The sequence below is a fragment of the Streptomyces sp. NPDC055025 genome (assembly GCF_053608565.1).
Genome location: NZ_JBSGVS010000024.1, coordinates 57,672 through 115,202 on the forward strand (window position 1 = coordinate 57,672; position 57,531 = coordinate 115,202).

Genomic DNA, 57,531 nt, shown 5'->3' on the forward strand with positions numbered 1-57,531 from the left:
GGCGCCGAGGCGCTGCGCAACGTCCTGCTGATCGCCGAGGTCGATCCGGAGGAACTCCCCGAGGACCCGGAGGAGTTCTACGACCATCAGCTCATGGACCTGGACGTCGTCCTGGCCGACGGCACGGAGATCGGCAGGATCACCGAGATCTCCCATCTGCCCTCGCAGGACCTGTTCATCGTGGAGCGGCCCGACGGCAGCGAGGTGATGATCCCGTTCGTCGAGGAGATCGTCACGGAGATCGATCTGGCGGAACAGCGGGCCGTCATCGACCCGCCTCCCGGCCTGATCGACGACCGGGTGGAAGTCGCCGGCGGGCGGAGCGACTCCGCGAGCGACTCGCCGAGCGACTCCGGCGGCCGGAGCGACTCCGGCGGCCGGAGCGACTCCGGCGGGCAGGGCGCGTCCGACGGGCAGGGCGAGCCGTCCGACGGCAGGAGCGCGTCCGGTGGGGACGGCGGCTGATGCGGCTCGACGTCGTCACGATCTTCCCGGAGTACCTGGAGCCGCTGAACGTCTCGCTGGTCGGCAAGGCCCGTGCGCGCGGCCGGCTCGACGTCCATGTGCACGATCTGCGGGAGTGGACGTACGACCGGCACAACACGGTCGACGACACCCCCTACGGTGGCGGTCCGGGCATGGTCATGAAGACCGAGCCCTGGGGCGAGGCCCTGGACGACATCCTGGCGAGCGGCTACGAGACAGGGGCGCGCGGACCGGTCCTGGTCGTCCCCACCCCCAGCGGACGCCCCTTCACCCAGGAAGTGGCCGTCGAACTGTCCGAGCGGCCCTGGCTGCTCTTCGCGCCCGCGCGGTACGAGGGCATCGACCGCCGGGTCATGGACGAGTACGCGACCCGGATACCGGTCGTCGAGGTGTCCATCGGCGACTATGTGCTGGCCGGCGGCGAGGCGGCCGTACTGGTCATCACCGAGGCCGTCGCCCGGCTGCTGCCCGGTGTCCTCGGCAACGCCGAGTCGCACCGCGACGACTCCTTCGCCCCCGGAGAGATGGCCAACCTGCTGGAAGGCCCCGTCTACACCAAGCCGCCCGAGTGGCGCGGGCGCGGGATTCCGGACGTCCTGCTCAGCGGCCACCACGGCAGGATCGCGCGCTGGCGCCGGGACGAGGCGTTCCGCCGTACGGCGCTCAACCGGCCCGATCTGATCGAGCGCTGCGACCCCGTGGCCTTCGACAAGAAGGACCGCGAGACCCTCTCGATCCTGGGCTGGTCGCCGGAGCCCGGCGGCCGATTTTGGCGCAGGCCGGATGACATGGAAGAATAGGCCGCTGCCGTACGTCCGGTGTGCGCCCCTGCCACAGGGGGAACGACGCCCGCCCGACGAGAACGGCACCCCCGAACTCTCCTCTCGACATCCGCTGATGACCTGTGGCATCAGCGAGGAAGCAGATCCACATGTCCAGCCTGCTCGACACAGTCGACGCCTCGTCGCTCCGCAGCGACCTCCCCGCCTTCCGCCCCGGTGACACGGTGAACGTGCACGTACGGGTCATCGAGGGCAACCGCTCCCGTATCCAGCAGTTCAAGGGCGTGGTCATCCGCCGTCAGGGCTCGGGCGTCCGCGAGACCTTCACGGTCCGCAAGGTCTCCTTCTCCGTCGGTGTCGAGCGCACCTTCCCGGTCCACAGCCCGATCTTCGAGAAGATCGAGCTGGTGAGCCGTGGTGACGTCCGTCGCGCCAAGCTCTACTACCTGCGTGAGCTGCGCGGCAAGGCCGCCAAGATCAAGGAGAAGCGCGACAACTGAGTCGCGCCGACCGGGCGGGCGTTCGTCACGTCGCACCCGGGTCCACAGGAGGGCCGGATAAGCTCTGGCCCCGATGGACACCGAAGCGGAGCACACGGAGCGCGACGGCTCTTCCCAATTCCTCAGGGGGACGAACCCCACAGGGACGGAAGAGCGGTCGCGCTCCGCGCGTTCTCCGGGGCCGTTCCCCACGGGCCTGGCACAACGGGACTCCGAGCTTCCCCCGGGCCGGCGCTCCCCCGGCAGGCTCCCCGGGCCGCCCCTGGGCAGACTCGCGTCGAGCGGACTCTCTCTGGGCAGGCTCTCCCTGGGCAGAGCGGGACTGCTCGGTGCCGGCTGCGCGGTCGCCGTGCTGCTCTTCGGCGCATTCGTGGTGCAGCCCTTCCAGATTCCCAGCGGCTCGATGGAGCCCACCCTCCAGGTGGGGGACCGGGTGCTGGTCAACAAGCTGGCGTACCGTTTCGACGCCGAGCCGGAGCGTGGTGACGTGGTCGTCTTCGACGGCACCGGATCCTTCGTCCAGGAGCCTCCTCGGGAGAACCCCGTCACCGGGCTGCTGCACCGGGCCGCCGCGGCCCTGGGGCTCGCCGAGCCCGCCGAGACCGATTTCGTCAAGCGCGTGATCGGGGTCGGGGGCGACCGGGTGGTCTGCTGCGACAAGGGGGGCAGGGTCGAGGTGAACGGCCGGGCGGTGGACGAGCGGTATCTCCACCCCGGGGACGCGCCCTCCCGGGTCCCCTTCGACATCGTCGTACCGCCGGGCACCCTGTGGGTCATGGGCGACCACCGGAGCGATTCACGCGACTCCCGGGACCATCTCGGCGAGCCGGGCGGCGGCATGGTGCCCGTCGACAGGGTCATCGGCCGGGCGGACTGGATCGGCTGGCCGCCGGTCCGCTGGTCGGGGCTGGACCCGACCGGCGCGTTCCGGGGTGTACGGAGCCCGGACGGGGCCCATGGGTAAGCGCGGACGGCCGGCGGCCCATGGAGCCGACACCAGGCTCCCGACGGGCTCACGGCCCACCACGGGGCGGGCGCTGCCGGGCCGCGCCGAGCGGCGCAAGCTCGCCCGAAGGGTCAAGCGGCGGCGCCGCAGGTCCGCCGTCGCCGAGATACCGATCCTGATCACCGTGGCGCTGCTGATCGCGCTCGTCCTCAAGACCTTCCTGGTGCAGGCCTTCGTGATCCCCTCCGGATCCATGGAGCAGACGATCAGGATCAGTGACCGGGTCCTGGTGGACAAACTCACACCCTGGTTCGGCTCCAGACCCGAGCGGGGCGATGTCGTGGTCTTCAAGGACCCCGGCGGCTGGCTCCAGGACGAGAAGCCCCCGCCGGACGACTCCCCGGTCGTCGTCAAACAGGTCAAGCAGGCGCTGACCTTCATCGGACTGCTGCCGTCCGCCGACGAGCAGGATCTGATCAAGCGGGTCGTGGCGGTGGGCGGCGACACCGTGAAGTGCTGCGGCGAGGACGGGAAGGTCTCCGTCAACGGCGTGCCTCTGGACGAGCCGTATCTGTCGCCGGGCGATGTGCCCTCGGAGCTTCCCTTCGAGGTCAGGGTGCCGGCGGGGCGTGTCTTCGTGATGGGTGACCACCGGTCCAATTCGGCCGACTCGCGCTTCCATCTGGACGAGGGGTTCCGCGGCACGGTCTCGGAGGACGAGGTGGTGGGCCGGGCCGTCGTCATCGCCTGGCCGTTCGACCACTGGCGCGGGCTGGAGGAGCGGGAGACGTACGCTTCGGTGCCGGACGCTTCGACTCCGGAGGCTTCGGCCCCGGACGCGCGAGCCGCGCCGACGACGGCGCGGGGCGCGTCGAATAGTGTGTCCTCCCAGGATCTCAACGGATTGATCCGGCTCCCGAGCCCTGCGGAACTCCCGCTCGTTATGGGAGTGGTGGGCCTGTCCCGTACCGGCGGCAGGCGATGGCACCGCGTAATCGCGCGGAGCGCTCGCACGGAGTGAGGAGTGGATGTGGGGGATGTGGCGGTCGGCGCACGATCCGGACACGATGATCCCGAGGAGGGACACGAGCAGCTCGCCGAGTCGCCCGAGCATGTGACGGACGCGACGGAACAGCGGAACGACGGCCAGGGCGGTGACGGATCCGAAGCCGAGGACGGCGGATCCACGGACATGCGCAAGCAGCGTTCCTTCTGGAAGGAACTGCCCCTGCTGATCGGTATCGCGCTGCTGCTGGCGCTTCTGATCAAGACGTTCCTGGTGCAGGCGTTCTCGATTCCCTCGGACTCGATGCAGGACACCCTCCAGCGCGGTGACCGCGTCCTGGTGGACAAGCTCACCCCCTGGTTCGGCTCCGAGCCCGAGCGCGGCGAGGTCGTGGTCTTCCACGACCCGGGCGGCTGGCTGGAGGGCACCCCCACGCCCGACCCGAATGTGGTGCAGAAGTTCCTGAGCTTTATCGGGCTGATGCCGTCCGCCGAGGAGAAGGACCTGATCAAGCGGGTCATCGCGGTCGGCGGGGACACGGTGGCGTGCGAGAAGGGCGGCAAGGTCGAGGTCAATGGACACCCGCTGAACGAGGACGCGTACATCTACCCCGGCAACACTCCCTGTGACGACGAGCCGTTCGGGCCGATCAAGGTGCCCGAGGGCCGGATCTGGGTGATGGGCGACCACCGGCAGAACTCGCTCGACTCCCGCTACCACCAGGAGCTGCCGGGCCGTGGCACGGTCTCCACGGATGAGGTGGTCGGCCGCGCATTCGTCGTCGCCTGGCCGGTCAACCGCTGGTCCTTCCTGCCGGTGCCCGACACCTTCGACCAGTCCGACCTCGGCACCGCCGTGGCGGCGGCCTCGACGGCTGCCCCCGGGGCGCTGGGTGTCGCCGGGGCGGTGCCTCTCGTGCTCTGGCGCAGGAGGAGGCTGACCTCCGGCGGTAGCGCCGGGTAGGGTGCCGTCCCGGATCGTCGGTCTCGGGAGCGGGGGGAGTGCTGGGATGAGCGGACGTACCGAAGCCACGGAAGCGGGGCGTACGGAAGCGCGAGTCGCAAGAGACGGCCACGGCCGCCTCGGCAGTGTGCTGTCGGGGCTGGCCGTGGCCGTCGGCTGTGTGCTCTTCCTCGGCGGCTTCGCGTGGGGAGCCGTGGAGTATCTGCCGTACACCGTGCCCACGAACTCGATGGACCCGACCGTGCGGGCGGGGGACCGCGTGCTCGCCCAGCGGATATCCGGCGACGAGGTACGGCGCGGGGACGTGGTGGTCTTCTCCGACGCGGACTGGGGCGATCTGCCGATGGTGAAGCGGGTGGTCGGGGTCGGCGGTGACAAGGTCGCCTGCTGTGACGAGGACGGCCGGATGACCGTGAACGGCGTTCCGGTTCAGGAGCCGTATGTCCGCGGGGTGATCGACGGGCTCGCGTCCACCACCGAATTCGACGCGAAGGTGCCCGCGGGGAAGCTTTTTCTGCTCGGGGACGAGCGCGGCGGCTCGCTGGACTCGCGTGTGCATCTCCAGGACCCGGGGCAGGGCTCGGTACCGCTCTCCTCCGTGGACGCGCGGGTCGACGCCGTGGTCTGGCCGCTCGGCCGTCTGATCGCCCGGCCCGACGGCTTCGCGGCGCTGCCGGGCGGGGTGTCCGGGGCGGGGCCGGTGCGGCTGGTGGCCGCGGCGATCGTGGGCGGGGCGGTACTGATCCTGGGCGGCGCGGCGTACGGACCTCTCGCGCGCTTGCTGTCCCGCCCGCGACGGGCCCGGGGAGCCGGGGAAGGGGGGTCCGCCGGTGTCCGCTGAGGGCGAGGCCGGGGCAGCACGGGGCGAGCAGGGCGAGCAGGGTCGGCCCGGGGCGTTCAGGAAGGTCGCCCGGGTGGTGCTGCTGGACCCCCAGGACCGGATTCTGCTGCTGCACGGATTCGAGCCGGACGACCCGGACACGGACTGGTGGTTCACGCCCGGCGGCGGTCTGGAGGGGGACGAGACCCGGGAAGCGGCCGCGCTGCGCGAGCTGGCGGAGGAGACGGGGATCACAGAGGTGGAGCTGGGACCCGTGCTCTGGCGCCGGATGTGCTCCTTTCCGTTCGACGGGCGACGCTGGGATCAGGACGAGTGGTACTTCCTGGCACGTACGGCGCAGACCGAGACCTCGGCGGACGGGCTGACGGAGCTGGAGCTGCGCAGCGTCGCGGGGCTGAGGTGGTGGACCTCCGCCGAACTCTCGGCGGCCCGTGAGACGGTGTACCCGACCAGGCTCGCCGAGCTGCTGCGTACGCTGCTCGACGAGGGTCCTCCGGGTTCGCCGGTGGTCCTCGCCCCCGAAATCGTCTGAGGGTGCGTGACTCCGGAGCACAATGGGGGGACGTACGGCTGAAGGGGAACATGCCATGAGCGCCGAGGACCTCGAGAAGTACGAGACCGAGATGGAGCTGAAGCTCTACCGGGAGTACCGCGATGTCGTCGGTCTGTTCAAATACGTGATCGAGACCGAGCGTCGTTTCTATCTCACCAATGACTACGAGATGCAGGTGCACTCGGTGCAGGGTGAGGTCTTCTTCGAGGTCACGATGGCGGACGCCTGGGTCTGGGACATGTACAGACCGGCCAGGTTCGTCAAGCAGGTGCGTGTCCTCACTTTCAAGGACGTGAATATCGAGGAGCTGAACAAGAGCGACCTCGAACTGCCCGGCGGCTGAAGGGTATGAACCGGGCATGAGCAGGGCCTGAGCCGGGTCGCTGCGCCCGCCTCGCAAGGACGACGGAGCCGCTTCGCGAAGGGTGACCGAGTTATCCACAACGGGTGAGTTGTCCACCAAGATCCACTTGTTGTGGGAGATCGCGTCAGAGTCGGTGCCGGAGGTGGTGCCGGGATGAACGCGACGAGGGCACTGGGACGGTACGGCGAGGAGCTGGCGGCCCGCCGGCTGGCCGAGGCGGGAATGACCCTGCTGGCCCGCAACTGGCGGTGCGGCAGGACGGGCGAGATCGACATCGTGGCCCGGGACAGCGATGCCCGGGGAAGCGAGGTACTGGTCGTCTGCGAGGTGAAGACCCGCAGGGCCGGCTCGTTCGAGCATCCGATGGCCGCGGTGACCCAGCAGAAGGCGGACCGGCTGAGACGGCTCGCCGCCTGCTGGCTGGAGCGGTGCGGCGGTCCGCCGCCCGGTGGGGTGCGGATCGATCTGATCGGAGTGGTGCTGCCCCGGCGGGGCGCGCCCGAGATCGAGCACGCGCGGGGGGTGGCCTGATGGGGTTCGCGCGGGCGTGCTCGGTGGCGCTGGTGGGTGTCGAGGGCGTGGTGGTCGAGGTCCAGGCGGATCTGGAGCCGGGCGTGGCCGCGTTCACCCTGGTCGGACTGCCGGACAAGAGCTTGGTGGAGAGCCGGGACCGGGTCAGGGCGGCGGTGGTGAACTCCGGCGCCGAGTGGCCGCAGAAGAAGCTCACCGTGGGGCTGAGCCCCGCCTCCGTGCCCAAGGGCGGCAGCGGATTCGATCTCGCGGTCGCCGCGGCGGTGCTCGGCGCGGCCGAGCGGGTCGACGCCGACGCCATCGCCGATCTGGTGCTGATCGGGGAACTGGGCCTCGACGGGAGGGTCAGACCGGTGCGCGGGGTGCTGCCCGCGGTGCTCGCGGCGGCCGAGGCAGGCTACCGCCAGGTGGTGGTCCCCGAGCAGACCGCCGGTGAGGCATCCCTCGTGCCCGGGGTGTCGGTCCTCGGGGTGCGGAGCCTGCGGCAGCTCATCGCCGTGCTGACCGACGAGCCGGTGCCCGAGGAGCCGCGGGACACCGTGGCGGGGCGTCCGGCCGCGATGACGGCGGGGCTGATGGTGCCGGGCGTGGGGGTCGGCACCGGTCTGGCGACGGGGGCCGGGGAGCACGGGGGCCACCGTCCGGACCTGGCCGATGTGGCCGGCCAGACACCGGTGCGCAAGGCGCTGGAGGTGGCCGCGGCGGGCGGACACCATCTGCTGCTCCAGGGCCCGCCCGGGGCGGGCAAGACGATGCTGGCCGAGCGGCTGCCCGGGATCCTGCCACCGCTGACCGCACAGGAGTCGCTGGAAGTCACCGCGGTGCACTCGGTGGCGGGCATTCTGCCGCCCGGCGAGCCGCTGGTCCGTACGGTGCCCTACTGCGCGCCCCACCACTCGGCCACCATGCAGTCCCTGGTCGGCGGTGGGAACGGACTGCCCAGACCGGGCGCCGTGTCGCTGGCGCACCGGGGCGTGCTCTTTCTGGACGAGGCGCCCGAGTTCTCCGGGCGCGCGCTGGACGCGCTGCGGCAGCCACTGGAGTCGGGGCATGTGGTGGTAGCGCGCAGCGCGGGAGTGGTTCGGCTCCCGGCCCGCTTTCTGATGGTCCTCGCGGCCAATCCCTGTCCGTGCGGGCGGCACACCCTGCACGGCTCCGGGTGCGAGTGCCCGCCCTCGGTGATCCGCCGCTATCAAGCGCGGCTGTCCGGGCCGCTGCTCGACCGGGTCGATCTGCGGGTCGACGTCCAGCCCGTCCACCGCGCGGATCTGATGGGACAGGGCGGCAGGGGCGAGTCCACGGCGGTGGTCGCCGCACGGGTGCGGGACGCCAGGGCCCGGTCGGCAGCCCGGCTGGACGGCACCCCGTGGGCGGTCAACAGCGAGGTGCCCGGCCATGAGCTGCGCACCCGCTGGCCGGTCACCCCCGGCGCGCTGGTGGCGGCCGAACGCGACCTGGAGCGGGGACTGCTCACCGCGCGCGGTCTTGACCGGGTGCTGCGGGTGGCCTGGACGGTCGCGGATCTCGCCGGACACGACAGGCCGGAGGCACGCGATGTCGCCCTCGCGCTGGAGTTGCGTACCGGTATCGCGCGGGGCACGGCGGTCGCGGCCGGAGGGCGGTCATGACCCCGGGGGCCGACCCCGGGGAGCGGCTGGCACGAGCGGCGCTCACCCGGGTGCTGGAGCCCGGGGACGCGCACGGCGGACGGTGGCTGCGCCAGTTCGGCGCCGCCGGGGTGCTGGCGCTGCTGACCTCGCCGGACGCCGGGCGGGGCCGGCTCACCGGGGTCGGGGAACAGCGGCTCGACGGCTATCGGTCACGGGCCGAGGCGGCCAGGCCCGAGCGGGATCTGGCGGCGGTCACCGCACTCGGCGGGCGGTTCGTCTGCCCCGGCGACACCGAGTGGCCCAGCCAGCTCGACGACCTCGGGGAGGCCAGGCCCGTCGGGCTCTGGGTGCGGGGCCACCCGGACCTGCGGATCTGGTCACTGCGCTCCGTCGCCGTGGTGGGCGCTCGGGCGTGTACCTCATATGGGGCACATATGGCCGCGAGCCTCGGCTCGGGTCTCGCCGAGCGCGGCTGGGTGGTGACATCGGGCGCCGCGTTCGGCGTGGACGGCGCGGCACACCGGGGCGCGCTCGCGGCCGGCGGGGCGACCGTGGCCGTGCTGGCCTGCGGGGTCGACGCGGTCTATCCGCGTGGTCACACCGAATTGATCGGACGCATCGCCGAACAGGGCCTGGTCGTGGCGGAGCTGGCGCCGGGCGCCCATCCCACCCGCAGCAGATTCGTTCTGCGCAACCGGGTGATCGCCGCGCTGACCCGGGGCACGGTCGTGGTGGAGGCGGAGTACCGCAGCGGCTCCCTGGTCACCGCGCGCGACGCACAACGGCTCGGCCGCTTCACGATGGGTGTCCCCGGGCCGGTCACCAGCGGGCTCTCGGCCGGTGTGCACGAGCTGCTGCGCGGCGAGGGAGTGCTGGTCACGGACGCCGCCGAGGTGGCCGAGCTGGTCGGTGACATGGGCGAGCTGGCACCGCCGCGCCGAGGCCCCGTACTCCCCAGGGATCTGCTCGACCCCGTCAGCGCACGAGTCCTGGAGGCGCTGCCGGCCCGGGGCACCGCCGCCGGGCGGGAGATCGCACGGAGCGCCGGGACGACCCCGGACGAGGCGCTCGGCAGGTTGTACGAACTCCACTCCTTGGGATTCGCCGAGCGGCACGGAGACGGCTGGCGGCTGGCCCGCCGGGCGACTCCGGCGTCCACCGCGCGGCGAGGCGTTACTTGACCTGGGGCATTCGGGTGAAAGGGTGAGAGCGATGATCTCCGCGACTCCATCAGCGATGCCTGACAGACCGGCGCGAGCGGTGTCGGCCGCGGATCGAAGGTGTGGTCGAAGGCGTCCACCGGAGCGGGCGCGGTCGCCGGTCGTACGCGTGGAGCGACGCCTCACTCACGCTACGCTCACCTGCATTCCGGCCCCAGACAGACGTCCCCCGCACTCGACTGCAGAACGGCTCAAGGCAACGCATGCCCCAGCACACCTCCGGGTCTGACCGCGCGGCGGCGCCCCCGGCTGCACGGAGCGCCGTACGGCCCCCGGCGCCCTCGTCGCTCGACGAGCTGTGGCGGTCGTACAAGACCACGGGCGACGAGCGGCTGCGCGAGCAGTTGATCCTGCACTACTCACCGCTGGTGAAGTATGTGGCGGGCCGGGTCAGTGTGGGACTGCCGTCCAATGTCGAGCAGGCCGACTTCGTCTCCTCCGGGGTCTTCGGACTGATCGACGCGATCGAGAAGTTCGACATCGAGCGGTCCATCAAGTTCGAGACCTACGCGATCACCCGGATCCGTGGCGCGATGATCGACGAACTGAGGGCCCTGGACTGGATCCCGCGCTCGGTGCGGCAGAAGGCCAGAGCCGTCGAGCGCGCCTACGCCACGCTTGAGGCGCAGCTCAGACGCACGCCCTCCGAGGCCGAGGTCGCCGCGGAGATGGGGATCGCGCTGGAGGAGCTGCACGCCGTTTTCAGCCAGTTGTCCCTGGCGAATGTCGTGGCGCTGGAGGAGTTGCTGCATGTCGGCGGCGAGGGCGGTGACCGGCTCAGCCTGATGGACACCCTGGAGGACACCGCCGCCGACGACCCGGTGGAGGTCGCCGAGGACCGGGAACTGCGCCGGCTGCTGGCGCGCGCGATCAACACACTCCCCGACCGGGAGAAGACGGTGGTCACGCTCTACTACTACGAGGGCCTCACGCTCGCTGAGATCGGCCATGTCCTCGGGGTGACGGAGAGCAGGGTCAGCCAGATCCACACAAAGTCCGTACTGCAACTGCGGGCCAAGCTGGCCGACGTCGGACGCTGACGCTGTGTCCCGGGCGCCCCATCCGTAAAGTGGGTGCGTGCCCAGGATTCGAGCGGCCTCGGTGGCCGAGCACCGGACCATGCAACGCGGCGCCCTGTTGGACGCCGCGCGCTCCCTTCTGTCCGAAGGCGGCACGGACGCGCTGACCTTCCCGGCCCTCGCCGAGCGCACCGGCCTCGCCAGGTCATCCGTCTACGAGTACTTCCGCTCGCGCGCCGCCGTCGTCGAAGAGCTGTGCGCCGTCGACTTCCCGGTCTGGGCGGCGGAGGTCGAGGCGGCCATGGCCGGGGCGCAGACGCCCGAGGCCAAGATCGAGGCGTACGTACGCCAGCAGCTCGCGCTGGTCGGTGACCGCCGGCACCGCGCCGTCGTCGCCATTTCCGCCAGTGAACTCGACGCGGGAGCCCGGGAGAAGATCCGCGCCGCGCACGGCGGTCTGATCGCCATGATCGTGGAGGCCCTCGGCGAACTCGGGCATCACCAGCCCCGGCTCGCCGCGATGCTGCTCCAGGGCGTGGTGGACGCGGCGGTCCGCCGCATCGAACTCGGCGCGGCCGAGGCTCCGCCGGAGATCGCCGAGGCGGCGGTGTCCATGGCACTGCGCGGCGTACGGGGCTGACCTCCCGGGCTGGCCGGATCCACCGGGCCACCCGGACCCACCAGAGCACCCGGACCTCCCAGGCCGGCCGGATCCACCGGGGCGCCCGGATTCCCATGGGCCCCCGCGCTCTCCGCGCCCCGGTGGGCACGCGCCGGCGCGAGCGCCCGGGACGCGCGTCGCGCGCCCGGCGGCGCCCCGCACGGTGAGCCCGGACCGCCAGAGCCGACAGGGCCGACAGGATGACCGCATGCGGTGCGCCGTACGCCACGGACGCCGTCGCGGGGGACGGCGGGGGCGCGGCGGCAGGGGACTCCGGGACACCGAGGACCGGGAGCAGCCGGGAGGGGCCCAGCCGGAGCAGCTCGGGCGGCAGCAGCGACAGCGGGTCCAGATAGACGGTCCCCCTCAGCAGCCCCCAGTGCAGACAGCTCGCACCGCGGTGCGACAGACCGGCGGACAGCGTGGCCACCGTCTGGCCCGCGATCACCTCGTCGCCCTCGGCGACCAGCGGTTCCACCGGCTCATAGGTGATCCGTAACGGCGGGGCGCCCGAGCCGGCCAGGGTGATCGCCAGCACCCCGCGGCCGGCCACCCGGCCCGCGAAGGAGACCCGGCCCCCGGCGGCGGCCCGTACCGCCGCTCCCGGGGCGGCGGCCAGATCCACCCCGCGGTGGCCGCGGCCGTACGCCGACGCGGGCGGCTCCCAGCCGCGCAGCACCACGGGCCGCGGTCCGACCGGCCAGACCCGGCCGCCGCCCCCGGCTTCGCCGCCAGGTCCGGGCCCCGCGCCCCGCGCCCCGGTGGCCGCGGTGGCGCAGTGGCAGAACAGTGGGATCAGCGGGACGACGAGAGCGAGAACGAGGGCGAGAACGGGTGCGAGGAGACGGACGAGGACGCGGGGTCCCCGCCGCCGTGACAGCGCACGGGCGGGACGGTCCGCGAGGACAGGACGGACAGGACGGACAGGGGGACATACGCCGATACGGACAGTGATCATGGCGCCCAGCGTGGCCCGGAACGACGTGATCGCGCTGATCATGGCCCGGATCTGTGGAGTACCGACCGGTTGTGGACAGCGCCGTCACCCGTGGGTGCGAAGGTCCCGTACACTTCTTGTGGCGATCCGGGTCACCGGGTCGACTTCGCACGCCCCGCCATCGGCCCTCTTCGCGCCGATGTCAGCGCTTCTCGGTCCTCCGTGGCACAGCGCACCGGGACGTCAGGCGCGTCCGCCGTCCGGCGGACGCGACAACCGAGTATCTCAAGGAGTACGGCCATGGCCGTCGTCACGATGCGGGAGCTGCTGGAGAGCGGCGTCCACTTCGGTCACCAGACCCGCCGTTGGAACCCGAAGATGAAGCGGTTCATCTTCACCGAGCGCAACGGCATCTACATCATCGACCTGCTCCAGTCGCTGTCGTACATCGACCGCGCCTACGAGTTCGTCAAGGAGACCGTCGCGCACGGCGGCTCCATCATGTTCGTCGGTACGAAGAAGCAGGCCCAGGAGGCCATCGCCGAGCAGGCGACGCGCGTCGGCATGCCCTATGTCAACCAGCGCTGGCTGGGCGGCATGCTCACCAACTTCTCCACCGTCTACAAGCGCCTCCAGCGTCTGAAGGAGCTTGAGCAGATCGACTTCGAGGATGTGGCCGCCTCCGGTCTCACCAAGAAGGAGCTGCTGGTCCTCTCCCGCGAGAAGGCCAAGCTGGAGAAGACCCTCGGTGGTATCCGCGAGATGCAGAAGGTGCCCAGCGCCGTCTGGATCGTCGACACCAAGAAGGAGCACATCGCCGTCGGTGAGGCGCGCAAGCTCCACATCCCGGTCGTCGCGATCCTCGACACCAACTGCGACCCCGACGAGGTCGACTACAAGATTCCGGGCAACGACGACGCGATCCGCTCCGTCACCCTGCTCACCCGCGTGATCGCCGACGCCGTCGCCGAGGGCCTCATCGCCCGCTCCGGTGTCGCCACCGGTGACTCCAAGCCGGGCGAGAAGGCCGCCGGCGAGCCGCTCGCCGAGTGGGAGCGCGACCTGCTCGAGGGCGAGAAGAAGGACGACGTCGAGAAGGCCGCCGAGGCCACCGAGCCGGAGACCGACGTCCAGACGTCCGCCGAGACGGAGAAGGTCGCCGACGCGGAGGCCGAGGCCCCGGTCGCGGAGACCGAGGCCCCGGTCGCGGACGCCGAGCAGGCCTGACCCCTCATCGGTTCGGCAGTTGACGGCGGGGGCCACACGGCCCCCGCCGTTCACCCGTAGATCTTTCAGACCTTCGAGAGAGAATTACAGATCATGGCGAATTACACCGCCGCCGACGTCAAGAAGCTCCGTGAGCTCACCGGCGCCGGCATGATGGACTGCAAGAAGGCGCTGGACGAGGCCGACGGCAACGTCGACAGCGCCGTCGAGTTCCTCCGCGTCAAGGGCCAGAAGGGCGTCGCCAAGCGCGAGGGCCGTTCGGCCGAGAACGGCGCCGTCGTCTCCCTCATCTCCGAGGACAAGACCTCCGGCGTTCTGCTCGAGCTGAAGTGCGAGACGGACTTCGTCGCCAAGGGCGAGAAGTTCCAGACCGTGGCCAACACGCTCGCCGCCCATGTCGCCGCGACGTCCCCGGCCGACCTGGAGGCGCTCCTCGCCTCCGAGATCGAGGCCGGCAAGACCGTCCAGGCGTATGTGGACGAGGCGAACGCCAACCTCGGCGAGAAGATCGTCCTGGACCGCTTCGCGCAGTTCACCGGCGGTTACGTGGGCGCGTACATGCACCGCACCATGCCCGACCTCCCGCCGCAGGTCGGTGTGCTGGTCGAGCTGGACAAGGAAGACGCCCAGGTCGCCAAGGACGTCGCGCAGCACATCGCCGCCTTCGCCCCGAAGTACCTCAGCCGCGACGAGGTCCCGGCCGAGACGGTCGAGAACGAGCGCCGTGTCGCCGAGGCCACCTCGCGTGAGGAGGGCAAGCCCGAGGCCGCCCTTCCCAAGATCGTCGAAGGTCGCGTCAACGGCTTCTTCAAGGAGGTCGTCGTCCTGGAGCAGGCGTTCGCGAAGGACAACAAGAAGTCCGTCCAGAAGGTCCTGGACGAGGCCGGTGTCACCCTGAAGCGCTTCGCGCGCATCAAGGTCGGCATCTGAGTCTGTACGCGATCAACCGAAGACCCCGATAGGGTCTGACGCAGTCGTCCGCGTACGCGCCGGGCGACCGCAGATCTGACGAGGAGGCCATTGCCGCACTGGGAACCGTGAGGACCCCCGGCAATGGCCTTCTTCGTATGTGCACGAGGAGATCTCCATGGAACAGGCCGACAAAGCCGACAAGAGCGACGACGGCACGAAGCACGGCCGCTTCATGCTGAAGCTGTCCGGTGAGGCGTTCGCCGGCCGGGGAGCGCTCGGCGTCGACCCCGACGTCGTACACGCCATCGCCCGCGAGATCGCCGCAGTCGTCCGGGACGGCGCCCAGATCGCGGTCGTCATCGGCGGCGGCAACTTCTTCCGCGGCGCCGAACTCCAGCAGCGCGGTATGGACCGGGCGCGCTCCGACTACATGGGCATGCTCGGCACGGTGATGAACTGCCTGGCCCTCCAGGACTTCCTGGAGAAGGAAGGCATCGACTCCCGCGTCCAGACCGCCATCACCATGGGCCAGGTCGCGGAGCCGTACATCCCGCTGCGCGCCGTGCGCCACATGGAGAAGGGCCGCGTGGTCATCTTCGGCGCCGGTATGGGCATGCCGTACTTCTCCACCGACACCACCGCCGCCCAGCGCGCCCTGGAGATCGACGCCCAGGCCCTGCTGATGGGGAAGAACGGGGTGGACGGGGTGTACGACTCCGACCCCAAGACCAACCCCGACGCGGTCAAGTTCGACGCGCTGGAGTACAGCGAGGTGATCGCCGGCGATCTGCGCGTCGCCGACATGACCGCGATCACGCTCTGCCAGGACAACAAACTGCCGATCCTTGTCTTCGAACTGCTGAAGGAAGGCAATATCGCGCGTGCGGTCAAGGGTGAGAAGATCGGCACGCTCGTGAGCGACCAGGGCACCCGGACCTGATCCGGGGCGGCCCCGTACGGGATGGACAGAGCCCTGCCGGTCGGACACCGTGCAGGAGAGACGCGACGCAGGTTCCGCCGGCCCACGCGCACGCCGGGCCCACTCAAGACACGCAGGAGCAAGTGGTGATCGAAGAGACCCTCCTCGAGGCCGAGGAGAAGATGGAGAAGGCCGTCCTGGTCGCCAAAGACGACTTCGCCGCGATCCGCACAGGGCGGGCACATCCGGCGATGTTCAACAAGATCGTGGCGGACTACTACGGTGCCCTGACCCCGATCAACCAGCTCGCCTCGTTCGCCGTGCCCGAGGCGCGGATGGCCGTGGTGACCCCGTTCGACAAGAGCGCCCTGCGCAATATCGAGCAGGCGATCCGTGACTCCGACCTCGGCGTCAACCCGAGCAACGACGGCAACATCATCCGGGTGGTGTTCCCGGAGCTGACCCAGGACCGCCGCAAGGAGTTCATCAAGGTCGCCAAGACCAAGGCCGAGGACTCGAAGATCTCGATCCGCGCGGTCCGCCGCAAGGCCAAGGAGACCATCGATAAACTGGTCAAGGACGGCGAGGTCGGCGAGGACGAGGGACGCCGCGCGGAGAAGGAGCTCGACGACACCACCGCGAAGTATGTCGCGCAGGTGGACGAGCTGCTCAAGCACAAGGAAGCCGAGCTGCTCGAGGTCTGATGAACGACTCTTCCCGGGGGGCCTCGCCGACGGCCGGTTACTCCGGTTACACCGACTACTGGGGACCGGCCGACCACGGGGCCGCCCCGGCGGGTCCCGCGTACGACGCGCTTGACGCACAGCAGACTCGCCCCATGCCCATCGTGCCCGACGGACCCGCGAACGGCGGGGACCAGGATGACGACCGGGAGGGTGCTCGGCCGGGCGGCCCTCTGTTCCGTGACGAGACTCCACAGGAGCCCATGGGAGCCCCATCGCCACCGCCGCCCAGGAAGCGGGCGGGCCGTGATCTGCGGGCGGCCATAGGAGTGGGACTCGGGCTCGGCGCGCTCGTCGTGGCGTCGCTCTTCATCGTCAAAGCCGTGTTCGTCGGCGTCGTCGCGGTCGCGGTGGCCGTCGGGCTGTGGGAGCTGACGTCGCGACTCGACGAGAAGAAGGGCATCAAGGCCCCGCTGGTACCGCTGGCCGTCGGCGGCGCCGCGATGATCGTCGCCGGATATCTGCGCGGCGCCGAGGGCGCCTGGGTCGCCATGGCCTTCACCGCGCTCGCGGTGCTGGTCTGGCGGATGACGGCGCCGCCGGAGGGCTATCTCAAGGACGTCACCGCGGGGGTCTTCGCCGCGTTCTACGTACCGTTCCTGGCCACCTTCGTGGCGATGATGCTCACGGCGGACGACGGCCCGCGCCGGGTCCTGATGTTCATAGTGCTCACGGTCGTCAGCGACACGGGCGCCTACGCGGTCGGCTGGCGCTTCGGTACGCACAAGCTCGCGCCGCGCATCAGTCCCGGCAAGACCAGGGAGGGGCTGGGCGGAGCCATCGTCTTCGCCATGGTGGCGGGCGCGCTCTGCATGGAGTTCCTGATCAACGACGGCATCTGGTGGCAGGGACTGCTGCTGGGGCTGGCGGTCGCGGCCACCGCCACGCTCGGCGATCTCGGCGAGTCCATGATCAAGCGGGATCTCGGCATCAAGGACATGGGCACCCTGCTGCCGGGGCACGGCGGCATCATGGACCGGCTCGACTCGCTGCTGCCCACGGCGCCCGTGGTCTGGCTGCTGCTGGTGATCTTCGTAGGGTCCTGACCAGGCCCGATACCGTACGGGGGCCCGTTGTCCACAGGACAGCGGGCCCCCGCCGTACGTCTGCGACACTGGATCCACCATGCCTGTACCTGGAGAACTCACCTTTGTCGCGCCCCGCGGAGCCAAGAAGCCCCCGCGGCATCTCGCCGACCTCACCCCCGCCGAGCGCCGCGAGGCCGTCGCCGCGATCGGCGAGAAGGCGTTCCGTGCCAATCAGCTGTCGCAGCACTACTTCGCGCGGTTCGCACATGACCCCGAGCAGTGGACCGACATCCCGGCCGCCGCGCGCCAGAAGCTCGCGGAGGAACTGCTGCCCGACCTGATGTCGGTGGTGCGGCACATCTCCTGCGACGACGACACCACCCGTAAGACGCTCTGGCGGCTGCACGACGGCACCCTGGTCGAGTCCGTGCTGATGCGCTATCCGGACCGGGTCACGATGTGTATCTCGTCGCAGGCGGGCTGCGGGATGAACTGCCCGTTCTGCGCCACCGGACAGGCCGGTCTCGATCGCAATCTGTCCACCGCCGAGATCGTCCACCAGATCGTGGACGGGATGCGTGCCCTGCGTGACGGCGACGTGCCCGGCGGTCCCACCCGCCTGTCGAACATCGTCTTCATGGGCATGGGCGAGCCGCTCGCCAACTACAACCGGGTGGTCGGCGCGATCCGTCGGCTGACCGACCCCGAGCCCGACGGTCTGGGACTGTCGCAGCGGGGGATCACCGTCTCGACGGTCGGTCTGGTGCCCGCGATGCTGCGCTTCGCCGACGAGGGCTTCAAGTGCCGGCTGGCGGTCTCCCTGCACGCGCCCGACGACGATCTGCGCGACACCCTCGTCCCGGTCAACACGCGCTGGAAGGTGCGGGAGGTGCTGGACGCGGCGTGGGAGTACGCGGAGAAGTCGGGCCGCCGGATCTCCATCGAGTACGCGCTGATCCGTGACATCAACGACCAGGCGTGGCGCGGCGACCGGCTGGGACGGCTGCTCAAGGGCAAGCGGGTGCACGTCAATCTGATCCCGCTCAACCCGACACCGGGTTCGAAATGGACGGCCTCGCGCCCCGAGGACGAGAAGGCCTTCGTCGAGGCGATCGCGTCCCACGGAGTGCCCGTGACGGTACGGGACACCCGGGGCCAGGAGATCGACGGAGCGTGCGGACAGCTGGCCGCGTCGGAGCGGTAGGGCGTTCGGGGTGTCTCGCGGGCGCCTGGCGAGCGGACCGTCCTGGAGGCGAACCGGGCCCCGATGTGCGGTGCATGTAACCTTGGCGCGAACGCATTGCATATTTTCCGACAGGGGAGCGCCACAGCGCTGAGAGTGCGGCACATGTCCGTGAGAGCGGGCAGCGGTCGCAGACCCTCTGAACCTCGCCCAGGTCATTCTGGGTAGGAAGTTCGGTCACTACTCAAGCTGTTGCGCCCTGCCCGCGGTCCGGTCCGGCCGGACTCCGGGCAGGGCCGCGTCTTCTCCTGGACATCCCAGGAGGAAAACCAGTGAGCACGATCAGCGTCAGAAGGATGGCGGTCGCCGCGGTCGCCGCCGCGCTCGGTGTCTCCTCGCTCGCCGCCTGCGGCGGCTCCGACGACTCCGCGTCGTCCGGCGGCGGCGGTGGTACGGGCGGCGGCGGGACACCGTCGAAGACCGTCACCCTGGTCAGCCATGACTCGTTCAACGCCTCTCCCGCCGTACTCGAGGAGTTCACCAAGCGGACCGGCTACACGGTCAAGGTGCTCAAGAGCGGTGACGCGGGCGAGGCCCTCAACAAGGAGATCCTGACGAAGGGTTCGCCCCAGGGCGATGTCTTCTTCGGCGTCGACAACACCCTGCTCTCCCGCGCCCTCGACAACGGTCTGTTCACACCGTACGAGGCGAAGGGGCTCGACCAGGTCGACCCGGACACCCGGCTCGACCGGAGCGAGAACCGCGTCACACCGATCGACACCGGCGATATCTGTGTCAACTACGACAAGAAGTACTTCGCGGACAAGAAGCTCGATCCGCCGCGGTCCTTCGGCGATCTCCTCAAGCCCGAGTACAAGAATCTGCTGGTCACCGAGAACGCCGCGACCTCCTCACCCGGTCTCGGCTTCCTTCTCGGCACGGTCGCGCGGTACGGCGACGACGGCTGGCAGGAGTACTGGAAGAAGCTGAGGGCCAACGGGGTCCAGGTCGTGGACAGCTGGGAGCAGGCCTACAACGAGAGCTTCTCGGGCTCGGCCGGCGGCAGGAAGGCCAAGGCCGACCGCCCGCTCGTCGTCTCGTACGCCTCCAGCCCGCCCGTCGAGGTGCTGTACGCGGAACCGCGGCCGAAAAAGGCCCCGACCGGCGTCTCCACGGGCACCTGCTTCCGGCAGATCGAGTTCGCGGGACTGCTGACGGGCGCCAAGAACGAGACGGGCGGCAAGGCCCTGCTGGACTTTCTGATCAGCGAGACCTTCCAGGCGGACATGCCGCTCAACATGTTCGTCAATCCGGTCGTCCAGGACGTGCCGCTGCCCGAACTCTTCACCGAGTTCGGCGCGAAGGTCGACAAGCCGGAGACGATGGCGCCCGACGAGATCACCACCGGCCGTGAGCAGTGGATCCAGTCGTGGACCTCACTCGTAGTGAAGTAGCCGTCAGGACCAGGGGCGGAAAAGGGCCGCGGCGCGGGGCGGCCGGGCGTGCGAACGCCGCCCGGCTCGCCCTCATGGGCGTCCCCGTCGCGTTCTTCGCGGTCTTCTTCGCCTATCCCGTGACCGCGATCGTGGGCCGCGGGCTCAGGTCCGAGGGCGTCTGGCGGTTCGGCCGCGTCGGTGAGGTACTGAGCCGTCCCGACATCCTCGACGTCCTGTGGTTCACCACCTGGCAGGCGCTCACCTCCACCGCCCTCACCCTGCTGATCGCGCTGCCCGGCGCGTATGTCTTCGCCCGCTTCGACTTCCCCGGCAGACAACTGCTGCGCGCGGTGGTCACCGTCCCGTTCGTCCTGCCCACCGTGGTCGTCGGTACGGCCTTCCTGGCGCTGCTCGGGCGTGGCGGGCTGCTTGACGAATTGTGGGGCGTACGGCTCGACACCACTGTCTGGGCGATCCTCCTCGCGCATGTCTTCTTCAACTACGCCGTGGTCGTCAGGACCGTGGGCGGTCTGTGGGCGCAGCTCGATCCGCGCCAGGAGGAGGCCGCGCGGGTGCTGGGCGCGGGCCGGTTCACGGCCTGGTGGCGGGTGACCCTGCCGGCCCTCGCCCCCGCCGTGGCCGCCGCCGCGCTGATGGTCTTCCTCTTCACCTTCACCTCCTTCGGGGTCGTACAGATCCTCGGCGGCCCCGCCTACTCCACCCTGGAGGTGGAGATCTACCGGCAGACCGCGCAACTGCTCGACCTGCCCACCGCGGCCGTGCTCACCCTCGTACAGTTCACGGCGGTCGGCGGAGTGCTGGCCGTCCACGCGTGGACGGTACGCGGACGCGAGGGCGCGCTGAAGCTCGTCGACCCGGCGCTGACGGCGCGCAGACCGCGCGGCGCCGGGCAGTGGGCGCTGCTCGGCGGAGTGCTCGGCACCGTGCTGCTGCTGGTACTGCTGCCGCTGGGCGTCCTTGTCGAGCGCTCCCTCGACGGACCGGGAGGGTACGGTCTCGGTTTCTACCGGGCGCTCGGCTCGGTGGAGGCGAGCGGCGGGACCTTTCTCGTACCGCCGCTGGAGGCCGTCTGGAACTCACTGCGCTACGCGCTGGTCGCGACGGCCGTCGCGCTGGTGGTGGGCGGTCTGGCCGCCGCCGCGCTCACCCGGCGCGCGGGCCGGCTCGTCCGGGGCTTCGACGCGCTGCTGATGCTGCCGCTCGGGGTCTCCGCCGTGACCGTCGGCTTCGGTTTTCTGATCACGCTCGACAAGCCGCCGCTCGATCTGCGGGCCTCCTGGATTCTGGTGCCGCTCGCGCAGGCCCTGGTGGGCGTCCCCTTTGTCGTACGGACGATGCTGCCGGTGCTGCGGGCGGTGGACGGACGGCTGCGCGAGGCGGCGGCCGTCCTCGGAGCGTCCCCGCTGCGTGTCTGGCGCGAGGTCGATCTGCCGCTGGTAGGGAGGGCGTCGCTGGTCGCGGCGGGTTTCGCGTTCGCCGTCTCGCTCGGTGAGTTCGGTGCGACGGTGTTCATCGCGCGCCCGGACCGGCCGACGCTGCCGGTGGCCGTGGCACGGCTGCTGGGACGGCCCGGCGAGCTCAACTACGGGCAGGCCATGGCCCTGTCCACCGTACTGATGGTGGTGTGCGCGGTGTCGCTGCTGGCGCTGGAACGTATCCGTACCGACCGCTCCGGAGAGTTCTGATGGCCCTGCTGACCCTGTCGGACGTCACCGTGCGGTTCGGTGACCGTACCGCGCTCGACGCGGTCGATCTGGAGATCGCCGAGCACGAGACCGTGTGTGTGCTGGGGCCGAGTGGAAGCGGCAAGTCGACACTGCTGAGGGTGGTGGCCGGACTGACCCCGCCGGACGGCGGACGGGTCCTGCTGGACGGCGCCGACCAGTCGGGGGTGCCCGTGCACCGGCGCGGGGTCGGGCTGATGTTCCAGGACCATCAGCTCTTCCCGCAGCGGGACGTGGGCGGCAATGTCGCCTTCGGGCTGCGGATGCGCGGTGCCCCGCGCGGTGAACGGACGAGACGGGTGGCGGAGTTGCTCGACCTCGTCGGGCTGCCGGGCGCGGAGCGGCGGGCCGTCGCCGCGCTGTCCGGCGGTGAACAGCAGCGGGTCGCGCTGGCACGGGCGCTCGCCCCACGGCCACGGCTGCTGATGCTGGACGAGCCGCTCGGACAGCTCGACCGGAGTCTGCGCGAACGGCTCGTGGTCGAACTGCGCGGTCTCTTCGGACGGTTGGGTACGACCGTGCTCGCCGTCACCCATGACCAGGGCGAGGCGTTCGCGCTCGCCGACCGGGTCGTGGTGATGCGGGACGGGCGTGTCGCCCAGACCGGCACACCGGTGGAGGTCTGGCAGCGACCCGCCTCGGCGTTCGTGGCGCGCTTCCTCGGTTTCGACAATGTCGTGGACGCCACGGTGAGCGGCGGGGCCGCCGATACGGTCTGGGGAAGGATCCCGGTGCCCGAGGGTTCGGCGCGGGGAGAGCGGTCGGTGCTGGTGCGCCCGGCCGGGGTACGGCTGGTCGAGCCCGCCGGCGGACTGCGCTGCACGGTCCAGGCGCGTACGTTCCGGGGCAGCCGGGTCGCGGTGCTGCTGCGGCCCGACGGGTCCTCCGGCGGCGGACCGGTTCTCGAGGCCGAGTGCGGGCTCAGAGACGCGCCGCACGAGGGGGCGGTGGTGGGGGTGGTGTTCGCCGCGGAGGATGTGGTGGTGCTGCCCGACAGGGACACGGAGCTCCAACGGCCGCCCAGCGGCGGGGCGTCGTACGGCGGGGCGCTGTGACGCGCCGGCAGCGGCGCCGGCACGAGCACCGGTACCGCTTCCGCTTTCGCCCGCTTCCGCCTCCGCTTTCGATGAGCCGACGGGCTTTCCGGGTGCGGCGACCGCGCGTCGAGTAGCGTGGTCGCTCCGTGCCAGGACGGTCCGGAGCACCCCCCAGTGGCCCGCTCCATCCGCTGAGGGGGGGAAGGCATCGAACCGCAGCAGAACGTCATGGCCGTGGACACTGCGGCCGAGAGCTCCGGCGCCGAGTCGCCCGCGCGGATATCCGGCCGTCCCGGACGTGACCGACAGGGCCTGGCGGCCGGGCTGATACCCGCCGCGGCGGCCTTCGCCCTCGGGATGTGGGGCATCACGCGCGAGGGCACGATGTGGCGCGACGAGTCCGTCACCTATCAGGTGGCGCACCGGAGTCTCCCCGAGATCTGGCGGCTGCTGCGTCACGCCGACGCCGTACACGGGCTCTACTACTTCTTCATGCACGCCCTTTACGGGGTCTGGGACGGGGGCCTGCTCACGCTTCGGATCCCGTCCGTGCTCTCGATAGCGGTGGCGGCGGCCTTCGTCGGGCTCATCGGCCGCCGGCTGGCGGGGGTACGGGCGGGAGTGCTCGGCGGTACGGTCTTCGCCCTCGTTCCGGACATCCAGATGTACGCGCAGGAAGGGCGCTCCTACGCGATGGTGTGCGCGCTGGTCGCGTGTTCCACGTACCTTCTGGTCCGGTCGCTCGACTCGTCGTCCGGAATGTGCTGGGCGCTCTACGCGCTGGTGAACCTGACGGCGGTCTGGCTGCACGAATTCGCCGTTCTCGCGCTGCTCGCGCACGGTGTCTCGGTCGCGGTCACCCGACCCGGGCCGAGGAACGGACGGTCCTGGTCCATCGCCGCCGCCCTCGCCTTCGCCGGATCCCTCCCGCTGATCCTGTTCAGCATGGGCCAGTCCGACCAGGTCTCCTGGATCGGCTGGCCCAAGGCGGCGGAGTGGGGGGAGATCGCGGCGTGGATCCTTGTGTCCCTGGCCGCCGCCGGATATCTGGGCAGCGGCAGCAAGGGCAGCAGCTCAGGACATACCGCCGTGCGGCGCGTGGGACTTCCCCTCGCCGTGCTCCCGACCGCCGTTCTGCTGCTCGGCTCCCTCCGGGAGCCCATGTACGTCGACCGGTACGCGCTCTTCACCAATGTGGGCATCGCGCTGCTGCTCGGCACCGCGCTGGACCGGCTGTCGGCGTCGGACCGGCTGTCGGCGCCGAGCCGGCGGACCGGCACCGATGGCGGTCACGGCACCGCCGTCGCGCACCGTCCCACCGCCCATGTCGCCGCCATGGCCGCACTGTTCGCCGTACTCGCGCTCGTTCTCGCCCCGGTCAGCTGGCAGTTGCGGAAGCCCGAGAGCCGCAAGGACGATCTGACGGCCATAGCGAAGGCGGTCGAAGAGGTCTCCGCCGACGGGGACGGGGTGATCTTCACCCCCGCGCGGCGCCGTGAATGGAAGCTCTCCGCCACCGGCCGGTTCGGCGCCCTGGACGATCTGGCCCTCGAGGAGACCCCGGCGGTGTCGGGTTCCCTCCAGGGCGAGGAGATGTCCGCCGCGCTCGTCCGCGCCCGGATGCTGTCCGTACCGCGCATCGTGGTGCTGAGCGATCCGTCGGGGGAGCCGGAGGACGCCGTGGCGCGGGAGGTGGTGAAGCGCGCGGTTCTCCGTACGTACTTCCACGTATGCGCGCGGGAGCGGGTCCGGGGAGCGCAGATCACGCTGTACGCCAGATCGGTCCGGGCGTGCGACGACGGGCCCGCGCCCGCGCGGACACCCGCGCGGACACCCGCGTCGGCAGCCGCACAGACGCCCGCGCCGGCACCGACGCGGAAGAACACGGTGTGAGAACGGCCGCGGGGCCGGGGAGTCGTTCCCCGGCCCCGCACCCTCCCGGACGGAGTGCCTGGGGCCTCTCGTTTGGATCTTGCTGGGCTCGCGTGCCCTGGCACCGCGCCTCGCGGCGTTGTCGTCGGTCGCCTACGCTCCGCGTGGGCTCCCTCCTCCGCCTTGCGAGCCACGGCACCAACGACGACATCAGCCGCTCCCGCAGCGGGCGCTCCCTCACCCAGCCAGACCCAAACGAAAGACCCTAGGTCGTCAGGGGGACCGCCGCCAGGGCGGCCACCACCCAGGTCAGGGGCGCGAAGATCGCCAGGACCGCGGTCGCCCGCACCGCCGCCGCCGTACGCAGCAGCCCGGCGTGGGCGCCCAGGTGGTGAAGGGTCGTGGTGGTGGGGACCCGGGCCTGCCGGGTCTCCACGGCGGCCGTCAGCAGCGTGGCCGCCGCACAGCCGATGACCAGGGCCGCGCCGAGGCTGGTGAGCGGGCCGAAGGGGGGCTCGTCACCGGGCCCGTACAGGGAGTTGGCGGCGAACACACCCGAGAGCACCGCGCACAGCACGCCCAGCGGACGCCCGATTCCTTGGGCCTCGGCCATCAGCGTGCGGCCCGCCAGCAGACGGATCGCGCCGGGGCGCAGGGTCTGGAGCAGCCGGCCGCAGAGATAGGTGATGCCGGGACCGGCCAGGGCCAGTCCGACGGCCGTCAGCGACCAGCCCGCCAGCACACCGGCCGAACTTCCGTCGAAGCGGCCCGGCAGCGGCGGTGTGGACCCGCCGCCGCCCCGGCTCGCGTAGGTCTCGATCGCCAGGCCCGCCGTGGTGAGGGCGACTCCCCACGGCAGTCCGGTCGGCGCGGGCGCCGGGTCCGTGCTCTCGGGGGGACGCGCGGTCCTGCGGGTGTGCCGCCGCATCACGAGCCCGGTCGCCGCCGTCGCGAACGTCGGCACGAGCGCCAGCAGCGTCAGCACCGCCGCCAGCGGGAGCGGCTGGTTCCTGGCGAGGAGGTCGGCGCCCTTGCCGTCGAAGGGCATCGCGCTCAGATCGCCCCGGAGATGCAGGAAGAAGAGCAGCGCCACCGCGCTGCCCAGGGTGCAGGAGACGGCGGTCGAGGTGGCGGCCAGCGTGGTCAGCCGGGCCGGGCCGAGGCCCACCGCCGACAGCCCGGTACGTGGCCGGGTGCCGGGGTCGGTACGGGCCACCGCGACCGCGAACTGCACCGTCGCCGCCAGCGGAATCAGGCACCAGAGCAGCCGTGGCAGTGAGCCGACCGGATGGCTCATCGCCCAGCCCAGGGTGCACAGCAGCAGGAATCCGACCCCGGCGGACGCCGCGACGACCAGCAGCCGGCGCAGCAGGGCCAGGGGATGGGCGCCACGGCCTAGACGGAGAGCGAGCACGCGGCCTGACCTTCCGCCTCGGAGGGTCCCAGGGGGTCGACCCGGCGGCCGTCCATCAGCGAGACCGTGCGGTCCGCGAGGGTCGCGACCTCCTCGTCCAGGGTGGCCAGGACGACAGTGATGTTGTGCGAACGGGCCGCGGTGGTCAGCGTACGGATCACCTGGGCCCGGTCCGTACGGTGCAGCGGCGCCGTCGGCTCGTCGGCGAAGAGCACCGAGGGCGTGGTGACCAGGGCGCGGGCGACGGCGATCCGCTGCCGCTGGGCCTGGAGCAGGGCGTACGGACGCTTCCGGGCGCAGTCGCCGATGTCGAGGCGGTCCAGCCACTCCATCGCGGTGGCCTTGGCGGCGCGGTGCGGGGAGCCGCGCAGCAGCAGCGGCAGCGCCGCGTTCTCCCACGCGGTCAGCTCGGGCACCAGCGCGGGTTCTGGGTCGATCCAGCTGAAGCGGTCCCTGCGCAGCCGCTCGCGCAGCACCGCGCTCATGGTGTGGACGGGTGAGCTGTTGAACCAGACCTCGCCCTCCTGCGGGACGAGCTGACCCGACAGACAGCGCAGAAGAGTCGTTTTTCCGCTGCCGCGCGGGCCGTACACGGCGAGGATCTCGCCCTCGCTCACGCCGAGCGAGACACCGTCGAGCGCGGGCGATCCATTGTGGGAGCAGGTCAGGGAACGCGCCCAGAGCACGTCGTTGTCAGGCGGGGCCACCATGGCGTACACCTCGGTTCTGATCGGACTTACCTCCGCCGTCCGGGTGAACGAAGGCGGCGACGATCGGTCACAGGGCACGCTAAGTATTCGGAACGGGGTGAGCGGACAGCACACGGCCCGGGTGCCGCCCTTCTCACTCGAAAGGCGGTACCCGGGCCGTCATGCGGGTGGTCCGGTCGGTCGCGGTCCGTTCCCCCGCCCGCCGTCACCGCTCGGCCGGCGCGTGGACGGTCAGAGCTTGGTCCAGGCCTCCGTCAGCACCGACCGGAGGATCCCCTCGATCTCGTCGAAGGTCGACTGATCGGAGATCAGCGGCGGCGCGAGCTGGACGACCGGGTCGCCCCGGTCGTCGGCGCGGCAGTACAGCCCGTTCTCGTAGAGCTCCTTGGAGAGGAACCCGTACAGGACGCGCTCGGTCTCCTCGTCCGTGAACGTCTCCTTGGTCGCCTTGTCCTTGACCAGCTCGATGCCGTAGAAGAAGCCGTTGCCCCGCACATCGCCGACGATCGGCAGGTCGTGCAGCTTCTTCAGGGTGTCGAAGAACGCGCCCTCGTTGTCGAGCACATGCTGGTTGAGGCCCTCGCGCTCGAAGATGTCGAGGTTGGCGAGACCGACCGCGGCCGAGACCGGGTGGCCGCCGAAGGTGTAGCCGTGCAGGAAGGTGTTGTCACCCTGGTAGAACGGTTCCGCGAGCCGGTCGGAGACGATGCAGGCGCCGATCGGGGAGTAGCCCGACGTCATGCCCTTGGCGCAGGTGATCATGTCCGGTACGTAGTCGAACTTGTCGCACGCGAACATCGTGCCGAGCCGGCCGAAGGCGCAGATGACCTCGTCCGAGACGAGCAGTACGTCGTACTGGTCGCAGATCTCGCGGACCCGCCGGAAGTATCCGGGCGGCGGCGGGAAACAGCCGCCCGCGTTCTGCACCGGCTCCAGGAAGACGGCCGCGACCGTCTCGGGGCCCTCGAAGAGGATCTCCTGCTCGATCTGGTCGGCGGCCCAGCGGCCGAAGGCCTCGGGGTCGTCGCCGTGGATCGGCGCGCGGTAGATATTGGTGTTCGGGACCTTGTGCGCACCCGGGACGAGCGGCTCGAACGGCGCCTTCAGGGCCGGCAGACCCGTGATGGACAGGGCTCCCTGCGGTGTGCCGTGGTAGGCGACGGCACGTGAGATCACCTTGTACTTGGTCGGCTTGCCGGTCAGCTTGAAGTACTGCTTGGCGAGCTTCCAGGCGGTCTCGACCGCCTCACCGCCACCGGTGGTGAAGAAGACCTTGTTGAGGTCGCCGGGCGCGTAGTGGGCGAGCCGTTCGGCCAGCTCGACCGCCTTCGGGTGGGCGTAGGACCACACCGGGAAGAACGCCAGCTCCTGGCCCTGCTTGTAGGCGGTCTCGGCCAGCTCGTGGCGGCCGTGGCCGGCGTTCACCACGAACAGCCCGGAGAGGCCGTCGAGGTAGCGCTTGCCCTTGTCGTCGAAGATGTAGGTGCCCTCACCGCGCACGATGGTGGGCACGGGCGCGTTCTCGTAGGACGACATGCGGGTGAAGTGCATCCACAGGTGGTCGTACGCGGTTCTGGAGAGGTCCTTGCTCACGGCTATCGGGTTCCCCACATATAGGTCTGCTTCTTCAGCTTCAGATAGACGAAACTCTCGGTGGAGCGCACGCCGGGGAGCGCGCGGATCCTTCTGTTGATGACTTCCAGCAGGTGGTCGTCGTCCTCGCAGACGATCTCCACGATCAGATCGAAGGAGCCCGCGGTCATCACCACGTACTCGCATTCGTCCATGGCCGCCAGGGCGTCCGCGACCGTCTCCATGTCGCCCTCGACATTGATCCCGACCATGGCCTGCCGCCGGAAGCCCACGGTGAGCGGGTCGGTCACGGCGACGATCTGCATCACGCCCTGATCGAGCAGCTTCTGGACCCGCTGGCGCACGGCCGCCTCGGAGAGACCGACGGCCTTGCCGATCGCCGCGTAGGGGCGCCGTCCGTCCTCCTGGAGCTGTTCGATGATGGCGAGAGAGACGGCATCGATCGACGACGACGATCCGTTCCCGGTCCTGGAACCGGACCCGGAGTCTGTTCTGGAGTCTGCGTTACGACTGGCCACGCGCCTCACTGTGCACTGCGACTCGTCCGTCCCGCAACCCTCCATCGATGATATTCGTTGTTGAAGGGCTGTTATCTCACCGAATCCGAAGTTCCCGGGGGGTTGACCTGTCGAAAGCGTCGGCCGACGGGCTAGGGTTGGGGTGTCTCACCCATCGGACATCCGAGCATGAGCGACCAGGAGGAGGGGTGGCAGTGACCACCGAGCTGCGCCGGCTGCGCAACTACATCAACGGGGAGTTCCGGGACGCCGCCGACGGGCGGACCATCGAGGTGGTCAACCCGGCCACGGGCGAGGTGTACGCCACCTCCCCGCTCTCGGGACAGGCCGATGTCGACGCCGCCATGGAGGCCGCCGCGGCCGCCTTCCCCGGCTGGCGCGACACCACTCCCGCGGAGCGCCAGAAGGTACTGCTCAAGATCGCGGACGCCATCGAGGAGCGCGCCGAGGAGCTGATCGCCGCCGAGTCCGAGAACACCGGCAAGCCGCTCGAACTCACCCGTACCGAAGAGATCCCGCCGATGGTGGACCAGATCCGCTTCTTCGCGGGCGCGGCCCGGATGCTCGAAGGCCGCTCGGCCGGCGAGTACATGGACGGCTTCACCTCGATCGTGCGCCGTGAGCCGGTCGGGGTCTGCGCCCAGGTCGCGCCCTGGAACTACCCGATGATGATGGCCGTCTGGAAGTTCGCGCCGGCCCTCGCCGCGGGGAACACCGTGGTGCTCAAGCCGTCGGACACCACCCCGGTCTCGACCCTGCTGCTGGCGGAGATCATCGGCGCGATCGCGCCCAAGGGCGTCTTCAACGTCATCTGCGGCGACCGTGACAGCGGCCGGGCCATGGTCGAGCACCCGATCCCGGCGATGGCCTCCATCACCGGTTCCGTACGGGCGGGAACGCAGGTCGCCGAGTCCGCGGCCAAGGACGTCAAGCGGGTCCATCTGGAGCTGGGCGGCAAGGCTCCGGTCGTGGTGTTCGAGGACGTGGACATCGCCAAGTCCGTCGAGGACATCGCGGTGGCGGGCTACTTCAACGCGGGGCAGGACTGTACGGCCGCCACCCGCGTCCTGGTGCACGAGTCCATCCACGACGAGTTCGTGGCGGCGCTGGCGAAGGCCGCGGCCGAGACCAGGACGGGGGCCGCGGACGACGAGGACGTGCTGTACGGGCCGCTCAACAACGCGAACCAGCTCAAGCAGGTCTCCGGCTTCATCGAGCGACTTCCCGCGCACGCCAAGGTCCAGGCGGGCGGCCACCAGGTCGGCGACAAGGGCTACTTCTACGCGCCGACCGTCGTCTCCGGACTCAAGCAGGACGACGAGATCATCCAGAACGAGGTCTTCGGCCCGGTCATCACCGTTCAGTCCTTCACGGACGAGGCGCAGGCGCTGGAGTACGCGAACGGCGTCGAGTTCGCGCTCGCCTCCTCGGTGTGGACGAAGGACCACGCGCGCGCGATGCGGATGTCGAAGGCCCTGGACTTCGGGTGTGTGTGGATCAACACCCATATCCCGCTGGTCGCGGAGATGCCGCACGGCGGGTTCAAGAAGTCCGGCTACGGCAAGGACCTCTCTGCCTACGGCTTCGAGGACTACACGCGCGTCAAGCACGTGATGACGTCGCTCGACGCCTGACGCGGGCGGTTTGGCGGACACCGGACGCGGGCGTCGTGCGCGGACATCCGACGACCGGCGCCGGGGCGGGCGGCGGACAGCTTGTCCGTTGCCCGCCCTGTGCGGTGTGCCCGCCCACCGCGGGCCTGCCCGTACGGTCCCGCCTGCCCATGACGGCCGGCGCCGTACTGGGCACCGTCAGGGCTTGCGGGCCACCAGGCCGAACTGGGTGACCTCCGCCGTGACTTCGTCCTCGTCAGTGGGTCGGACGCGGGGCGCCCCGGCCGGTCAGGAGGGCTGACAGGACGTCGACGCGGTTGGTCGTGATCGAGTCGGCTCCCCGGGCGATCAGCCGGCGCATACTGCGGCGGGTGTCGGCGGTCCAGGCCGAGACCAGCAGTCCGTCGCGGTGGTCGCGGTCGGCCAGCTCCCGGCTGATCAGTCCGAAGCGGTAGTTGAGCCAGCGCGGCCGGACCGCCGCGAGCAGCGTGGGGCGCGGCGGCGCGAGCGTCGTCCAGGTCATCGCTGTCTCGGCGCCCGCGTCCGCGGCCCGGACGGCGAGCATGGTCCGCGCGCCCGCGCAGTAGTAGACCCGCTCGGCGGCTCCGCACTCGCGTACCGTACCCACGACCGTCCGCACGGACTCCTCCGTGGCGCCGGGGAGATCGATCATGAGCCGGGCCCCGGCCACCGCCATGAGCGTCTCCCGCAGGGTCGGCACCCCGCCGCCGGTCAGTTCGTCCAGCTCCCGGTGCGTGAGCTCCGCGAGGGGGCGGTCATGGCCCCAGAGCCGCTTCGGCGAGGAGTCGTGCAGCAGGACGGGCACCCCGTCGCGGGTGAGCCGTACGTCGATCTCGACGGCATGGGCCCCCCGCTCCAGCGCGGAGCGCACCGAGGGGAGGGTGTTCTCACGGATCCGGTAGGGATCGCCCCGGTGGCCCACGGCGACCACGGTACGCGCGGTCTCCTCGCCGTCGCCGGTCATCGTCGCTACCGCGCGAGCCACTTGGCGGTGTACGTGTCGATCTCCGCGGCGAGCCGCTCCTTGCCCGGCGTGTCGAGGAAGGACGCCTCCACCCCGTTCTTCGCGAGAGCGGCGACTCCCCGCTCGTCCAGTCCGAGCAGCCGGGCGGCGACCGCGTACTCCTGGTTGAGGTCCGTGCCGAACATCGGCGGATCGTCGCTGTTGACCGTCACCAGCACTCCGGCCGCGACCATCGCCTTGATCGGGTGCTCGTCGAGATCGGCGACCGCGCGGGTGGCGATGTTGGAGGTGGGGCACACCTCCAGCGGGATGCGGTGCTCGGCGAGATACGCGAGCAGCTCCGGGTCCTGGACGGAGCTGGTGCCATGGCCGATGCGCTCCGCGCGCAGATCGCGCAGCGCGTCCCAGACGGTCTCGGGCCCGGTGGTCTCACCGGCGTGGGGTACGGAGTGGAGCCCGGCGTCGATGGCACGGTCGAAGTACGGCTTGAACTGGGGCCGGGGAACCCCGATCTCGGGGCCGCCGAGCCCGAAGGCGACCAGGCCCTCGGGGCGCAGATCGACCGCGAGCCGGGCGGTCTCCTCGGCCGCCTTCAGCCCGGCCTCGCCGGGGATGTCGAAGCACCAGCGCAGGACGACGTCCAGCTCGCTCTCGGCGGCCTTCCTGGCGTCCTCGATGGCCTCCATGAAGGCCACCTCGGGAATGCCGCGGCTGGTCGAGCTGAACGGTGTGACGGTCAGCTCGGCGTAGCGGATGTTCTGCCGGGCCATGTCACGGGCGACCTCGAAGGTCAGCAGCCGGACGTCCTCGGGCGTACGGATCAGATCCACGACGGAGAGATAGACGTCGATGAAGTGCGCGAAGTCGGTGAAGGTGAAGTACTCGACGAGCGCCTCGGGGTCGGCGGGCACCGTGGAGTCCGGGTGCCGGGCGGCCAGTTCGGCCACGATACGGGGCGAGGCGGAGCCGACATGGTGGACATGCAGCTCGGCCTTGGGCAGCCCCGCGATGAAGGGGCGCAGATCGGTCATCGGGATCCTCCGGATGGTGGGGCGGGTGCCCGTGGTGAGGCTGGTGCGGTGTTTCGCGGGGCGGGGGTTGCCCGCCCCCTGCCCGGGGCCGCCCGGGTCAGGGGCCATCGTAGGCCGGGCCCGTTCCGCCCAGGGCGGAGGCCGTAGCATGACGGAACACGATGGGGGAGGCACATGTCTGACAAGAGCGAGCGGCCGTCCGGCGGCTACGAGCCGAGCGATCCCTGGGCTCCGCCGGAGCACAAGGCGCCGCTGGACGGTCCGGCGACGCACCAGGAACCGCCGCCGCACGGCGGAACGGTGCATGAGCAGCCCACGATCCTCGGGATACCCGGAGGCGAGCCCGGCGCCGTACCGCCGCCGCCGACCGCCCCCGGCGGACCGGCCCAGCCGGCCCCCGGCCCGTACGGCTACGGCTACCCCGGCGTCCCGCCGCAGCCGGCACCGGGCGCCCAGCAGTCGGCGGCTCCCTACGGCGCCACGCCGGGCTATGGCTACCCCGCCGCCGGATACCCGGGTTACGGCAGCACCGGCTGGCAGCCGGGTCCGTCGAACGGCATGGGTGTCACCGCGCTGGTGCTGGGCATCATCGCCGTCGTCGCCTTCTGCTTCTGGGGCCTTGGCATCGTTGTCGGTGTCCTCGCGCTGATCTTCGGGATCGTCGGCCGCCGCAAGGCACGGCGGGGCGAGGCGACCAACGGCGGGATGGCGCTCGCGGGTATCGTCCTCGGCTCGATCGGCGCCCTGATCAGCGCCGCCTTCCTCGCCTTCCTGATCTGGGCGATCGCGAACGACGACAGCTTCGACACGACGGACACCGATCCGTTCGCCACCTCGCTCGTGGCCGGCACCCGCCACTGACCTCTGCCGGGCCCGGCCCGGTCGCTCCCGTCACCAGGCGTTCCTCACGCCGACCGGAGCCGCTCGCGCGCCTCCATCAGCGCGAACCCCAGCAGATTGAGCCCGCGCCAGCGGCCGGGATCCTGGGCGCGCTCATCGTCCGAGGCCAGCCCGATGCCCCAGATCCGGTCCATCGGGCTGGCCTCGACGAGTATCCGCTCGCCCGTGCCCAGCAGAAACGCCCGCAGCCCGGCATCCTGTCCGAACTTGTGGACGCTGCCCGCCACCACGATGCCGAAGCGCTCGCGCTGCCAGACGGCCTCGTCGAAGGCGCGCACCAGCCGCCCCGCCTTCTTGGCGAGCGCCGGATTCGCCGCGCCGACGGCCGCGCGCTCCGCCTGCTCGTCCCCGAAGAGCCGGGCCTTGCCCGCCATCATCCAGTGCTCCGCCGTCGCGTACTCCACCCCGTCGACCGTGAAGGGCGAGGGCCACCACTGGCTGAGACAGCTCGCGCCCAGCGTGCCGTCCGCCCGCGGGGTGTGTCCCCAGAAGCGCAGATATCTGACCCTCTCGCCGCGCTCCACCCGCTCGACCAGCTCGGCCGCCGTACGGACCACGCTCCCCCGCTGACTCACCATGCACGCGAGTCTGGCAGCCACCACTGACAGTCCGTATGCCTCCGAGCACGCCGACCCGACACATGGTCGACCGATTCCGTCGCGTAACCAAAAGGCAACAACGGAATCCCTTGTTGAGCGGCATGTGCTCTGTCAGGATCGGCACTCAATTGAAGCCGGAGCTACAACTGGGCCAATGGAGAGCGTCATGACCAACCGCTTCCAGGTGCGGGACCGCTTCGCGGACGGTGCGCAGTTCATCGGCGGGCGGCTCCGGCCGGGCACGTCGGGACGTACGCACGCCGTCGTGAACCCGGCGACGGGCGAGGAGATTCTCACCTACGAGCTGGCGGGACCGGCCGATGTCGACGCCGCCGTCGCCGCCGCGCTCGGCGCGTTCCCCGGCTGGGCGGGCGCCACCCCCGGCGCGCGCTCCGACGCCCTCCACCGCTTCGCCGGGGTCCTCGCGGAACAGGCCGCGGACTTCGCCCACGCCGAGACGCTCCAGTGCGGCAAACCGATCAGGCTCTCCACCGAGTTCGATGTGCCGGGAACCGTCGACAACACCGTCTTCTTCGCGGGCGCGGCCCGCCATCTCGACGGCGTCTCGGCCGGTGAGTACAGCGGCGACCACACCTCCTACGTCCGCCGCGAGCCGATCGGTGTCATCGGCTCCATCGCGCCCTGGAACTATCCGCTCCAGATGGCCGCCTGGAAGATCCTCCCGGCCGTCGCCGCGGGCAACACCATCGTGCTGAAGCCCGCCGAGACCACCCCGTTCACCTCGCTGATGTTCGCGCAGGCCGCCCAGCGGGCCGGACTCCCCGACGGTGTGATCAATGTCGTCACCGGCGCGGGCCCCGACGCCGGTGAACATCTCGTCGGCCACCCCGATGTCGTGATGACCTCCTTCACCGGCTCCACCGCCGTCGGCCGGCGCGTCGCCGAGATCGCCACCGCCACCGTCAAGCGACTGCATCTGGAACTCGGCGGCAAGGCCCCCTTCCTCGTCTTCGACGACGCGGACCTGGAAGCGGCGGTGCACGGCGCGGTCGCCGGATCGCTCATCAACGGCGGCCAGGACTGCACGGCCGCCACCCGCGCCTATGTCCAGCGTCCCCTCTACGACGCCTTTGTCGCCGGGGTCGCCGCGCTGATGGAGACCGTACGCATGGGCGACCCCCTCGACCCGGAGACCGATCTCGGCCCGCTGATCTCCCACGCCCACCGGGACCGGGTCGCCGGCTTCGTCGACCGGGCCCGCGGCCACGCGCGAGTCGTCACCGGCGGCGAGGCGCCCGGAGGGGAGCTCATGGAGGGCGCGTACTACCGTCCCACGCTCATCGTGGACGCCGCCCAGGAGAGCGAGATCGTCCAGTCCGAGATCTTCGGACCGGTCCTCGTCGTCCTCCCCTTCGACTCCGACGACGAGGGCATCCGTCTCGCCAACGACACCCCGTACGGTCTCGCCGCCTCCGCCTGGAGCCGCGACGTCTACCGCACCGGTCGCGCGACCCGGGAGATCAAGGCCGGCTGTGTCTGGGTCAACGACCACATTCCGATCATCAGCGAGATGCCCCACGGCGGCTACAAGGCCAGCGGGTTCGGCAAGGACATGTCCGTGTACTCCTTCGAGGAGTACACCCAGGTCAAGCATGTGATGTACGACAACACCGCGGTGGCCAGGAAGGACTGGCACCGCACGATCTTCGGCGACCGCTGACAGGGCCTAGGACCTGGACCGGTCGGTCACCGGTCTTCCCACCCACCCGAAAGGGCACAGCGCATGGAGCAGTACGAGCCCGACCGTCTCTCCGCGGCCCAGCTGGCCGCCGTGCGGCGCACCGTGACCAGCGGCCGGGGCGCCCTCACCCGCCGCTCGATGCTGCGCGCCACCGGCGTCGGCGCGCTCGCGATCGGCGGGCTCGCCGGTCTGGGCGGCTGCGGGATCCCGCCCGCGAAGCGTGAGGACGACGGACCCGCGTCCACCGACCACTCGGCCGGGGAGAAGCGGATCGTCTTCTCCAACTGGACCGAGTACATGGACGTCAGCGAGGACGAGAAGCACTACCCCACGCTGGACGCGTTCACCGCACGCACGGGGATCACGGTCAAGTACACCGCGGACATCAACGACAACGTCGAGTTCTTCGGCAAGATCCGGCCGCAGCTCGCGGCCGGCCAGGACACCGGCCGTGACCTCATATGCGTCACCGACTGGCTCGCCGCCAGGATCATCCGGCTCGGCTGGGCGCAGAAGCTCGACCCGTCGAACCTGCCGCACGCGTACGCGAACCTCTCCCAGCAGTTCCGCTCGCCCGACTGGGATCCAGGCCGTGCCTACAGCTATCCGTGGACCGGAATCCCCACCGTCATCGCCTACAACTCCAGGGCGACCGGCGGACGCGAGATCGAATCGGTCTCCCAGCTCCTGGACGACCCGCAGCTCAAGGGCCGGGTCGCCTTTCTCTCCGAGATGCGGGACACCGTCGGGATGACCCTGCTCGACCTGGGCAAGGACCCGGGGAGCTTCACCGACGACGACTTCGACGCGGCGATCGCCCGGCTCCAGGGCGCCGTCGACAAGAAGCAGATCCGCCGCTTCACCGGCAACGACTACACCGCGGACCTCGACAAGGGCGACATCGCCGCCTGTGTCGCCTGGGCCGGGGACATCGTCCAGCTCCAGAACGACAACCCGGACGTCAAGTTCGCGATCCCCGAGACCGGTTACATCATCTCCAGCGACAATCTGCTGGTCCCGGCCAAGGCACGGCACAAGACCAACGCCGAGCGGCTCATCGACCACTACTACCGGCCGCCGATCGCCGCCCAGCTCGCCGCGTACATCAACTACGTCTGCCCGGTGGACGGGGTACGCGCCGAACTCACCAAGATCGACAAGTCGATGGCCGACAACACGCTGATCCTCCCGGACGCGGCGATGGCCGCCTCCTCGCACGCCTTCCGCTCGCTGAGCAGCAAGGAAGAGACGACGTACGAGGAGAAGTTCGCCAAGCTCATCGGCGCGTAGCCGCGCGCCCGCCGCCCGCCCGTCCACCTCTCATCCCCGGGACCGTACCCATGACAGAGACCGCATCCACCAGCCGGGGCGGCGGCGACGTCCGCCTGACCGGGATCAGCAAGACATACGGCTCCTTCCGCGCCGTCGAGCCGCTCGACCTCACCGTGCCCCAGGGCTCCTTCTTCGCCCTCCTCGGAGCGTCGGGCTGCGGCAAGACCACCACGCTGCGGATGATCGCCGGCCTGGAGGAACCGACCACCGGCACGGTCTTCCTCGGGGACACGGATGTCACGGGACTGCCGCCGTACAAGCGCCCGGTCAACACCGTCTTCCAGAGCTACGCGCTCTTCCCGCACCTCGACATCTACGAGAACGTCGCCTTCGGACTGCGCCGCCGCGGGATCAAGTCCGTACGGAAGCAGGTCGGAGAGATGCTCGATCTGGTCCAGCTCGGGGAGTACGCCAAGCGCAAGCCGCACCAGCTCTCCGGCGGCCAGCAGCAGCGCGTCGCCGTCGCCCGCGCGCTGATCAACCACCCGCGGGTCCTGCTGCTCGACGAGCCGCTCGGCGCCCTCGACCTCAAGCTGCGCCGTCAGATGCAGCTCGAACTCAAGCGCATCCAGACCGAGGTCGGCATCACCTTCATCCATGTCACCCATGACCAGGAGGAGGCCATGACCATGGCCGACACGGTCGCGGTGATGAACGCGGGCCGGGTCGAGCAGCTCGGCAGCCCCGCCGATCTCTACGAGAACCCGGACACCACCTTCGTCGCCAACTTCCTCGGCACCTCCAATCTCATCGAGGCCGAGATCTCCGGGACCAGCGGCGGTGAGGTGGTGGTCACGGCGGGCGGCGCCAAGCTGCGGCTGCCCGCGGACCGGTGCTCCGCGCCCACCACGAGCGGCGGCAGACTGCTCGTCGGCGTACGGCCAGAGAAGATCTCCCTGGCACACGCGGACGACACGGGGACCGTCCCCGACGGCCGCAACCGGATCACCGGGCGGATCGCCGACTCCAGCTTCATCGGTGTCTCCACGCAGTATGTGATCGACAGTCCGGTCTGTCCCGGCTTCGAGGTCTACGCGCAGAACATCGAGCGGGACGCCCGTCTCGGTCCCGGCGCCGAGGTCGTACTGCACTGGAACCCGGCGCACAGCTTCGGGCTGGACGCCGCCATGGACATCGACGCGGGCACCGGAACCGTGGCCGAGGAGGCCTCGTGACCACCACACAGGCCCCTCCCGCCGCGCCCACCCCGTCCGCCGCCGGGTCCGAGCCGCCGCCGCGCAGGACCTCCACCCGCAAGCGGCTCGTCCCGTACTGGCTGCTGCTGCCCGGCATCCTCTGGCTGCTGGTCTTCTTCGCGCTGCCGATGGTCTACCAGGCCTCGACCTCCGTACAGACCGGCTCCCTGGAGCAGGGCTTCGAGGTCACCTGGCACTTCCAGACCTACTGGGACGCGCTCCAGGAGTACTACCCGCAGTTCGTGCGCTCCCTGCTGTACGCGGGCACCGCCACGGTCCTGTGTCTGCTGCTCGGCTATCCGCTCGCCTATCTCATCGCCTTCAAGGCGGGCCGCTGGCGCAATCTGCTGCTGGTCCTGGTCATCGCGCCGTTCTTCACCAGCTTTCTGATCCGTACGCTCGCCTGGAAGACGATCCTCGCGGACGGCGGCACGGTCGTCGGCCTCCTGGACACCCTGCATGTGCTCGATGTGACGAGCTGGCTCGGCTGGACCGAGGGCAACCGCGTCCTGGCCACACCCATGGCGGTCGTCTGCGGTCTGACGTACAACTTCCTGCCGTTCATGATCCTGCCGCTGTACACCTCGCTGGAGCGTATCGACGGCCGGCTCCACGAGGCGGCGGGCGATCTCTACGCCAGACCGCTGACCACCTTCCGCAAGGTGACGTTCCCGCTCTCCATGCCGGGTGTCGTCTCCGGCACGCTGCTCACCTTCATCCCGGCGAGCGGCGACTACGTCAACGCCGAACTGCTCGGCTCCACCGACACCAAGATGGTCGGCAGCGTCATCCAGACACAGTTCCTGCGGGTCCTCGACTATCCGACGGCCGCCGCGCTCTCCTTCATCCTCATGGCGGTCGTCCTGCTGATGGTCACCGTCTATATCCGCCGCGCAGGGACGGAGGACCTGGTCTGATGGGTGTTCTGACGGATATGACACGCTGGATCCGGCGCAATCTGGTGGTCCTCGCGGGCCTGCTGACGCTCGGCTACATGATCGTCCCCAATCTGGTGGTGATGGTCTTCTCCTTCAACAAGCCGAACGGGCGGTTCAACTACTCCTGGCAGCGTTTCTCCCTGGACGCCTGGAAGGACCCCTGCGGTGTCGCCGATCTGTGCGGCTCGCTGACCCTCTCGCTCCAGATCGCCGCCTGGGCGACGCTCGGTGCCACCGTGCTCGGCACGATGATCGCCTTCGCGCTGGTGCGCTACCGGTTCCGGGCGCGCGGCCCGATCAACTCGCTGATCTTTCTGCCGATGGCGATGCCCGAGGTCGTGATGGCCGCCTCGCTGCTGACGCTCTTCCTCAACCTCGGCGCACAGCTCGGCTTCTGGACCGTTCTCATCGCCCACATCATGTTCTGTCTCAGCTTCGTGGTGACGGCCGTCAAGGCGCGGGTCATGTCCATGGACCCGCGGCTGGAGGAGGCGGCGCGCGATCTCTACGCGGGGCCCGTGCAGACCTTCGTACGCGTCACCCTGCCGATAGCCGCCCCCGGGATCGCGGCGGGCGCGCTGCTCGCCTTCGCGCTCTCCTTCGACGACTTCATCATCACCAACTTCAACGCCGGGTCGACCGTGACCTTCCCCATGTTCGTCTGGGGCTCGGCACAGCGCGGCACACCGGTGCAGATCAATGTCATCGGCACGGCGATGTTCGTCATCGCGGTACTGATGGTGGTCACCGGCCAGCTCGTCAGCAACCGGCGGAGGAAGACCGCCGCCGTGTGACATCCCGTGGCGCCCCGGGACTCCCGGGCGGGAGCGGCGGCCGGGGGCGCCACGACCAGGTTACGAAGGAGTTGGAAGACATGGCCCCAGGTGCCATGCGTACTGCCCTGACCTCACTCTCCGACGCGCGGCCGGTCCCGTACTGGCTGGACGATCCCGGCAGGCCCGGGGCGCTGCCCGCCCTCACCGGCGACGAACACTGCGATCTCCTTGTCATCGGCGGCGGCTACAGCGGACTGTGGACCGCGCTGCTCGCCAAGGAGCGCGATCCCGGCCGTGATGTCGTACTGATCGAGGGCCACGAGGTGGGCTGGGCCGCCTCGGGCCGCAACGGCGGCTTCTGCGCCGCCTCCCTGACCCATGGCTTCTCCAACGGACTCGCCCGCTGGCCCGGCGAGCTGCGCGGACTGGAGGAGCTCGGCGAGCGCAATCTCGACGCCATCGAGGCGACGGTCGCCCGCTACGGGATCGACTGCGCCTTCGAGCGCACCGGTGAGATCGATGTCGCCACCGAGCCGTACCAGCTCGACGATCTGCGCGCGCTGTACGAGGAGGCGACCGGGCTCGGCTTCACCGGGCTCGAACTGCTCGACAGGGACGCGGTACGGGCCGAAGTCGACTCACCGACCTTTCTCGGCGGGCTGTGGGACCGGCGCGGGGTCGCCATGCTGCATCCGGCCAAGCTCGTCTGGGGTCTCAAGCAGGCGTGTCTGGACCTCGGCGTACGGCTCTACGAGAACACTCGCGGACTGGAGCTGGCCCGTGTCCGGCGGCGCGCGGGGACGGCGGGTGCGGGGACGGCGGGGGCCGGAGCGGCCGGGGCCGGGATGGCGGTCCGTACCCCGTACGGCAGGGTCTTCGCACGGCGCGTCGCCCTCGGCACCAATGTCTTCCCGTCGCTGGTCAGACGGGTCCGTCCGTACACCGTCCCGGTCTACGACTACGCCCTGATGACCGAGCCGCTGACGGACGGACAGCTCAGCGCCATCGGCTGGAAGAACCGTCAGGGGCTCGGCGACAGCGCCAATCAGTTCCACTACTTCCGGATCACCCCCGACCACCGGATCCTGTGGGGCGGCTACGACGCGGTCTATCCGTACGGCGGACGGCTCAGTGCCGAGCTCGACCACCGTCCGGAGACCTATCTCAAGCTCGCCACCCACTTCTTCGACTGCTTCCCGCAGTTGGCGGGGGTGCGCTTCAGCCATGCCTGGGGCGGTGCGATCGACACCTGCTCGCGGTTCTCGGCCTTCTTCGGCACGGCGTACGACGGTCAGGTCGCGTACGCGGCGGGATACACCGGTCTCGGTGTCGGGGCGACCCGGTTCGGCGGTGAGGTGATGCTCGACCTCCTGGCGGGTGAGCGCACCGAGCGTACGGAGCTGGAGATGGTACGGAGCAAGCCGCTGCCGTTCCCGCCCGAGCCGGCCGCCTGGGCGGGGATCGGCCTCACCAAGTGGTCGCTGGCGCGCGCGGACGCCCGGGGCGGCCGGCGCAATGCCTGGCTGCGCACGATGGACCGGCTGGGACTCGGCTTCGACAGCTAGCGCCTGTCCGGTCACCTGGTCACGTGCAGGAGAGCGATCCCGAATCACCCCGCGCACCGGCGGCCGGTGCCCGGCAGCAGTCCGGGTTCGTGGTGTGAGTCAGATCACTGACAAGTAGTCGTCCGAACCCGCGTCATCCACCGGCACCATCCGTGTCTCGCCTCCTATGGACACACTGTCCAACAATACGGATGGGAGGCCGGGTTGATGACTGGCTCGGGGGCACAAGGCGCGGTGGAGTGGCTGGCATCGGTGGCACCGGATCCCGAGGCCTGCCGGTGGGAGTGGGAGCGCAACCCGCTCGGGATCGCTCTCCTGCCCGCCGGCCGGCGCTGGGACGTACTGATCCTCCCCGGCGATCTCGGCTATCCGACGCTCGATGTGCTGACCAGGCTCGTCGACCGTCCCGGACCGGTTCTCGCCGACTTCGGCGACTCCCGGATGGGCTTCTTCGTACCGCCGGGGACGGCCGCGCGCTGGCTCGGTACGGGTGTACGGGGCGCAGGGCGCGGCACCTGGATCGTCGTCCCGTACCCGGGGCGGGCGAGCGGCGGGATGCGCTGGCTGATCCCGCCGGACGGCGCGGGCACCCTCACCGACCCGTCGCTGCTCGAACTGGCGATGCACGAGGCGGCGGCCGGGATGGCGGGCAGGCCCGGTGACGCGGCCGAGGGGGACCGGGAGGACGACGGGCGGTGAGCGGGCGGGGCGTGGGCCGGGTGCGGTGGTGTCAGAGGTCTTGACCAAACAATTGGTCTGGACCATGCTGTGCGCGCTCCGCCACGTCAACTCCCCCCATGCCCGGAGGCATTTGTGGAACGATCCAGACGTCCGGCTCTGTACCCCAGACTGGTGGGGGCCCTCGTGGCCGCCGTCCTCACCGCGACCGGTCTCGTCGCCGCCGCGCAGACGGCGCGCGCCGCCGACGCGGACATCGCCCGTAACGGAAACTTCGAGTCCGGTCTCAGCGGCTGGAGCTGTACGGCCGGCAGCGGCGCCGTCGTCTCCACGCCCGTGCACGGCGGCGGCGGCGCCCTCAAGGGGACCCCGGCGGGCAGCGACAACGCCAAGTGCTCCCAGACGGTCGCGGTCCAGCCGAACTCCGCGTACACGCTGAGCGCGTGGGTCCAGGGCAGCTATGTCTACCTCGGCGCGTCCGGGACCGGTACGACCGATGTCTCGACCTGGACGCCGTCCGCGCCGGGCTGGCAGCAGCTCACCACCAGTTTCCGCACCGGGCCGAGCACCAGCTCGGTGACCGTCTACACGCACGGCTGGTACGGCACCCCCGCCTACTACGCCGACGATCTCACCCTGGTGGGCCCCGGCGGCACCCCCGCCCAGCCTCCGGCCGTCCCCACCGGCCTGAGGGCGGGCTCGGTCACCTCCTCCTCCGTCGCCCTCTCCTGGTCGCCCGTCACCGGCGCCACCGGCTACACCGTCTACCGGGGCGGCACCAAGGCCCTCGACGTCAGCGGCACCTCGGCGACCGTCACCGGGCTCAGCCCGTCCACGGCGTACAGCTTCCAGGTCGCCGCGACCAACGCCGCCGGGGCGTCGGCCCTCTCACCGGCCGTCAGCGCCACCACGTCCGCCACCGGCGGCGGGGGAGACGGAGGCGGCGGGGGCCTGCCCGCCCATGCCCTCGTCGGCTATCTGCACTCCAGCTTCGCCAACGGCTCCGGCTATACGCGGATGGCCGATGTGCCGGCCTCGTGGGACGTCATCAACCTCGCCTTCGGCGAGCCCACGTCGGTCACCTCCGGCGACATCAGGTTCAGCCTCTGCCCGGCCGCCGAGTGCCCGAACGTCGAGTCGGCGGCCGAGTTCAAGGCCGCCATCAAGGCCAAGCAGGCCGCCGGCAAGAAGGTCCTGATCTCCATCGGCGGTGCCAACGGCCAGGTCCAGCTCGCCACCACCGCCGCGCGTGACACCTTCGTCTCCTCGGTCTCCAGGATCATCGACGAGTACGGTTTGAACGGTCTGGACATCGACTTCGAGGGCCACTCGCTCTCGCTGAACACCGGTGACACCGACTTCCGCAGCCCCACCACCCCGGTCATCGTCAATCTGATCTCCGCGATCAAGACCCTCAAGGCCAAGTACGGCGCGGGCTTCATCCTGACGATGGCGCCCGAGACCTTCTTCGTACAGCTCGGGTACCAGTACTACGGATCCGGCCCCTGGGGCGGCCAGGACCCGCGCGCCGGGGCCTACCTCCCGGTGATCCACGCCCTCCGGGACGATCTCACCCTGCTCCATGTCCAGGACTACAACTCGGGCTCGATCATGGGGCTGGACAACCAGTACCACTCGATGGGCGGCGCCGACTTCCATATCGCCATGACCGACATGCTGCTCACCGGCTTCCCGGTGGCCGGTGACACCTCGAAGTTCTTCCCGGCGCTGCGCCCCGACCAGGTGGCCATCGGCCTCCCGGCCTCGACCCAGGCGGGCAACGGCCACACCTCGCCCGCCGAGGTCAACAAGGCGCTGAACTGTCTGACGAAGAAGACCGACTGCGGTTCCTACCAGACCCATGGCACCTGGCCCGCGCTGCGCGGACTGATGACCTGGTCGATCAACTGGGACCGCTTCAACCAGTGGGAGTTCTCCCGGAACTTCGACGCGTACTTCGGCTGAGGGCGGACGACCGCCCGCCGAGACCGGGCGGTCCGACCGCGCGGAACGTCCGCTCCAGAGCCAGGAGCGGCATTCCGCACAGCGCCAGGCTGCCGAGGACGTCCAGCGGCCAGTGGTAGCCGCGCAGTACGAGACCGATGCCCGTCGCCAGGGTGAGCACGACGGCGACGGGCATCGGCCAGTTCCGCCGGGCGTACGGTGCGAGAAGCAGCGCCGCGCCGCCGTACGCCACCATCGCCGTCGCCGTGTGCCCGGAGGGGTAGTAGCCGGTCGCGTCGGTCAGCGGTCCCTGCCGGTCGGTCAGGATCTTGAGCGGTACGACCAGCGCGGGGACGGCGGCCATGGCGATCCCGGCGGCCAGGGCCCGTGCGCGCTGCCCGCGCCACCCGGCGTATCCGATCGCCAGGGCCAGTACGGGGAGGGCCACCGGCATGGCGCCGAGGTCCGCGAGGAGTTCCGTCAGAGGTGTGGGCCCTTGGCGGGCGAGCGCCCGGCCGAGCCGTTCATCGGCGTCACGCAGCGGTCCGCCGGCGGCGGCCTGCCAGGTCAGCAGCGGGAAGAGGAGCGCGCAGAGCGCGAAGGCCAGGACCCTGGGGGACCGGAGGAACCTGAAGGGTCCGGGAGATTCGGGAGCGCTGGGGGATCCGGGAGCGTCGGGGGCTCCGGGAGATCCGGGGAGAAAAGCCGGCCGCCCCGGAACAGGGGGGGTAGTTCCGGGGCGGCCGTCCGTATCGGTGTACCGCACGCCCCGGGGGGTTTGGGGCGGGCGGCCGTCCGATCGGCGAGGAGTTCCAGAGCCTGAATCTCCAGTGGTGTGCGCGAAGGCACGACCAAAGCGGGGCTGGGGACGCTCCGCTCCGGTGTCGCCCGCAGTCCCCTGCGAGCGGGGTGTTTCTCTCATCTGCGGAAACCGTACGGCAGGGCGGCGAGGACCGACAGCCGGAAACGGGTCCCGCCATCGCCCTCGCACACCTTCTTCACAGGCTCTCACCGATGGCCCCGGCGCTTTCCCCGGATGCCCGGCCGGGCTCCTCGCAGGCCCCGCGCGGGTTCCTCCGTGTGGTCCTCAGAGGGCGGAGAAGGCCTGCTCGACGATGTCCAGGCCCTCGTTCAGCAGATCCTCGCCGATCACCAGGGGCGGCAGGAAGCGCAGCACATTGCCGTAGGTGCCACAGGTCAGGACCACCAGTCCCGCCAGATGGCAGGCCTTGGCGAGCGCGGCGGTCGACTCGGGGTCCGGCTCCTTGGTGGCGCGGTCCTTGACCAGCTCGACCGCGATCATCGCGCCCCGGCCCCGGATGTCGCCGATGATGTCGTACTTCTCGCTCAGGGCGGAGAGCCGGCCCTTCATGACGGACTCGATGTGCCGGGCCTTCGAGACGAGGTCCAGCTCCCTCATCGTCTCGATGGCGCCGAGCGCGGCGGCGCAGGCCACCGGGTTGCCGCCGTACGTACCGCCGAGGCCGCCCGAGTGCGCGGCGTCCATGATCTCGGCGCGGCCGGTCACGGCGGCGAGCGGGAGACCGCCCGCGATGCCCTTGGCGGTGGTGATCAGATCCGGGACGACGCCCTCGTCCTCGCAGGCGAACCACTGCCCGGTACGGCAGAAGCCGGACTGGATCTCATCGGCCACGAACACGATCCCGTTGTCCTTGGCGAACTTCGCCAGCGCGGGGAGGAAGCCCTTGGCGGGCTCGATGAAACCGCCCTCGCCGAGCAGCGGCTCGATGACGATCGCGGCGACGTTATCGGCCCCGACCTGCTTGCTGATCTGGTCGATGGCCTGGGCGGACGCCTCGGGGCCGCAGTTCTCGGGGCCGGTGGGCCAGCGGTAGCCATAGGCGACCGGCACCCGGTAGATCTCCGGCGCGAACGGTCCGAAGCCGTTCTTGTACGGCATGTTCTTCGCCGTCAGGGCCATCGTGAGGTTCGTACGGCCGTGGTAGCCGTGGTCGAAGACCACGACCGCCTGGCGCCCGGTGTACGAACGGGCGATCTTGACGGCGTTCTCGACGGCTTCCGCGCCCGAGTTGAACAGGGCGGACTTCTTCGCGTGGTTGCCGGGGGTCAGCTCGGCGAGCCGTTCACAGACCTCGACGTACCCCTCGTACGGCGTGACCATGAAACAGGTGTGGGTGAAGTCCGCGAGCTGGGCGGAGGCACGGCGTACGACGGCCTCGGCGGAGGCGCCCACGGAGGTCACGGCGATACCGGAACCGAAGTCGATCAGCCGGTTGCCGTCCACGTCCTCGACGATTCCACCGCCGGCGCGGGCGGCGAAGACGGGCAGCACGGACCCCACACCGCCGGCGACCGAGGCGGTACGGCGGGCCTGGAGCTCCCGCGACTTCGGCCCGGGAATGGCGGTGACGAGGCGGCGCTCCTGCGGGATGGCGGTCATGAGGGGCTCCTGGGGGTGTTTCGGGGTCTTTCTTCGCAGGCTAGGGGCGGGGGAGGGGTGCGGGCACGCGCCGTTCGGTAGTAGTGGGGGCGTGTCGTTGTCCGGGACGGACAGAGAGCGGCCGGAGAGGGATCCGGGGAGAGGTCCGGAGAGAGATCCGGGGAGAGGTACGGGGAGGTACGGAAAGCTCCCGGGGAGAGACGGACACGGAGGCGGGCGCGGCCGGGGCGGGGAGCGCGCCAACACCCCTGCGTACACGGGACGGTGGGCCAGCCGCCGAATAGGCGGCGGTGGCAATACATTGAGCGGACACAGCACGGCGGACGGCGGACTGCACAGGGGGCAGGGGTACGGATGGACACCGACGGCACGCACGACTCACGGGGCACACGCGCCAACCCCGTGCCGCGCCCGGCGGGGCCGGTGCCCCTGCCACCGGCCACGCCACCGCCCATGCCGCCCCCGCCGTCCTCGGCGCCCTTCGAGACGGCCCCGCCGCCCGCGCCCGGCCACGCGCCCGACGCCGGGCCGACCCTGCGCGAGTGGCTGCTCGTGCCGCGTACGCCGGACGCCCCGGGGACCTGGGCCTATGGGCACCGGCCGCGCCCCCCGGAGGAGCCGGAGCGCACGCCGGTACGGCAGCTCGTCAGCGGAGCGCTGATCTCGCTGCTTGCGGGGATGCTGCTCTGGTCGCTGCTGTGGAACGGCTACCTCGGCGGGTTCTGGCTCTGGCCGCTCTACATGTTCACGCCGGACTCCTGGCGCGGGACGATGACCTCCGTCGTCGCCTCGTACGTCTGGTACGCGCTGGTCATCGGCGGTCTCCTCTTCGTCTTCGGACGCCTCGGCCGCTGGCCCGAGCTGGCCCGCCGTGTGCTGGGCCGCGGTCCCGGGGCCGGGCCCGCCATGGCCGCCCCCGCGCCCCCCGGGCCCGAGGACGATCTCGCCGAGTGGCCCGAGCTGAGAGCGGCCGGACTGGGCGAGATCGCCGTGCGCCTCGCGTCCGAGGCGCGCGACGGGCGCATGAGCGATGTCGACTACGCCCGTATCCGCCGCGCCTGGCACTCCGTACGGGCCGATCCCTCACGGCTCACCGCGTTCGCCGAGGCCGTGCGCGGGAAGGGGGCGGGCGCCTGTGTCCACCCCTCGGGCAAGCGCGATCTGCCCATACGCGCCGCCCGCCACGATCTGCTCGTACGGCAGGTCAGGATCGGTACGGTCCACGACGGGGAGCGGAATCCGTATCCCCGGCGGGGGACCGGTCTCGCGCTCGACCCGGTGCTCCTCGGGACCTCGCTGCTCGCCGTCGGTCCGCCCGGGGCGGGCAAGACGCACGCGCTCGTCCGGCCCGTCGTCGAGTCGCTCTCGCTCCAGGCGCTCGCGGGCCAGGCCGCCGTCATCGTCGTCTGCGCCTCCGGCACCCAGCTCGGCCCCGACGCCGCCTATGACGTCGTGGTCCGGCTCGGTGATCCCGAGTCGGTGTACGACCTCGATCTGTACGGGGGCACCACCGACCCGGACGAGGCCGCCGTCGTGCTCGCCGAGGGTCTCGTCGGCGATCTGACGGACACCGACAGCCGACGGGCCACCACCGCGCTCGCGCAGCTTCTCGGCCCCTTCCGGGCCGCGCACGGCCGGCTGCCCGCCGTACCGGAACTGCGTGAGCTGCTCGACGGCTCGCCCGCCGCGGTGGCCGGCCTGCGGGAGCGGCTCGACGCCGAGGGGCAGCACGCCATGCGGCGCGAGCTGGAGGCGCGCGAGCGGCAATCGGGCGCGCCCGGCGACCCGGGGCGCGCGCTCGCCGACCGGGTCGCGCTGCTCGACCGGCCCGCCTTCGCGGGCTTCTTCGACACCACCGGCAGGACCAGGCCGTTCTCGCTGCGCACCCTCGAGCATCCGCTGCGGGTCCGTATCGAGCTGCCCGAGCGCGGGCACGCCGAGGCCTCGCGGATGCTGGCCCGGCTGATACTGGCCCAGTTCACCGCCAACGCGGCGGTCCGTGGCGACCGTTCCCTCTTCGCCTGCCTCGTCCTGGACGACGCGACCCGCACCCTCACCGCCGAGACCCTGCGGGGCGTACAGCGCCTGCGCTCGGCGAACGCGGGCGCGGTGCTCACCCTGCGCACACTCGACGACGTGCCCGAGGCGCTGCACACCGCGCTGCTCGGGGCCGTCGGCTGCCGGATGGCCTTCTCCGGGATCACCACCTGGGACGGCAAGCGCTTCGCCGAGGCGTGGGGTACGGAGTGGGTGGAGACCCGCGATGTCACCCAGCGCACGGTCTTCGCCGATCAGCCGCTGACCCGGGCCATCCACGCGTTCCGGAAGCTGGTGACCGGCAAGGCCGTGACGACGGACGCGGTGACCGTGCGGAAGGTCGAGCGGGAGCGCTGGTCCGCCTCGGAGCTGGCGCACTCGGTACCGGCCGGGCACGCGGTGCTGTCGCTGCGCACGGTGGGCGGCGAGTACGCGCCGCCGCTGCTGGTGGACCTGAGGAGCTGAAGGAGCCGAGCCGAGAAGCCGAGGAACTGAGAAGCCGAGGAGCGTATATGCGGGCGCATCTACGGGCGCATCTACGAACCAGATGGTCGCGCGGTGGGACAACCTGGCAGAATCGAGGCACGCCGTTCATACAGGACGTCGTAGACGCCGTCGTCGTCCAGGGTGGCCGGTCATATGCCAGGCGCCCTGCCCGTCCGCAGCCGAAGGCCCTACGGTTCCACCATGCCGCCCACCCTCGCCTCGCTCCTCCAGCATTCGGCGCTCAACCTCACCGTGCTCGCGGGGGAGGACCGGCTCCAGACGCCCGTGCGCTGGGTCCATGCCAGTGAGCTGGCCGATCCCGTCCCGTACATGGAGGGCGGCGAACTCCTCCTCATCACCGCGACGACGCTGGACGCCGAGGACCCCGGGGCGATGCGGCGCTATGTGCGGCGGCTGGTGGACGCCGGGGTCGTCGGCCTCGGGTTCGCCCTCGGTGTGCACTACGAGGACATCCCCGAGGCACTCCTCGCCGCCGCCCGCGAGGCGGGGCTGCCCCTGCTGGGGGTGCCCCGCCGTACGCCGTTCCTCGCCATCAGCAAGGCCGTGTCGGCGGCGATCGCGGCCGATCAGTACCGCGCGGTCACGGAGGGATTCGAGGCACAGCGGGAGCTGACGCGCGCCGCGCTCACCGAGGGGCCCGCCGCGCTGCTGGCGCGGCTCGCGGGGTATGTGGACGGCTGGGCGGCGCTGTACGACACGTCGGGAGCGGTCGTCGCCGCCGCGCCCGAATGGGCCGCGCGGCGGGCCGCCCGGCTCTCGGCCGATGTGGAACGGCTGCGGGAGCGGCCCGCGCCCGCCAGCGCGGTGCTCGGCGACCCGGCGGGCGCGAACGCCGGCGACCGGGTCGAACTCCAGTCCCTGGGGACGGGACGGCGCGTACGGGGCGCGCTCGCCGTCGGGACGGAAGGGGCGCTGGGCACGGCGGAGCGGTACGCGGTGCACTCGGCGATCGCCCTGCTGACGCTGACGACGGAGCGTTCGAGCGGTCTTCGGGCGGCGGAGCAGCGGCTCGGGTCCGCAGTCCTGCGCATGCTGCTGTCCGGACAGCCCGACCACGCGCGCGCGGTGGCGGGCGATCTGTACGGAGGACTCCTGGACGCGCCGTTCCGGCTGCTGATCGCGGAGTCGGTGGAGACCGCGGCCGACGATCCGCTGCCCTCGGTCGCCGAGACGCTGGAGGCCGCGGCCGCGCGGGCCCGGGAGGCGGTGCTGGCGGTCCCCGACGGCGAGGGGCCCCGGCTGGTGGTGCTCGCCGTGGACGGCGGGACGGTGGTCACGGCGGCCGAGGAGTACGCCGCAGGGGAGGCGGAGGAGGCGGGCGTCTTCATAGGCCTGTCCGCGCCGACGGGCCCGATCGCCGCGGCGGGTGCGTACAAACAGGCCGAACAGGCGCTGTCGGTGGCCCGCCGCAGGGGCCGCGCCCTCGTCGAGCACGAGGAACTGGCGGCCGGCTCGATCCTCCCCCTGCTGGCGGACGACGCGGTACGGGCCTTCGCGGACGGCATGCTCCGCGCGCTGTACGAGCACGACACCAAGGGCCGGGGCGACCTGGTCGCCTCGCTCCGCGCCTGGCTCTCCCGGCACGGCCAGTGGGACGCGGCGGCGGCGGACCTGGGTGTCCACCGCCATACGCTGCGCTACCGGATGCGGCGGGTCGAGGAGATCCTGGGCCGCTCGCTGGACGACCCGGACGTCCGGATGGAGCTGTGGCTGGCGCTGAAGACGACAACACGCGCGGAGACGGCGCAGCCGCCCGAGTGACCCGGCCGCCCGAGTGACGCGGTCGGCGAAGTGAGGGCCATCGGAGTGACGGGCGGCATCGGAGTGGTGCACCGGAGTGACGGGTGCACGGGAGTGACGGGCGTACGGGAGCGACGGGCGTACCGGAGCACGTACGTCACCTGCGCGCGCGTACGCCCGCCGCGTAACCCTTCCAGGACCGCGTAGCACTTCCGGGACCGGGAAGGAGCCGGACGGGCGAGGCTTTCCGCCGCACCCGGCCGCACCCCGCCGCGTCCGCCGTACCCGACAAAGCGGCGTACGCGCCGCGCCCCATCACTCCACCCCGGACAACCCGTCTCCCGCCGTCGCACCCCTACCGTGGAGACGGACACCGCCGTGCTCCATCCCCACCCACCCCCACCCACGCGGACCATCTACTCGGAAGGGCCCGGACTCGCAATGACTTCCACCCACGCCTTCTGGCTCGCCGGCCGCCAGGCCACCGGCGAGGACACCCTCGATGTCACCTCCCCCTGGGACGGCCGGCTCGTCGGCACCGTCTCCGTGCCGACCGAGGCCCAGGTCGAGGAGGCCGTCGCCGCCGCGCACTCCGTGCTCCACGAGTTCGCCGCGACACCCGCGCATGTACGCGCCGCCGCCCTCGACCATGTCTCCCGCAGGCTCGTGGAGCGCACCGAGGAGATCGCCCGGCTGATCTCCGCCGAGAACGGCAAGCCCCTCAAGTGGGCCCGGGGTGAGGTCGGCCGCGCCGTCTCCGTCTTCCGGTTCGCCGCCGAGGAGGCCCGCCGGTTCAACGGCGGCGAGGCCCAGCGCCTCGACACCGACGCGGGCGGCGCCGGCCGTCTCGCGCTGACCCGCCGCTTCCCGCGCGGCGCCGTCCTCGGTATCGCGCCGTTCAACTTCCCGCTCAACCTCTGCGCCCACAAGATCGCCCCCGCCATCGCCGTCGGCGCGCCGATCATTCTCAAGCCCGCCCCGGCGACGCCCCTCTCCGGACTCCTGATCGGCGAGCTGCTCGCCGAGACCGAGCTGCCGGCCGGCGCCTGGTCCGTGCTGCCCGTGCCGAACGACCGGATGGCCGCCCTCGTCCAGGACGAGCGGCTGCCGGTGATCTCGTTCACCGGCTCCGACAAGGTCGGTTTCGCGATCATGGACTCCGTCCCGCGCAAGCACTGCACACTCGAACTCGGCGGCAACGGCGCGGCCGTCGTCCTCGCCGACTACGCGAGCGAGCGGGACCTGGACTGGGCGGCGACCAGGATCGCGGCCTTCGCCAACTACCAGGGCGGCCAGTCCTGCATCTCCGTCCAGCGCGTGATCGCGGACGCCTCGGTGTACGAGCGGCTCGTGCCCAGGATCGTCGCCGCCGTCGAGGCCCAGGTCACGGGTGATCCCGCCGACGAGACCACCGATGTGGGGCCGCTCGTCAGCGAGGATGCCGCCAAGCGCGTCGAGGCCTGGGTCGACGAGGCGGTACAGGCCGGTGCGCAGGTGCTCGCGGGCGGTAAGCGGGACGGCGCGTCCTACGCGCCCACGGTCCTCTCCGAGGTCCCCGCGGACGCCACGGTCGCCCGTGAGGAGGTCTTCGGTCCCGTGCTGACGCTCCGCCGGGTCGAGAGCGAGAGCGAGGCGTTCGAGACGGTCAACGACTCGAAGTACGGTCTCCAGGCCGGGGTGTTCACCCATGACCTCCAGGCCGCGTTCCGCGCCCACCGCGCCCTTGAGGTGGGCGGTGTGATCATCGGCGACGTTCCCTCGTACCGCGCCGACCAGATGCCGTACGGCGGTGTCAAGCAGTCCGGCGTGGGCCGCGAGGGCGTGCGTTTCGCGATGGACGACTACACCTACGAGCGCGTCATGGTGCTCACCGGTCTCGCCCTCTAGGCACTTCCAGCCCTCCGGGCCCTGTGGGGCCGCACGCCGGGCGAACGGCCGGAGTCCGCGGTACGGGACTCCGGCCGTTCGCGTTCCCCCGCTCCGGGGCCGGTCCTCCGTCCACGACTGGTGGGCGCGGCATTAATCGGGTAGATACGGACGAGTAGCACCAGCCGGTAAAACCCCCATTGGACCCGACTCCGCGGCGAGGTGAGTTCCTCATGTCCGCCCCATCCGCACCCTCAGCAGCATCCGCCCCGCAGGAACCGCAGGGCAAGCCCAAGGTCTCCGAGCGGGAGGCGCGCCAGGTCGCCGAGGCCGCCCGGGAACAGGGCTGGCGCAAGCCGAGCTTCGCCAAGGAGATGTTCCTCGGCCGCTTCCGGCTCGATCTCATCCATCCGCACCCCCTGCCCGCCCCGGAGGATGTCAGGCGCGGCGAGGAGTTCCTGACGAAGGTGCGCGCGTTCTGCGAGACGGAGATCGACGGCGCGCTCATCGAACGCGAGGCCCGTATCCCCGACCGGGTGATCAACCGGCTCAGGGAGCTGGGCGCGCTCGGTATGAAGATCGACACCCAGTACGGCGGTCTCGGCCTCACCCAGGTGTACTACAACAGGGCGCTGGCCCTGATCGGCTCCGCGAGCCCCGCGATCGGCGCGCTCCTCTCCGCGCATCAGTCGATCGGCGTACCGCAGCCGCTCAAAATCTTCGGCACCCAGGAGCAGAAGGACACGTTCCTGCCCCGGCTGGCCCGTACGGACATCTCGGCCTTCCTGCTCACCGAGCCGGATGTGGGCTCCGACCCCGCCCGGCTCGCGACGACGGCCGTGCCGGACGGCGACGCGTACGTCCTCGACGGTGTGAAGCTCTGGACGACCAACGGCGTCGTCGCCGATCTGCTCGTGGTGATGGCCCGGGTCCCGGCCTCCGAGGGCCACAAGGGCGGTATCACCGCGTTCGTCGTCGAGGCGGACTCCCCGGGCATCACGGTCGAGAACCGCAACGCCTTCATGGGGCTGCGCGGTCTGGAGAACGGGGTGACCCGCTTCCACCAGGTCCGCGTCCCCGCGGCGAACCGTATCGGCCCCGAGGGCGCCGGTCTCAAGATCGCTCTCACCACACTCAACACCGGTCGCCTCTCGTTGCCCGCGATGTGCGTGGGCGCGGGCAAGTGGTGTCTGAAGATCGCCCGCGAGTGGTCGGCGGCCCGTGAGCAGTGGGGCAGGCCCGTCGGCCGCCACGAGGCCGTGGGCGGGAAGATCGCCTTCATGGCCGCGACCACGTTCGCGCTGGAGGCGATGGTCGATCTCGCGTCCCAGATGGCCGACGAGGACCGCAACGACATCCGGATCGAGGCCGCCCTGGCCAAGCTGTACGGCTCGGAGATGAGCTGTCTGATGGCCGACGAACTGGTCCAGATCCGCGGTGGCCGGGGCTTCGAGACGGCGGAGTCCCTGGCCGCCCGGGGCGAACGCGCCGTACCCGCCGAGCAGATGCTCCGCGATCTGCGGATCAACCGGATCTTCGAGGGCTCCACGGAGATCATGCATCTGCTGATCGCCCGCGAGGCCGTCGACGCCCATCTCTCCGTCGCCGGCGACATCATCGATCCGGACAAGTCCCTCTCCGACAAGGCCAGGGCGGGTGCGCAGGCGGGGAAGTTCTATGCGCGCTGGCTGCCGAAGCTGGTCGCAGGACCGGGCCAGCTGCCCGGCTCGTACGGTGAGTTCCACCGGCCGGGCTACCCGGACCTGTCGGTGCATCTGCGCTATGCCGAGCGGACCGCGCGCAAACTCGCCCGCTCCACCTTCTACGCGATGTCGCGCTGGCAGGGCCGGATGGAGACCAAGCAGGGCTTCCTCGGCCGGATCGTCGACATCGGCGCGGAGCTGTTCGCGATGAGCGCGGCCTGTGTACGGGCCGAACTGCTCCGTACGAAGGGGGAGCACGGACGCGAGGCGTACCAACTGGCCGACGCCTTCTGCCGGCAGGCGCGTATCCGGGTGGAGGAGCTCTTCGGCCGGCTGTGGTCCAACACCGACGAACTCGACCGCAAGGTCGTGAGCGGTGTTCTCGCCGGCCGGTACACCTGGCTGGAGGACGGCATCATCGACCCGAGCGGGGACGGCCCCTGGATCGCCGACGCCACCCCGGGCCCCTCCAGCCGCCCCGACGTCCACCGTCACATCCCCTGACCCCTCGCATTCCCTGACCCCTCACATCTCCTGAACTCCCCCGAGCCGCCGCGTCGGCGACCGGAAGCGGCCCGGAGGCCGTGCCCTTCGAAGGCACGGCTCCCGGGCCGTCGGCCTGTTCGGATCGGCTTAGCTGAACGGGTCGAGGGTGATGAACGCCTGCTGCGGGTTGCCGTCGTGCACCAGGGACTCATGGGCGCCGACATCGTCGAAGGCGAACGCGTACGCCTTGCCGTCGGCCATCCGGGCGTGGATCTGCCGGGCGTAGTGATTGGTCACCGCGTCCTGGTAGAAGCCGGCCGCGCTCGTGTCGGGCTGGTTGGGGTTGGTCAGCAGCGTGGAGCGGTTGAACCCGGCGCAGAGCGTGCGCGAGATCGGCCCGCGTACGAGGTCGTTGGGCGCGTCCAGCAGCTTGTAGCAGCCGAAGACGCTGTCGGCGTCCGGCTTCTGGAACGAGGTGACGACCGCACCCGCCGTATTGGTGAAGTTCATGACGTTGCCCGAGACCCGGCCGACGTACTTGGTGTTCGGCTGGTCCGTGAAGGGCGTCACGGTCAGGGGGGACGTGGCGTACTTGCTCCACACCCGGTTGATGTAGTCGTCCATCACCGAGGCGGGCAGAACGCCGGCCCCGATCCCGTGGCCGGGTGAGAGCGCGCGCAGGACGGTGCCGTCGGAACGGGTCTGGATCAGATTGGCCCAGCCGCCCGGCTGGCTCCTGAGGGCGTCGTAGAAGCCGTTGTAGCCGCCCGCCTTGAGATGGCCGGTGGACTTGGTGGTGCCGTCGGGGAGCTTGACACCCACGGCGTACGGCGCCGAGAACATGTCGACCTGGGTGCTGTTGATCCACAGCCCGGCGTCGTTGAGCGTGTACTCGGTCCAGTTGAAGAGGATGTTCCGGTTGGGGTCGGCCGGGTTCTGCACGGCGGGCTGCACCAGTCCGCCCGTGGTCAGCCTGAAGTCCAGTTTCTGACCGTACGAGAAGTAGACCCGGCCGGAGAACTTCGGCATCCGGATCGTGAGCGACTGCCCGTTGGCCGGGCCCGCGATCGACGCGTCGGGCGCGGGGGTCGGCGGATTGCCTCCGACGGGCCAGGCGTGGAACGTGCCGTTCGCGTCGGCCCAGCCCTGCTGGCCCGTCGAGAGGTTGGTCCCGAGGTTGTAGACGTAGACCCGGTCCGTACGGCCGGAGCTGTTCGAGATCGTCAGAGGGATGGTCGCGGGGACCGCGGCCTCGGCGGCCTCGGCGGCCACGGCGGGTGTTCCGGGGCCCGCGGCCGTGAACCCCGTGGTGAGGATCACCGCGGCGGCCAGTGACGCGAGCAGTTTTGTTGTGCCCAACACGCTCTGCCTCCTGCGTTGTGGGGGGTTTGAGAGCGCTCTCAAGAATCGGCGCACGGATGGGAGGTGTCAATGAGCGCGGCCAACTCGCCCTCAGGGACGCTCCCGCCGAAAACCGTTGGAACCAGCGGGAATTGACGGCACAGCATCCGCCGCGTGATGACCGCGGACACCGTACTGGCCGTCCTCGCCCTGCTGCACCGCGCAGAACAGGAGCCACTCGTCATCGAGGCGCTGTCCCGAGGGGTACGAACCCTCCGACCGGGACCGCCACGACATGGCTCGGCTCCGCGAGACCTTCGGGATCGCCACGCATCTCTGAGTACGGGCCCGGCCGTCCGTTCCATGCAGCACAATCGGGCCTCGGGACGATCCATCCAGCGGATCGACCACACGGCGGATCAACTCACGACGGGGGCAGCCATGTTCGGGGCCGGAAGAAGGCGGACGCGGCGGACGCGGCCGGCGCCGCGGACATGGCGCGGCGGCGCGGCGGCCCTGACCGCCGGTCTCGTACTCGTCGGGGCGACCGCGTGCGGCGGTGGCGAGCGCGCCGATGGCGGTGGCGACGGAGCCAAGGGCGCGAGTCCGGCCGGTGGCACCTCCGCCCCGGCCACGGGCGCCGCCCCCGGCCCCGCGCCCCTCACCGAGCGGCAGCTCACCGCCGCCTCCCTCACCGACGGCGAGCGGATCGGCGAGTACATCGCCTCCGAGTACGCGCTCGGCGCCCCGCTCGGCGAGGACTACACCGCGGACCCGGCCGGCTGCCAGCCGCTGGTCAGCCTCGCCCGGGGCGCCACCGCGTTCGATCCCGCCGCCGAGGTCCACCGCAAGGTCGACATCCCGGACGAGATGCTCGGGCTCACCGTCTCCGTACAGCTCCGCTCGTACGCCGCGCAGGGCGCGACCGGCGTGCTGAAGGCCCTGCGTACGGCGGGCCGCGACTGCGCGGGCGGCTTCACCGAGGACCGGGCGCTGGCGCGGGCGAAGTATCTGAAGGCGGAACCGGCCAAGGCGCCCGATGTGGGGGACGAGGCCGTCGCGTACCGCTTCACGATTCTCGATGTGAAGGGAGAGCTGAAGCTGTACGAGTATCTGACCGTCGTACGGTCCGGCTCCACCACACTCTCCTTCCGCGCCGAGATCACCGGTACCGAGGACGTCGGGGGAGTGCCCGACGAGATCGTCGAGACCCAGTGGCGGAAGTTCCGGTCCACCGGAAAAGCCTGAAGGATCCGAAGGCCGCCAAGCCCGCGAGGACCGGCGCGCGGAACGACCGAGGACCGGCACACGGAACAACTGAGGACCGGCGCGCGGAACGGCGGAGGACCGGCGCACGGAACAAGCGCGGGGGCGCGCTGTCCAACCCGCGCACGGATGGGGCAAGAATGGGGGG

49 protein-coding genes and 2 pseudogenes (2 of these 51 running past the window's edge) are annotated in these 57,531 nt (G+C 70.8%); 40 read left to right on the forward strand and 11 right to left on the reverse strand.

Annotated elements, in window-relative coordinates; translation table 11 throughout:
- The 14 genes and pseudogenes from rimM to ACWGDX_RS16965 form a co-directional block, all read left to right on the forward strand.
- Positions 1–465, forward strand: the 3' portion of a protein-coding gene (gene rimM / locus ACWGDX_RS16900) for a ribosome maturation factor RimM (RefSeq protein WP_453626266.1). 210 nt of this gene lie to the left of the window's left edge; 465 of the gene's 675 nt are visible here — the last part of the coding sequence; its start codon lies beyond the left edge, outside the window; its stop codon occupies positions 463–465.
- Positions 465–1,286: a tRNA (guanosine(37)-N1)-methyltransferase TrmD gene (trmD, locus tag ACWGDX_RS16905; RefSeq protein ID WP_363081472.1), complete on the forward strand. Its 822-nt coding sequence runs from the start codon at positions 465–467 to the stop codon at positions 1,284–1,286. The genes rimM and trmD overlap by 1 nt, the downstream gene beginning before the upstream one ends.
- Positions 1,287–1,417: 131 nt before the next feature.
- Positions 1,418–1,768, forward strand: a complete 351-nt coding sequence (gene rplS, locus ACWGDX_RS16910; protein ID WP_066950731.1) for a 50S ribosomal protein L19 — start codon at positions 1,418–1,420, stop codon at positions 1,766–1,768.
- Positions 1,769–1,841: 73 nt separating this feature from the next.
- The gene (gene lepB / locus ACWGDX_RS16915) at positions 1,842–2,732 is read left to right on the forward strand and encodes a signal peptidase I (RefSeq protein WP_453626268.1); all 891 of its coding nucleotides are present in this window, start codon (positions 1,842–1,844) and stop codon (positions 2,730–2,732) included.
- Positions 2,725–3,785: pseudogene (lepB, locus tag ACWGDX_RS16920) on the forward strand (signal peptidase I). Before lepB (ACWGDX_RS16915) ends, lepB (ACWGDX_RS16920) begins: the two are co-directional and overlap by 8 nt.
- Complete coding sequence (gene lepB, locus ACWGDX_RS16925; RefSeq protein WP_453626342.1) at positions 3,754–4,683, forward strand: signal peptidase I; 930 nt, start codon at positions 3,754–3,756, stop codon at positions 4,681–4,683. Before lepB (ACWGDX_RS16920) ends, lepB (ACWGDX_RS16925) begins: the two are co-directional and overlap by 32 nt.
- Before the next feature lie 46 nt (positions 4,684–4,729).
- Positions 4,730–5,524 carry a signal peptidase I gene (lepB, locus tag ACWGDX_RS16930; RefSeq protein WP_453626270.1) on the forward strand — a complete coding sequence of 265 codons (795 nt, stop codon included), beginning with the start codon at positions 4,730–4,732 and terminating at the stop codon, positions 5,522–5,524.
- Positions 5,514–6,056, forward strand: a complete 543-nt coding sequence (locus tag ACWGDX_RS16935) for an NUDIX hydrolase (RefSeq protein WP_453626272.1) — start codon at positions 5,514–5,516, stop codon at positions 6,054–6,056. The genes lepB (ACWGDX_RS16930) and ACWGDX_RS16935 overlap by 11 nt, the downstream gene beginning before the upstream one ends.
- A gap of 55 nt (positions 6,057–6,111) precedes the next feature.
- A complete protein-coding gene (locus ACWGDX_RS16940; RefSeq protein ID WP_014675276.1) occupies positions 6,112–6,420 on the forward strand; it encodes a DUF2469 domain-containing protein in 309 nt (102 codons plus the stop codon).
- A gap of 174 nt (positions 6,421–6,594) precedes the next feature.
- Positions 6,595–6,972, forward strand: coding sequence for a YraN family protein (locus ACWGDX_RS16945; protein WP_453626274.1), 378 nt, complete (start codon positions 6,595–6,597; stop codon positions 6,970–6,972).
- Entirely contained in the window at positions 6,972–8,600 is a 1,629-nt protein-coding gene (locus ACWGDX_RS16950; RefSeq protein ID WP_453626276.1) for a YifB family Mg chelatase-like AAA ATPase, read from the forward strand. Before ACWGDX_RS16945 ends, ACWGDX_RS16950 begins: the two co-directional genes overlap by 1 nt.
- Positions 8,597–9,763, forward strand: coding sequence for a DNA-processing protein DprA (gene dprA / locus ACWGDX_RS16955; protein WP_453626278.1), 1,167 nt, complete (start codon positions 8,597–8,599; stop codon positions 9,761–9,763). The genes ACWGDX_RS16950 and dprA overlap by 4 nt, the downstream gene beginning before the upstream one ends.
- Before the next feature lie 242 nt (positions 9,764–10,005).
- A complete protein-coding gene (gene whiG / locus ACWGDX_RS16960) occupies positions 10,006–10,842 on the forward strand; it encodes an RNA polymerase sigma factor WhiG (RefSeq protein WP_066950716.1) in 837 nt (278 codons plus the stop codon).
- A gap of 79 nt (positions 10,843–10,921) precedes the next feature.
- Positions 10,922–11,461, forward strand: a complete 540-nt coding sequence (locus tag ACWGDX_RS16965) for a TetR/AcrR family transcriptional regulator (RefSeq protein ID WP_453626344.1) — start codon at positions 10,922–10,924, stop codon at positions 11,459–11,461.
- Between the two features lie 424 nt (positions 11,462–11,885).
- On the opposite strand, the pseudogene ACWGDX_RS16970 reads toward ACWGDX_RS16965, so the two are convergent.
- A pseudogene (locus ACWGDX_RS16970) lies at positions 11,886–12,164 on the reverse strand (peptidoglycan DD-metalloendopeptidase family protein); the annotation flags it as partial.
- Between the two features lie 555 nt (positions 12,165–12,719).
- Between ACWGDX_RS16970 and rpsB the strand changes: the two are divergent.
- From rpsB to ACWGDX_RS17020, 10 genes are all read left to right on the forward strand, one after another.
- Positions 12,720–13,646: a 30S ribosomal protein S2 gene (rpsB, locus tag ACWGDX_RS16975; protein WP_453626280.1), complete on the forward strand. Its 927-nt coding sequence runs from the start codon at positions 12,720–12,722 to the stop codon at positions 13,644–13,646.
- Between the two features lie 93 nt (positions 13,647–13,739).
- Complete coding sequence (tsf, locus tag ACWGDX_RS16980) at positions 13,740–14,576, forward strand: translation elongation factor Ts (RefSeq protein WP_365903306.1); 837 nt, start codon at positions 13,740–13,742, stop codon at positions 14,574–14,576.
- Positions 14,577–14,733: 157 nt separating this feature from the next.
- Positions 14,734–15,498 (forward strand): UMP kinase, encoded by a 765-nt coding sequence (pyrH, locus tag ACWGDX_RS16985; RefSeq protein WP_046499667.1) that lies wholly within the window; start codon positions 14,734–14,736, stop codon positions 15,496–15,498.
- 125 nt (positions 15,499–15,623) lie between these two features.
- Positions 15,624–16,181: a ribosome recycling factor gene (gene frr, locus ACWGDX_RS16990; protein WP_046499668.1), complete on the forward strand. Its 558-nt coding sequence runs from the start codon at positions 15,624–15,626 to the stop codon at positions 16,179–16,181.
- The gene (locus tag ACWGDX_RS16995) at positions 16,181–17,266 is read left to right on the forward strand and encodes a phosphatidate cytidylyltransferase (RefSeq protein WP_453626283.1); all 1,086 of its coding nucleotides are present in this window, start codon (positions 16,181–16,183) and stop codon (positions 17,264–17,266) included. The genes frr and ACWGDX_RS16995 overlap by 1 nt, the downstream gene beginning before the upstream one ends.
- Before the next feature lie 79 nt (positions 17,267–17,345).
- Positions 17,346–18,452: a 23S rRNA (adenine(2503)-C(2))-methyltransferase RlmN gene (rlmN, locus tag ACWGDX_RS17000; RefSeq protein WP_453626285.1), complete on the forward strand. Its 1,107-nt coding sequence runs from the start codon at positions 17,346–17,348 to the stop codon at positions 18,450–18,452.
- A 335-nt stretch (positions 18,453–18,787) separates the two neighbouring features.
- Positions 18,788–19,885: a thiamine ABC transporter substrate-binding protein gene (locus tag ACWGDX_RS17005; protein WP_453626346.1), complete on the forward strand. Its 1,098-nt coding sequence runs from the start codon at positions 18,788–18,790 to the stop codon at positions 19,883–19,885.
- 74 nt (positions 19,886–19,959) lie between these two features.
- On the forward strand, positions 19,960–21,573 hold the full coding sequence (locus ACWGDX_RS17010) for an ABC transporter permease (RefSeq protein ID WP_453626348.1): 1,614 nt from the start codon (positions 19,960–19,962) through the stop codon (positions 21,571–21,573).
- A complete protein-coding gene (locus ACWGDX_RS17015; RefSeq protein WP_453626287.1) occupies positions 21,573–22,667 on the forward strand; it encodes an ABC transporter ATP-binding protein in 1,095 nt (364 codons plus the stop codon). Before ACWGDX_RS17010 ends, ACWGDX_RS17015 begins: the two co-directional genes overlap by 1 nt.
- A 210-nt stretch (positions 22,668–22,877) precedes the next feature.
- Positions 22,878–24,542: a glycosyltransferase family 39 protein gene (locus ACWGDX_RS17020; protein WP_453626289.1), complete on the forward strand. Its 1,665-nt coding sequence runs from the start codon at positions 22,878–22,880 to the stop codon at positions 24,540–24,542.
- Between the two features lie 244 nt (positions 24,543–24,786).
- Here the strand turns inward: ACWGDX_RS17020 and ACWGDX_RS17025 are convergent, their stop codons facing one another.
- The 4 genes from ACWGDX_RS17025 to ACWGDX_RS17040 all read right to left on the reverse strand — a co-directional run bounded on the left by ACWGDX_RS17025 (position 24,787) and on the right by ACWGDX_RS17040 (position 28,756).
- The gene (locus tag ACWGDX_RS17025; RefSeq protein WP_453626291.1) at positions 24,787–25,935 is read right to left on the reverse strand and encodes a hypothetical protein; all 1,149 of its coding nucleotides are present in this window, start codon (positions 25,933–25,935) and stop codon (positions 24,787–24,789) included.
- Complete coding sequence (locus ACWGDX_RS17030; protein ID WP_453626293.1) at positions 25,917–26,645, reverse strand: ABC transporter ATP-binding protein; 729 nt, start codon at positions 26,643–26,645, stop codon at positions 25,917–25,919. Before ACWGDX_RS17030 ends, ACWGDX_RS17025 begins: the two co-directional genes overlap by 19 nt.
- 231 nt (positions 26,646–26,876) lie before the next feature.
- Entirely contained in the window at positions 26,877–28,256 is a 1,380-nt protein-coding gene (locus tag ACWGDX_RS17035; RefSeq protein ID WP_453626295.1) for an aspartate aminotransferase family protein, read from the reverse strand.
- Positions 28,241–28,756, reverse strand: coding sequence for an Lrp/AsnC family transcriptional regulator (locus ACWGDX_RS17040; protein WP_453626297.1), 516 nt, complete (start codon positions 28,754–28,756; stop codon positions 28,241–28,243). The genes ACWGDX_RS17035 and ACWGDX_RS17040 overlap by 16 nt, the downstream gene beginning before the upstream one ends.
- Positions 28,757–28,950: 194 nt before the next feature.
- On the opposite strand from ACWGDX_RS17040, the gene ACWGDX_RS17045 reads away from it, so the two are divergent.
- The gene (locus tag ACWGDX_RS17045) at positions 28,951–30,390 is read left to right on the forward strand and encodes a gamma-aminobutyraldehyde dehydrogenase (protein WP_453626350.1); all 1,440 of its coding nucleotides are present in this window, start codon (positions 28,951–28,953) and stop codon (positions 30,388–30,390) included.
- A 235-nt stretch (positions 30,391–30,625) separates the two neighbouring features.
- Here ACWGDX_RS17045 and ACWGDX_RS17050 read toward each other — a convergent pair whose 3' ends face one another.
- Both ACWGDX_RS17050 and ACWGDX_RS17055 read right to left on the reverse strand, forming a co-directional pair.
- On the reverse strand, positions 30,626–31,354 hold the full coding sequence (locus ACWGDX_RS17050) for a glycerophosphodiester phosphodiesterase (RefSeq protein ID WP_453626299.1): 729 nt from the start codon (positions 31,352–31,354) through the stop codon (positions 30,626–30,628).
- Between the two features lie 5 nt (positions 31,355–31,359).
- Entirely contained in the window at positions 31,360–32,385 is a 1,026-nt protein-coding gene (locus ACWGDX_RS17055; protein ID WP_453626301.1) for an adenosine deaminase, read from the reverse strand.
- A 174-nt stretch (positions 32,386–32,559) separates the two neighbouring features.
- Between ACWGDX_RS17055 and ACWGDX_RS17060 the strand changes: the two genes are divergently transcribed.
- A complete protein-coding gene (locus ACWGDX_RS17060) occupies positions 32,560–33,246 on the forward strand; it encodes a DUF4190 domain-containing protein (RefSeq protein WP_453626302.1) in 687 nt (228 codons plus the stop codon).
- Positions 33,247–33,290: 44 nt separating this feature from the next.
- Here the strand turns inward: ACWGDX_RS17060 and ACWGDX_RS17065 are convergent, their stop codons facing one another.
- Positions 33,291–33,863 carry an NADAR family protein gene (locus ACWGDX_RS17065; RefSeq protein WP_453626303.1) on the reverse strand — a complete coding sequence of 191 codons (573 nt, stop codon included), beginning with the start codon at positions 33,861–33,863 and terminating at the stop codon, positions 33,291–33,293.
- A gap of 187 nt (positions 33,864–34,050) precedes the next feature.
- Between ACWGDX_RS17065 and ACWGDX_RS17070 the strand changes: the two genes are divergently transcribed.
- The 8 genes from ACWGDX_RS17070 (at position 34,051) to ACWGDX_RS17105 (ending at position 44,036) form a co-directional block, all read left to right on the forward strand.
- The gene (locus ACWGDX_RS17070; protein ID WP_453626305.1) at positions 34,051–35,565 is read left to right on the forward strand and encodes a gamma-aminobutyraldehyde dehydrogenase; all 1,515 of its coding nucleotides are present in this window, start codon (positions 34,051–34,053) and stop codon (positions 35,563–35,565) included.
- 63 nt (positions 35,566–35,628) lie between these two features.
- On the forward strand, positions 35,629–36,876 hold the full coding sequence (locus ACWGDX_RS17075; protein ID WP_453626307.1) for an ABC transporter substrate-binding protein: 1,248 nt from the start codon (positions 35,629–35,631) through the stop codon (positions 36,874–36,876).
- Between the two features lie 50 nt (positions 36,877–36,926).
- Positions 36,927–38,093, forward strand: a complete 1,167-nt coding sequence (locus ACWGDX_RS17080; RefSeq protein ID WP_453626309.1) for an ABC transporter ATP-binding protein — start codon at positions 36,927–36,929, stop codon at positions 38,091–38,093.
- Complete coding sequence (locus tag ACWGDX_RS17085; RefSeq protein WP_453626311.1) at positions 38,090–39,031, forward strand: ABC transporter permease; 942 nt, start codon at positions 38,090–38,092, stop codon at positions 39,029–39,031. Before ACWGDX_RS17080 ends, ACWGDX_RS17085 begins: the two co-directional genes overlap by 4 nt.
- Entirely contained in the window at positions 39,031–39,846 is an 816-nt protein-coding gene (locus ACWGDX_RS17090; protein WP_453626313.1) for an ABC transporter permease, read from the forward strand. The genes ACWGDX_RS17085 and ACWGDX_RS17090 overlap by 1 nt, the downstream gene beginning before the upstream one ends.
- Before the next feature lie 80 nt (positions 39,847–39,926).
- Complete coding sequence (locus ACWGDX_RS17095) at positions 39,927–41,393, forward strand: NAD(P)/FAD-dependent oxidoreductase (protein ID WP_453626315.1); 1,467 nt, start codon at positions 39,927–39,929, stop codon at positions 41,391–41,393.
- Positions 41,394–41,600: 207 nt separating this feature from the next.
- Positions 41,601–42,092 carry a hypothetical protein gene (locus ACWGDX_RS17100; RefSeq protein ID WP_453626316.1) on the forward strand — a complete coding sequence of 164 codons (492 nt, stop codon included), beginning with the start codon at positions 41,601–41,603 and terminating at the stop codon, positions 42,090–42,092.
- 153 nt (positions 42,093–42,245) lie between these two features.
- Positions 42,246–44,036 (forward strand): chitinase, encoded by a 1,791-nt coding sequence (locus ACWGDX_RS17105; protein WP_453626318.1) that lies wholly within the window; start codon positions 42,246–42,248, stop codon positions 44,034–44,036.
- Here ACWGDX_RS17105 and ACWGDX_RS17110 read toward each other — a convergent pair.
- Together ACWGDX_RS17110 and gabT are read right to left on the reverse strand one after the other, a co-directional pair.
- A complete protein-coding gene (locus ACWGDX_RS17110) occupies positions 43,990–44,937 on the reverse strand; it encodes a phosphatase PAP2 family protein (protein WP_453626320.1) in 948 nt (315 codons plus the stop codon). The genes ACWGDX_RS17105 and ACWGDX_RS17110 overlap by 47 nt on opposite strands.
- 165 nt (positions 44,938–45,102) lie before the next feature.
- Entirely contained in the window at positions 45,103–46,437 is a 1,335-nt protein-coding gene (gene gabT, locus ACWGDX_RS17115) for a 4-aminobutyrate--2-oxoglutarate transaminase (RefSeq protein ID WP_453626322.1), read from the reverse strand.
- Positions 46,438–46,791: 354 nt separating this feature from the next.
- Here gabT and ACWGDX_RS17120 point away from each other — a divergent pair, with 354 nt between their 5' ends.
- From ACWGDX_RS17120 to ACWGDX_RS17135, 4 genes are all read left to right on the forward strand, one after another.
- Complete coding sequence (locus ACWGDX_RS17120) at positions 46,792–48,939, forward strand: ATP-binding protein (RefSeq protein WP_453626324.1); 2,148 nt, start codon at positions 46,792–46,794, stop codon at positions 48,937–48,939.
- A gap of 222 nt (positions 48,940–49,161) precedes the next feature.
- A complete protein-coding gene (locus tag ACWGDX_RS17125) occupies positions 49,162–50,742 on the forward strand; it encodes a PucR family transcriptional regulator (RefSeq protein WP_453626326.1) in 1,581 nt (526 codons plus the stop codon).
- Positions 50,743–51,162: 420 nt separating this feature from the next.
- The gene (locus tag ACWGDX_RS17130; RefSeq protein WP_453626328.1) at positions 51,163–52,608 is read left to right on the forward strand and encodes an aldehyde dehydrogenase family protein; all 1,446 of its coding nucleotides are present in this window, start codon (positions 51,163–51,165) and stop codon (positions 52,606–52,608) included.
- A gap of 212 nt (positions 52,609–52,820) precedes the next feature.
- Complete coding sequence (locus ACWGDX_RS17135) at positions 52,821–54,794, forward strand: acyl-CoA dehydrogenase family protein (RefSeq protein WP_363084715.1); 1,974 nt, start codon at positions 52,821–52,823, stop codon at positions 54,792–54,794.
- A 129-nt stretch (positions 54,795–54,923) separates the two neighbouring features.
- Here ACWGDX_RS17135 and ACWGDX_RS17140 read toward each other — a convergent pair whose 3' ends face one another.
- Positions 54,924–56,138, reverse strand: coding sequence for a glycoside hydrolase family 64 protein (locus ACWGDX_RS17140; RefSeq protein WP_453626330.1), 1,215 nt, complete (start codon positions 56,136–56,138; stop codon positions 54,924–54,926).
- A gap of 342 nt (positions 56,139–56,480) precedes the next feature.
- On the opposite strand from ACWGDX_RS17140, the gene ACWGDX_RS17145 reads away from it, so the two are divergent.
- Together ACWGDX_RS17145 and dxr are read left to right on the forward strand one after the other, a co-directional pair.
- Positions 56,481–57,365, forward strand: a complete 885-nt coding sequence (locus ACWGDX_RS17145; protein WP_453626332.1) for a hypothetical protein — start codon at positions 56,481–56,483, stop codon at positions 57,363–57,365.
- A 158-nt stretch (positions 57,366–57,523) separates the two neighbouring features.
- Positions 57,524–57,531: the 5' end (the start) of a 1-deoxy-D-xylulose-5-phosphate reductoisomerase gene (gene dxr, locus ACWGDX_RS17150; RefSeq protein ID WP_453626334.1), read on the forward strand. The gene runs 1,315 nt beyond the window's last position; only the first 8 of its 1,323 coding nucleotides appear in the window; it begins with the start codon at positions 57,524–57,526; the stop codon falls past the right edge of the window.

Coding starts and splice junctions, on each gene's coding strand:
- trmD (WP_363081472.1), top strand. CDS start 465: ATGCGGCTCGACGTCGTCACGATCTTCCCGGAGTACCTGGAGCCGCTG.
- rplS (WP_066950731.1), top strand. CDS start 1,418: ATGTCCAGCCTGCTCGACACAGTCGACGCCTCGTCGCTCCGCAGCGAC.
- lepB (WP_453626268.1), top strand. CDS start 1,842: ATGGACACCGAAGCGGAGCACACGGAGCGCGACGGCTCTTCCCAATTC.
- lepB (WP_453626270.1), top strand. CDS start 4,730: ATGAGCGGACGTACCGAAGCCACGGAAGCGGGGCGTACGGAAGCGCGA.
- ACWGDX_RS16940 (WP_014675276.1), top strand. CDS start 6,112: ATGAGCGCCGAGGACCTCGAGAAGTACGAGACCGAGATGGAGCTGAAG.
- ACWGDX_RS16945 (WP_453626274.1), top strand. CDS start 6,595: ATGAACGCGACGAGGGCACTGGGACGGTACGGCGAGGAGCTGGCGGCC.
- ACWGDX_RS16950 (WP_453626276.1), top strand. CDS start 6,972: ATGGGGTTCGCGCGGGCGTGCTCGGTGGCGCTGGTGGGTGTCGAGGGC.
- dprA (WP_453626278.1), top strand. CDS start 8,597: ATGACCCCGGGGGCCGACCCCGGGGAGCGGCTGGCACGAGCGGCGCTC.
- whiG (WP_066950716.1), top strand. CDS start 10,006: ATGCCCCAGCACACCTCCGGGTCTGACCGCGCGGCGGCGCCCCCGGCT.
- ACWGDX_RS16965 (WP_453626344.1), top strand. CDS start 10,922: ATGCAACGCGGCGCCCTGTTGGACGCCGCGCGCTCCCTTCTGTCCGAA.
- rpsB (WP_453626280.1), top strand. CDS start 12,720: ATGGCCGTCGTCACGATGCGGGAGCTGCTGGAGAGCGGCGTCCACTTC.
- tsf (WP_365903306.1), top strand. CDS start 13,740: ATGGCGAATTACACCGCCGCCGACGTCAAGAAGCTCCGTGAGCTCACC.
- pyrH (WP_046499667.1), top strand. CDS start 14,734: ATGGAACAGGCCGACAAAGCCGACAAGAGCGACGACGGCACGAAGCAC.
- ACWGDX_RS16995 (WP_453626283.1), top strand. CDS start 16,181: ATGAACGACTCTTCCCGGGGGGCCTCGCCGACGGCCGGTTACTCCGGT.
- rlmN (WP_453626285.1), top strand. CDS start 17,346: ATGCCTGTACCTGGAGAACTCACCTTTGTCGCGCCCCGCGGAGCCAAG.
- ACWGDX_RS17005 (WP_453626346.1), top strand. CDS start 18,788: ATGGCGGTCGCCGCGGTCGCCGCCGCGCTCGGTGTCTCCTCGCTCGCC.
- ACWGDX_RS17010 (WP_453626348.1), top strand. CDS start 19,960: ATGGGCGTCCCCGTCGCGTTCTTCGCGGTCTTCTTCGCCTATCCCGTG.
- ACWGDX_RS17015 (WP_453626287.1), top strand. CDS start 21,573: ATGGCCCTGCTGACCCTGTCGGACGTCACCGTGCGGTTCGGTGACCGT.
- ACWGDX_RS17020 (WP_453626289.1), top strand. CDS start 22,878: ATGGCCGTGGACACTGCGGCCGAGAGCTCCGGCGCCGAGTCGCCCGCG.
- ACWGDX_RS17030 (WP_453626293.1), bottom strand. CDS start 26,645: ATGGTGGCCCCGCCTGACAACGACGTGCTCTGGGCGCGTTCCCTGACC.
- ACWGDX_RS17050 (WP_453626299.1), bottom strand. CDS start 31,354: ATGACCGGCGACGGCGAGGAGACCGCGCGTACCGTGGTCGCCGTGGGC.
- ACWGDX_RS17055 (WP_453626301.1), bottom strand. CDS start 32,385: ATGACCGATCTGCGCCCCTTCATCGCGGGGCTGCCCAAGGCCGAGCTG.
- ACWGDX_RS17060 (WP_453626302.1), top strand. CDS start 32,560: ATGTCTGACAAGAGCGAGCGGCCGTCCGGCGGCTACGAGCCGAGCGAT.
- ACWGDX_RS17065 (WP_453626303.1), bottom strand. CDS start 33,863: ATGGTGAGTCAGCGGGGGAGCGTGGTCCGTACGGCGGCCGAGCTGGTC.
- ACWGDX_RS17070 (WP_453626305.1), top strand. CDS start 34,051: ATGACCAACCGCTTCCAGGTGCGGGACCGCTTCGCGGACGGTGCGCAG.
- ACWGDX_RS17075 (WP_453626307.1), top strand. CDS start 35,629: ATGGAGCAGTACGAGCCCGACCGTCTCTCCGCGGCCCAGCTGGCCGCC.
- ACWGDX_RS17080 (WP_453626309.1), top strand. CDS start 36,927: ATGACAGAGACCGCATCCACCAGCCGGGGCGGCGGCGACGTCCGCCTG.
- ACWGDX_RS17090 (WP_453626313.1), top strand. CDS start 39,031: ATGGGTGTTCTGACGGATATGACACGCTGGATCCGGCGCAATCTGGTG.
- ACWGDX_RS17095 (WP_453626315.1), top strand. CDS start 39,927: ATGGCCCCAGGTGCCATGCGTACTGCCCTGACCTCACTCTCCGACGCG.
- ACWGDX_RS17100 (WP_453626316.1), top strand. CDS start 41,601: ATGACTGGCTCGGGGGCACAAGGCGCGGTGGAGTGGCTGGCATCGGTG.
- ACWGDX_RS17110 (WP_453626320.1), bottom strand. CDS start 44,937: ATGAGAGAAACACCCCGCTCGCAGGGGACTGCGGGCGACACCGGAGCG.
- gabT (WP_453626322.1), bottom strand. CDS start 46,437: ATGACCGCCATCCCGCAGGAGCGCCGCCTCGTCACCGCCATTCCCGGG.
- ACWGDX_RS17120 (WP_453626324.1), top strand. CDS start 46,792: ATGGACACCGACGGCACGCACGACTCACGGGGCACACGCGCCAACCCC.
- ACWGDX_RS17125 (WP_453626326.1), top strand. CDS start 49,162: ATGCCGCCCACCCTCGCCTCGCTCCTCCAGCATTCGGCGCTCAACCTC.
- ACWGDX_RS17130 (WP_453626328.1), top strand. CDS start 51,163: ATGACTTCCACCCACGCCTTCTGGCTCGCCGGCCGCCAGGCCACCGGC.
- ACWGDX_RS17135 (WP_363084715.1), top strand. CDS start 52,821: ATGTCCGCCCCATCCGCACCCTCAGCAGCATCCGCCCCGCAGGAACCG.
- ACWGDX_RS17145 (WP_453626332.1), top strand. CDS start 56,481: ATGCAGCACAATCGGGCCTCGGGACGATCCATCCAGCGGATCGACCAC.